Genomic DNA, 57,406 nt, shown 5'->3' on the forward strand with positions numbered 1-57,406 from the left:
CGGGGATGAGAATCCCGGACCGGGTGCCACAACTGGGTTTTGTTAGTTGGACAGACCGCGAACGCAGCGAACGGGCTGCCAGCAGGGCGAGCGAAGCGAGTCAATCCCCGCCTCACCGCCATATTTAAAGAAGAGCTCGTACGAAAGTACGGGCTTTTTTTTCGCATATTGCACAACCTGGCGGGGATGAGAATCCCGGACCGGGTTCGACAACTGGCGGCAGCCAGTTGGACAGACCGTGAACGCAGTGAGCGGGCTGCCCGCAGGGCGAGCGAAGCGAGTCAATCCCCGCCTCACCGCCATATTTTAAGAAGAGCTCGTACGAAAGTACGGGCTTTTTTTTTCGCATATTGCACAGCCTGGCGGGGATGAGAAGCCCGGACCCGGGTTCGACAACTGGCGGCAGCCAGTTGGACAGACCGTGAACGCAGTGAACGGGCTGCCCGCAGGGCGACGAGGAATTTCCCAACATAGTCTCCTGTTGCGTTCAGAAAGGATGAGGTAAGCGATACCTTGTTTTGCAAAATCATTTTTGCATTAGAGAATACCGAAATAATATTTATTATTTACCAAGGCAAAAGCTGAATATAAATGTACAAAGTGATTCAATTCTAACTATTGCGGGTAAATGGATGGGAGTATCCTTTAATAACAGCCAGCATGACTATGCTTTTCTGAAGCGAGCACAAGACAAAAGAGTTTCCGATATTGCTTTAGGAACTCTTGATACAAAAGATCCTGATGCTGATACTCACCTGCTTCTTGTTGAAGCAAAATAAATCTTAACTCTTACGAAACAGGTTGGCATTCAGGCACTCCAGACTCGCATATGTTCATGATCTACAAACAAAGACTCAAGATGTCATATCTGCGATGAATTCTACAAATTCTAAAATGGAGGATAAAGCATGAACTTAACTGAAATTTCAAAAGAAATTGAAAAATTGAAATACCATATAAGTATCCTTGGTGACATAATCGATTACCATAATCATCCTGTGGAGTCATTAACTATTTCAATGGATTGGAATGAAAAAAACATTAATCGTACACATGATATATTTGAAAAATACGATGAAAAATTAAGCAACAATGAAAAATTAAAATGGTATGAATTTGAAAACGACTTAAAAGATGAACTCGATATTGAATACCAAATGGTAAAACAAGTTATTCTTGCTTTTTACAAAAACCATCAGTGGACAGATGTTTGTTATCAATATGCGCTGAGTTTTGGCCCCAACATACCTGCCGAGTTTTACCAAATTATTCGCCACAATAACTGATTGTTTATCTGGTAGTAGGCTAAATCTATTACCAGATAAATGCTTTTGTTCATAATCATTTATTTATCAACTAATCTAATGCACAAACTGATATGGCATTGATTCGGGCGATGAGGCAGTAAATTATATACGATATTAATAATAATCTTGCGCATGCATTAATATCAATCAGTATAGTTTTCATAGTAAATCAATTTAAGGATATAATCATGTATAATACAAAGCGGATTGCCTGGCGTGCATATAAAAAAGGGTATCATACAGGGGAGAGTATAAAATGGTTTTCATATTTTCACTCAATTCTTACTGGAGCCTGCTTTACCTTTTTTATTGGGCTTTTTAGTGTACCCCCTGTTAATATCTCCAATAGTTTTCCGCTATGGTGGGCTACGTTAGGTTTCGCAATATCAACATTACTGAACACAGGCTTCTCATTATTTTACATATTCGCAAGTGACGAAAGGGAATTCATTTTTGAGCTACACTCATATAGTAAAGTCGGTAATTTATTGATTATTACTTCATTAGCACTACCAGTAATTTCATTTATCATGTTACTTTTTTATTACTCCACACATATTGGCGTAATTATTTTATTTGTCACGGCCATCATTTTATTGATAATAAAAAGAATGTTTTCAGAGATAAAATCAACAAAGGATAAAATAGAAAAGAGAAAATTATGGTCAATCGAAAATGATAAGTTTGATGATTATGATACAATATGTGAACAATATGACTTTCCAATTTTCACACCAGAAGAACAAACCCAGAGAAACATTGAGTTTTATTTCATTATAAAAATATGTAAAATCATAAAAAATTTTCAAGACAACAATCCTCAAATCGACAACATGGATAATATTGACTTTTTTAATAGCGAATTGCTCAACATTCTTCATGAAATGTATAACAGCATAAATTTCCACCCTGGAATTTTATCAAAAAAATCAAAGGAATTGATTTTATTAACCATGACTGACAACAATGAATTGAACAAGAAAAAAATCGCAGAAGAGCTGACAAAACTGAATGAATATATTGAGAACAGACTTTATTATTTAAAATAGCTATCCTGCATTGCAACTAAACCGGCTGTAGGTGGTTTTAGATAAATTTGCACTCCGGGCATAAACAGCAAAAACAAAGCCCGGTTAGCCCGGGCTCTGCGTTTGTAATACGCTTAACTATAGGCATGTAGCGTACGTTGGCAAAGTGCCGAACGTACGCAATCATTTTTGCCGAACCGGACGATCCCGACCATTTCATCTTCTTCGAAACGTTCCAGCGCATCACTTAATCCGGAGCGCACGCCGCGAGGCAGATCGCATTGCGTGATATCACCATTGACGATAACCGTTACGTTTTCCCCGAGGCGGGTTAAAAACATTTTCATTTGCGCGGCAGTCACATTCTGCGCCTCGTCAAGAATGACAACTGCATTTTCAAAGGTACGTCCACGCATATAGGCGAACGGCGCGATTTCCACCTTCCCTATTTCTGGTCGCAGGCAGTACTGCATAAAGGAAGCCCCTAAGCGCCGAACCAGCACGTCGTAGACCGGACGAAAATAGGGAGCAAACTTTTCTGCGATATCCCCAGGTAAGAAGCCAAGATCTTCATCGGCTTGCAAAACTGGACGGGTGACGATGATCCTGTCGACATCCTTATGTATCAGGGCCTCCGCCGCTTTTGCCGCACTGATCCAGGTTTTACCGCACCCGGCTTCGCCTGTAGCGAATATCAGCTGCTTACTCTCAATAGCCTTCAGATAGTGCAATTGCGCTTCATTTCGCGCCACGATTGGCGAAGTATCGCGACTGTCGCGGGCCATACCAATGGCTTCTACGCCGCTCATCTGCACAAGCGAGGTGACCGATTCTTCTTCACGCTGTTTATGGCTGCGTGAATCCCGTCTCAGCACACGTTTTGCTTCGCGACGAGCTTTGATCACTGCTTTTTGTCTTCCCATGGAGAGCACCTTGAGTTGTTTGTATTCATCACACGCGCCGTTGGCAGCGCGATTATGCGCACGAACATCAGAGGGTTGGCTTCCTTGTAAGCCATAGTTTGCTTTTGGAAATAACACCGAAAACGGCTACGCGCACCGTTCACGGCGTCGGTAACACAAGAAAAGGGAGGAAGTGAGTAAAAATACAGAGTGACGAAGTTGCTACCGGAGGAGAAATCTCCGCGTTTGGTCGAGCGTTGATTGTCAAAAACATGTCCAGTGCAGGACGTTACCATCCGCGATCTCCATAGTGACTGACTATCACTGCCGGGAACTACCGCTGTTACTTAATAAGTACAACAGTTTTCGCATTCATTGCAACAATATTTTTACTTGAATTTAACCATAAAACACCATTTCAGTGACATCACTTTCTACTGGAAAGATGACAGAGTGATGACAGTGATGAAAAAAGCTGTGTGCTTTCAGCAGGATTCGCAGTACTGGTAAAATGTGCCTCGTGTTTGCCGGATTCGGCGCGAACGCCTTACCCGACCTACAAGTGATTAATAATTTGTGCACAAAACTCATGCCCGATAAACCTGCGCATCGGGCATATTTGCGTCGTTCAAACCTGCAATAGCGCCCTTCCCAGGTAATCATTCGCGTCCTTCACCCCCGGCAACGCATAAAAATAACCGCCGCCGATAGGTTTGACGTATTCCTCCAGCGCTTCGCCATTGAGCCTTTTTTGTACTGTCAGGAAGCCCTTTTCCAGATCGTGTTGGTAGCAGACAAACAATAACCCCATATCCAGTTGCCCGGAGTTGGTGACGCCCAACGAATAACTGTAGCCACGACGCAGCATCAGACTGGATTCGCTCTCCGCCGTGCGGGGATTCGCCAGACGAATATGGCTGTCCAGCGCAATCACCTTCCCTTCCGGATCGCTGGCGTAATCCGGCACATCGTGCTCATGCTTCATCCCCAGCGGCGCACCGGTTTGCTTATCACGACCAAAAATCGTCTGCTGTTCTTTCAGCGGCGTTCTGTCCCAAAATTCCACCCGAAACTGAATCAAGCGCACCGCCTGGTAGCTGCCGCCGATAGCCCACGCAGGTTCCTGCTGATCTGCCGTGACCCACACCACTTTTTGCATCAACTTATCATTCTGGCTGTCGGGATTGGCAGTGCCGTCTTTAAAGCCCAGCAAATTTATCGGCGTCTCTTTGCCTTTACTACGCGCCGCGTGATCGGAAATAAACCCTTCCCGCTTCCAGCGCACGCTGAGCAAATCCGGCGTGTGTTTGATGATATCGCGCAGCGCATGGATCACCGTGTCCTGGGTGTTGGCGCAAATTTGTAGCAACACATCACCATGACATAACGCTGCATCCAGCGAGTCGTTGGGGAAACGCGTCATCTTCTGCAACTTTTTCGGCATCTGCGGCGCAAGCCCAAACCGTTCATCAAACAATGAGTGGCCCACCGATAACGTAATGGTGAGATTATCGGGCGCAATGTAGTCGCCAAGAATGCCAGAATCGAGTGGTGGCAGGCGCGGATTTGGCGTTTCAGGTGCCGCTCCGCCCTGAGTCAGAAAAGCAAAACGCTGAGTCAACAAGCGAAACAATCGCTCAAGATCGGCTTTATCACTGGCAAGCACATCAAACGCCACCAGCATCATTGCGGCCTGTTGTGGCGTCAGGATCCCTGCCTGATACTCACCGTAAAACGGCTGTTTCTCATTACGTGCATCCGGTGAAAGCGTACCCGGCGCACTTTGCGTTTTTTGTGCATGAGCGACCGGACAACTTCCCGCCAGCGCCAGCGCACCAATCCCTTTCAATAAACGTCGGCGTGACAGTTCATTCACGCCGTTTTCATCTTCATACTGCATAACGCTTAGTCCAGCCCCAGCACACCGCGAAGTTGCGCCAGATCTTCCGCCAGCGCAGTAATCGGCCCTTTCAGCGCGTTACGGTCGGCGTCGGTCAGCTTGTCGTAGGTTTCAAAACCGTCTTTGGTACGGTATTTCGCCAGAATGGTATCGACCTTTTTGAAGTTAGCATCGACTTTTGCCAGCAGCTCCGGGTTGGCTTTTTGCAGTTGTGGACGCAGCAGATCGACAATTTTCTGCGAGCCTTCAACGTTAGCCTGGAAGTCCCACAGATCGGTGTGGCTGTAGCGATCTTCTTCACCGCTGATTTTGCTGGCTGCCACTTCCTCAATCAGTCCGGCTGCGCCGCCGACCACTTTTGAAGGTGGGAAAGCCAGTTCACTGATGCGTTTTTGCAAATCGACCACATCGGTATAAAGCTGGTCAGCGTACGTATCCATCCCTTTGGTGGTGTTGTCGCCAAACAATGCTTTTTCCAGACGGTGGAAACCGGTGAATTTTGGATCGGCGGCTTTTTGCTCGTAATCATCTTCACGGGCGTCAATGCTGCCATCCAGATCGGAGAACAGTTCAGCAATCGGTTCGATGCGCTCATAGTGCTGACGCGTCGGCGCATACAGTGCTTTCGCTTTTTCGATATCGCCTGCTTTGATGGCGTCGGTAAAGGCTTTAGTTTCGGTCACCAGCTGCGTGGTTTCTGCCATGACATACGCTTTATATGCAGTAATTGCACCACCAAGACTTAACAGCGCATCACTTTGCGCCGCATCCGCCGTTGCCTCACCTTTAACGATCAACTTCCCTTTCGGGTTAGTGAGCAGACCGCAGGTCATATCGTATTCGCCAGGCTGTAAATTCGCCGTCATTTTCTGGCTAAAGCCAGGGGCGATATTTTCCCGCTCTTCCACTACCATTACGCCTTTAAGGATCTCCCACTCCAGCGCCTTCTGGCTGTGGTTCTGAATGATAAATTGCGTTTTCCCGGCGTTAACCGTAATGGACATCGGTTCGCACTGCTTATCCGTCACGGTCACTTTGACCTGCGGCACATCAGCGGCGTTAGCCATAAAAGCAGAAGAAAACAGCGCAGCCACGCTCAACTGCAATGCGTTACGGCGGAAGTTAATGGTCATGACGAGACTATCCCTTTAAAGTATGTTGTAACTAAGCAAGAGTTTGCGTCGTATTCGTTATGCGGAGCGAGACGCTGTCGCCCCTGCACGTGGTGGCAGAGCAAATGCCACCAGCGCCGGGATGAGATAAATAAACCAGACGGCGACTTCGCTGACGCTCGGCGCTTCCTGATAGCCAAAAATCCCTTCCATTAGCGTGCCGAATAGCGAGTGAGTTGAGAGCACCGCGCTCATATCGAAGGCGATTTCCTGAAAGTGGTTCCACAGGCCAGCTTCATGAAATGCGCGAATGGCACCAGCTGCCAGCCCTGCGGCGACGAAGAGAATAAACAGGCTGGTCCATTTGAAAAATGCGCCGAGATTAAGACGAATACCGCCCCAGTAGAGCAGGAAGCCGAGCACCACGGCAGTAGCAAGACCGAGCATTGCACCCAGCGGCGGCCAAATCCCGACATCTTGTTGAAATGCCGCCAGCAGGAAAAAGACCGACTCCAGCCCTTCCCTTGCAACAGCAAAAAAGACCATCATCACCAGCGCCCAGCCATGATGATTTCCACGCTGCAATGCGCTATCAACTGCCTGTTCCAGTTGCACTTTGACGTTGCGCGACACTTTGCGCATCCAGAAAACCATCCAGGTGAGGATCACCACAGCGATCACTGCCACGATACCTTCAAACAGTTCCTGTTCTTTTTGCGGGAATTCGCCGGTAGTTTCGTTAATGAAGATACCCAAGCCCAGGCACAACGCAGCGGCAAGCAACACGCCAATCCACATGACACCAATCCACCGGCCTCGCTGGGTACGCTTAAGATAGCTGGCAATCAAACTGACAATCAGCGCGGCTTCAAGTCCTTCGCGCAACATAATGAGAAACGGAACAAACATGCCACCACCCTTAAACGTTTTTCTGAGTCAATCTATGCAAAGAAAAGTAAATCGCAGTGATAGCGATTATCATTACGATGAAGAAAAACACAAGCGAAATGTTTATAAAATGATGTTGGAATGTAAACAAAGAGAGGTAATGCCCGGGATATAAACGATTATTCCAGGGTAGAAAGATGGGATTGTTTACAACGAGCCATGTGTTCTTGCCAGATGCCGCGTAAGCGCCTTATCCGGCAAGAACCACACAACTATTTTAATGCTGCGCAACACGCTGCTGAAGCCAAACAAAACCGCCGCAGGCTAAGTCCCTTAGCTTTCCTGCAACCGTGACGGCGGCGCCGAATGATAGTGCGCATCGGCCTCGGCAAAGCGTTTTTGCATCGCCGCTGACGGCGCTTTACCCAGCAAACTGAACACCACAATTCCAATGCTACCAAAGATAAAGCCCGGAATAATTTCGTACAGACCCAGCCAGCCGAACTGTTTCCAGACGATAACCGTCAGCGCACCGATGATCATCCCCGCCAGCGCACCGTTGCGCGTCATGCGTGACCACATCACCGAGAACAGCACCACCGGACCAAACGCCGCGCCAAAGCCTGCCCACGCGTAGCTCACTAAGCCCAGCACGCGGTTTTCCGGGTTTGCCGCCAGCGCAATCGCCACCAGCGCCACCACCAGCACCATCACACGCCCTACCCACACCAGCTCTTTCTGGCTGGCATGTTTACGCAGAAACGCTTTGTATAAATCTTCGGTAATTGCACTGGAGCACACCAGCAGCTGGCAGCTTAAGGTTGACATCACCGCCGCCAGAATCGCCGACAGCAAAATCCCGGCAATCCACGGGTTAAACAGAATTTGCGCCAGTTCGATAAACACGCGCTCGGCATTCTGATTTACCGCACCCGCCAAAGCCGGATGCTCATTAAAGTAAGCAATCCCAAAGAAGCCAACAGCCACCGCCCCTGCCAGGCAGAGGATCATCCAGGTCATACTGATACGACGCGCATGGACAATGCTGTGGTGAGAATCTGCTGCCATAAAACGCGCCAGAATGTGCGGCTGCCCGAAGTACCCCAGCCCCCAGCCCATCAGCGAGATAATGGCAACAAAGTTCAGCCCTTTGAGCATATCCACGTTTTCGATGCTCTTTTGTTTGATCACTTCCAGAGAGTCGCCAAAGCCACCGACACTGATAATGACGATAACCGGCGTCAGGATCAGGGCAAAAATCATCAGGCTGGCCTGTACAGTGTCAGTCCAGCTCACCGCGAGGAAACCGCCAATAAAGGTGTAAAGGATCGTCGCCACAGCTCCCGCCCACAGAGCCGTTTCGTAGCTCATGCCGAAGGTGCTTTCAAACAGACGCGCGCCTGCCACAATGCCCGAAGCGCAATAAATGGTGAAGAACAGCAAAATAACCAGCGCGGAGATAATGCGCAAAATGCGGCTTTTATCTTCAAAGCGCCCGGTGAAATAATCCGGCAGAGTTAAGGCGTTATTATTGTATTCGGTATGAACACGCAACCGCCCGGCCACCAGCTTCCAGTTGATCCACGCGCCTAATGTCAGGCCGATGGCGATCCAGCTTTCGGAAATCCCGGAAAGAAAGACTGCGCCCGGCAACCCCATTAACAGCCAGCCGCTCATATCCGACGCACCCGCCGATAATGCCGTCACGAATGGCCCAAGGCTACGACCGCCCAGAATATAGTCGTCAAAGTTTTTGGTTGATCGCCAGGCGATAAACCCAATCAATATCATGCCAAAGATATAGACACAAAATGTCACCAACATCGGTGTGCTAATAGCCATCTAAAGTCTCCAAAAATTATTATCGGCAATGTCGAAACTTGCCGTTATATCTGCCACCGGAACGGGGTAACAGAGTTTATGTTTTACCAGGGCGACCGTATCCTGCCGGAAGTGCTGGTTATTCACAATCGATTTAACACATCATTTACATCAAATTTTATTGCCCAGCGATACTATTTTTCATCAGGTTGCACTTCCTCACATTTTTCGCGGTTGCACCTTTCAAAAATGTTAACTGCCGCAGAGAAAAAGTCTGCATTACTTTTTTAATCCCTGTCATATCGATTTCTTTTATTAACATTTCATTCATTTTTAAGCTTGCTACGTAAGTCACATTTAACGTGGTTGCACAAAGTTGCAACATAATAGATATTTCACGATAACGTTAAGTTGCACTTTTCAGAACAACAGGAGCAATGGCATGGGAACCACCACCATGGGGGTTAAGCTGGACGACGCGACGCGTGAGCGTATTAAGTCAGCCGCGACACGTATCGATCGCACACCGCACTGGTTAATTAAGCAGGCGATTTTTTCTTATCTTGAACAACTGGAAAACAGCGATACCTTGCCGGAGCTGCCTGCGCTGCTTTCTGGCGCGGCTAATGAGAGCGATGAAGCGCCGAATCCGGCAGAGGAACCACACCAGCCTTTCCTCGACTTTGCCGAGCAAATTTTGCCGCAGTCGGTTTCCCGCGCCGCTATCACCGCGGCATATCGCCGCCCGGAAACCGAAGCGGTTTCTATGCTGCTGGAACAAGCGCGCCTGCCGCAGTCAGTTGCCGAACAGGCGCACAAACTGGCGTATCAACTGGCCGATAAACTGCGTAATCAAAAAAACGCCAGTGGTCGCGCAGGTATGGTTCAGGGGTTATTGCAGGAGTTTTCGCTGTCATCGCAGGAAGGCGTGGCGCTGATGTGTTTAGCGGAAGCGTTGTTACGTATTCCCGACAAAGCCACCCGTGATGCGTTAATTCGCGACAAAATCAGCAACGGTAACTGGCAGTCACACATTGGTCGTAGCCCGTCTTTGTTTGTTAATGCCGCCACCTGGGGGCTGCTGTTTACCGGCAAACTGGTTTCCACCCATAACGAAGCCAGCCTCTCCCGCTCGCTGAATCGCATTATCGGTAAAAGCGGTGAGCCGCTGATCCGCAAAGGTGTGGATATGGCGATGCGCCTGATGGGCGAGCAGTTCGTCACTGGCGAAACCATCGCGGAAGCGTTAGCCAATGCCCGCAAGCTGGAAGAGAAAGGTTTCCGTTACTCTTACGATATGCTGGGCGAAGCCGCGCTGACTGCCGCGGACGCGCAAGCGTATATGGTTTCCTATCAGCAGGCGATTCACGCCATTGGTAAAGCATCCAATGGTCGTGGCATCTATGAAGGTCCGGGCATTTCAATCAAACTGTCGGCGCTGCATCCGCGCTACAGCCGCGCCCAGTATGACCGGGTAATGGAAGAGCTTTACCCGCGTCTGAAATCACTCACCCTGCTGGCGCGTCAGTACGATATTGGTATCAACATTGACGCCGAAGAGGCCGATCGTCTGGAGATCTCCCTCGATCTGCTGGAAAAACTCTGTTTCGAGCCAGAACTGGCAGGCTGGAACGGTATCGGTTTTGTTATTCAAGCTTATCAAAAACGCTGCCCGCTGGTGATTGATTACCTGATTGATCTCGCGACCCGCAGCCGTCGCCGTCTGATGATTCGTCTGGTGAAAGGCGCGTACTGGGATAGTGAAATCAAGCGTGCGCAGATGGACGGCCTTGAAGGTTATCCGGTTTATACCCGCAAGGTGTATACCGACGTTTCTTATCTCGCCTGTGCGAAAAAGCTGCTGGCGGTGCCGAATTTAATCTACCCGCAGTTCGCGACGCACAACGCCCATACGCTGGCGGCGATTTATCAACTGGCGGGTCAAAACTACTACCCGGGTCAGTACGAGTTCCAGTGCCTGCACGGTATGGGCGAGCCACTGTATGAGCAGGTCACCGGGAAAGTTGCCGACGGCAAACTTAACCGTCCGTGTCGTATTTATGCTCCGGTTGGCACACATGAAACGCTGTTGGCGTATCTGGTGCGTCGCCTGCTGGAAAACGGTGCTAACACCTCGTTTGTTAACCGTATTGCCGACACCTCTTTGCCACTGGATGAACTGGTCGCCGATCCGGTCACTGCTGTAGAAAAATTGGCGCAACAGGAAGGGCAAACTGGATTACCGCATCCGAAAATTCCCCTGCCGCGCGATCTTTACGGTCACGGGCGCGACAACTCGGCAGGGCTGGATCTCGCTAACGAACACCGTCTGGCCTCGCTCTCTTCTGCCCTGCTCAATAGTGCACTGCAAAAATGGCAGGCCTTGCCAATGCTGGAACAACCGGTAGCGGCTGGTGAGATGTCGCCCGTTATTAACCCTGCGGAACCGAAAGATATTGTGGGCTATGTACGTGAAGCCACGCCGCGTGAAGTGGAACAGGCGCTGGAAAGTGCAGTTAATAACGCGCCAATTTGGTTTGCCACTCCTCCGGCTGAACGCGCGGCGATTTTGCACCGCGCTGCCGTGCTGATGGAAAGCCAGATGCAGCAACTGATTGGTATTCTGGTGCGTGAAGCCGGAAAAACCTTCAGCAACGCCATTGCCGAAGTGCGCGAAGCGGTCGATTTTCTCCACTACTACGCCGGACAGGTGCGGGATGATTTCGCTAACGAAACCCACCGTCCATTAGGGCCTGTGGTGTGTATCAGTCCGTGGAACTTCCCGCTGGCTATTTTCACCGGGCAGATTGCTGCCGCACTGGCGGCAGGTAACAGCGTACTGGCAAAACCGGCAGAACAAACTCCGCTGATTGCCGCGCAAGGGATCGCCATTTTGCTGGAAGCAGGTGTACCGCCAGGCGTGGTGCAATTGCTGCCAGGTCAGGGTGAAACCGTGGGCGCGCAACTGACGGGTGATGATCGCGTGCGCGGGGTGATGTTTACCGGTTCAACCGAAGTCGCTACGTTACTGCAACGCAATATCGCCAGCCGCCTGGACGCTCAGGGGCGCCCTATTCCGCTCATCGCTGAAACCGGCGGCATGAACGCGATGATTGTCGATTCCTCCGCCCTGACCGAACAAGTAGTAATAGATGTGCTGGCCTCGGCGTTCGACAGTGCGGGTCAGCGTTGTTCGGCACTGCGCGTGCTGTGCCTGCAAGATGAGATTGCCGACCACACGTTGAAAATGCTGCGCGGCGCAATGGCCGAGTGTCGAATGGGTAATCCTGGTCGCCTGACCACGGATATCGGTCCGGTGATTGATAGCGAAGCGAAAGGCAATATCGAGCGTCATATTCAGACCATGCGTAGCAAAGGCCGTCCGGTGTTCCAGGCGGTGCGGGAAAACAGCGAAGATGCCCGTGAATGGCAAAGCGGCACCTTTGTCGCCCCGACGCTGATCGAACTGGATGACTTTGCCGAATTGCAAAAAGAGGTCTTTGGTCCGGTGCTGCATGTGGTGCGTTATAACCGTAACCAGCTGCCGGAGCTGATCGAGCAGATTAACGCTTCCGGCTATGGCCTGACGCTTGGCGTCCATACGCGTATTGATGAAACCATCGCCCAGGTCACTGGCTCGGCCCATGTCGGCAACTTGTACGTTAACCGTAATATGGTTGGCGCGGTGGTTGGGGTGCAACCGTTCGGCGGCGAAGGGTTGTCCGGCACCGGGCCGAAAGCTGGCGGTCCGCTCTATCTCTACCGTCTGCTGGCGAATCGCCCGGAAAGTGCGCTGGCGGTGACGCTCGCCCGTCAGGATGCAGAGTATCCTGTCGATGCGCAGTTGAAAGCCGCATTGACTCAGCCGCTGAATGCACTGCGGGAATGGGCGGCAAACCGTCCGGAATTGCAGGCGTTATGTACGCAATATGGCGAGCTGGCGCAGGCAGGAACACAACGATTGCTGCCAGGGCCGACGGGTGAACGCAACACCTGGACGCTGCTGCCCCGTGAGCGCGTATTGTGTATCGCGGATGATGAACAGGATGCGCTGACTCAGCTTGCCGCCGTGCTGGCGGTGGGCAGCCAGGTGCTGTGGCCGGATGACGCGCTGCATCGTCAGTTAGTGAAGGCATTGCCATCGGCAGTCAGCGAACGTATTCAACTGGCGAAAGCGGAAAATATAACCGCTCAACCGTTTGATGCGGTGATCTTCCATGGTGATTCGGATCAGCTTCGCGCATTGTGTGAAGCGGTTGCCGCGCGGGATGGCGCAATTGTTTCGGTGCAGGGTTTTGCCCGTGGCGAAAGCAATATCCTGCTGGAACGGCTGTATATCGAACGTTCGCTGAGTGTGAATACCGCTGCTGCCGGGGGTAACGCCAGTTTAATGACGATCGGTTAAACAGGTAGCCGGAGGATGTTGCAACCTCCTCCGGCATCATTAACGTGGTCGAATCCCCTCAATAATAATCCGCTGCACGTTTTCAACCGTTTGATTGAAAAACACCTCATCGCGCAACGTCGCGCCTGTCACCGCCTCCACCTGAGGGGCAAAATCGGCGTAATGTTGAGTGGAAGCCCAGATCATAAAAATCAAATGCTGCGGGTCAATCGGCGCGAGTTTGCCACTCTTGACCCAGCCTGCAATCAGCGCTGATTTCTCATCAATTAACGCCTTCAAATCGCCCGTCAGTTCATCCATTAACAGCGGCGCACCTGCCAGCATCTCCATACAGAACAGGCGCGAAGCCTGCGGATAATCGCGGGAGACTTCCAGCTTCAGACGAATGTACTCTTTGATCGCCGCCAGCGGGGCGAAATCTTCACGAAACGCCTTTAACGGCGCCAACCAGATATCGAGAATTTGCCGCAGCACGGCAATATACAGTGCCTCTTTCGACGGGAAGTAATACAGCAGATTGGTTTTAGAAACGCCCGCCAACTCTGCAATTTGCTCCAGCCTTGTGCCGTGAAAACCGAATTGCGAAAAAGTGTCCAGTGCCGCGCTAAGAATCGCTTTTTTCTTCGCGCTCACTGCGCGCGAACGTTTACCCGTTGTTTTCACTGCGCCTTGCGTCATGCGCTCTCCCCTCTTGTAGATTAGCAACAGGATAGCAAAACCCCCGTCTGGCCTCGACCTTCTGCACTCTCATCGCGCACGAACGCATGTTTTATGTGCAACTGTTTTGACCGTTTAGTCCACTTTTTACCAGTCATTTCCAACAACTAAACATCAACACATTAATAACATTGAATTTTTAAAAACTGGCATCCGCTTTGCAAACAAGCCATTACGCGGCTGAAAAGGATATGCAGGATGCAGCGCCCCGTCTGACTTTCACGTTATTGTTTTTCTTTATTACCGGCGGACGCGTCCCCAGTTATCTCGGTTCCAGCGCGGCTTTTGTTGGCGTGGTGATCGCCGCGACGGGCTTTAACGGTCAGGGCATTAACCCGAATATCAGCATCGCGTTGGGCGGTTTTACGTTGGGAGGGATCGGTACAGCAACTTTTGGCGCGATTTTACTCAATGCGTTGTTAAGCAGAAAGTTGGTTGACGTTCCACCGCCAGAAGTTGTTCATCAGGAGCCATAAACAGAAAACCGCCGGGATTACCCGGCGGTGCAGATTGTTGACAACGTACGCATTGTTCATGCCGGATGCGGCGTAAACGCCTTATCCTGCCTACAAAACAGTGCAAATTCAATATATTGCAATCTTCTGGTAGGCCTGATAAGCATCGCGCATCAGGCAAGCTTACATTTGTCATCAGTATCAACCGCCGGGTAACCGGCGGTGGTGGCTTTTTGACGAGCTACAGTCAAAAATGCATTCGTCATTGATTAGCCCGGCTAGTTGTCGCTTTTGCCGTGACTGCTCTTCCCACCTTTTTTACCTGCTTCAGATGCGCGCTGCGGGTCATTCTTGAAATTACCCCCGCTGTGCTGTCCACCTTTTTTACCTGCTTCTGATGCTCTTTCGCGGTCTTCTGCAAAATTACCTGAACCGCCTCGATGGTTTGCCATTACTGACCTCCGTCTTGATGTAGACATCATATTGCATTGCATAAGATTAACGCGGCGTATGGCGGTGCCATATTTTCGCTACGTGGGACTAAGCTTAGTGAACTGACGCGGGTGGACCCGCGTTTGGTAATATCCTGCAACAGGTTCTGAGCGAGAATAGATATCATTTCCAATAATTATCCATAAGCCTCTCTTATGATTAAAAAAACGCTATGGGATAAAAATGTATCATTTTGCGACAAATTTACGCGCTTGTGAAAGTTGTTATAAATCAAATAAGTGGTTGTGAAATTTGCACTCTGAAAAGGACGTCTTATCTTTAAAAGAGTGGTAGCGAATCGCTACGGAATAGAGATAACACGAGGAGTGGTTAGAAATGGCTAAAGTTCTGGTGCTTTATTATTCCATGTACGGACATATCGAAACGATGGCGCGCGCAGTCGCTGAAGGCGCAAGCAAAGTCGATGGCGCAGAAGTTGTTGTTAAGCGTGTACCGGAAACCATGCAGCCGCAATTATTCGAAAAAGCAGGCGGTAAAACGCAAACTGCACCCGTTGCAACTCCGCAAGAACTGGCCGATTACGACGCCATTATTTTTGGTACGCCAACCCGCTTTGGCAATATGTCCGGGCAAATGCGTACCTTCCTCGACCAGACTGGCGGCCTGTGGGCTTCTGGCGCATTGTACGGAAAACTGGCGAGCGTCTTTAGCTCTACCGGCACCGGCGGCGGTCAGGAACAAACCATCACATCCACCTGGACGACACTTGCGCACCACGGCATGGTGATTGTCCCTATTGGCTACGCAGCGCAGGAACTTTTTGACGTCTCGCAGGTTCGCGGCGGAACGCCGTACGGCGCAACCACCATTGCAGGCGGTGACGGTTCACGCCAACCCAGCCAGGAAGAGTTGTCTATCGCACGTTATCAGGGGGAATATGTCGCTGGTCTGGCAGTTAAACTTAACGGCTAATCTTCAACAGGAGGATACGCATGCCAACTCAAGAAGCGAAAGCTCATCACGTGGGTGAATGGGCATCTCTGCGCAATACGTCGCCGGAAATAGCCGAGGCCATTTTCGAAGTCGCCGGGTACGACGAAAAAATGGCGGAAAAGATTTGGGAAGAAGGTAGCGATGAAGTGTTAGTCAAAGCCTTTGCTAAGACCGATAAAGATTCGCTTTTTTGGGGCGAACAGACCATCGAACGTAAAAACGTTTAATCAGTAACTCCCCCGCGTCTCGCGGGGGAGCTTTCAAATTGTAGACAACGTGCGCTTTGTTCATGCCGGATGCGGCGTGAACGCCTTATCCGGCCTACGCGATCGTGCAAATTCGATATAGTGCAATTCTCGGGTAGGCCTGATAAGCGTAGCGCATCAGGCAATCTCACGTTTGTCATCAATCTCATATTCCCCCGCTTCTCGCGGGGGAGCTTTCAAATTGTTGACAACGTGCGCTTTGTTCATGCCGGATGCGGCGTGAACGCCTTATCCGGCCTACGCGATCGTGCAAATTCGATATAGTGCAATTCTCGGGTAGGCCTGATAAGCGTAGCGCATCAGGCAATCTCACGTTTGTCATCAGTCTCATATTCCCCGCTTCTCGCGGGGGAGCTTTCTGTTATTTCACCGCTTCATTCAACACGCTATCAAACTTATCCATCGGGCAAAAACCGTTGGCATCTATCGGGCAGCCGGTAAGTTCAAGCGTCACGCGTTGAGCCGGAGCCTGCAACGTTAACGCGTCGGCATTACGCAACTGTTCCGAACTCTGGTACACATACTCGATTTTCATCAGGTCGCGGTTGGCTTTGCTGTCATGCCAACGCTGGAAAACGATTTTGCCGCCAATCGGCGTGCGTTCGTTCTGGTCATGCAGTTGATACGGTTTGAAATCCAGCGCCGTTAACAGAGAGGCAATGTTTGAGTCGTGCCCAACCAGCACTGTGATTTTCGGCGCACTGGCACGATCGGTAACCAGGGCTTTGTCGATATAACTGACCAGCGGTTTCGCGACATTGCGCGCCACTTCCGGTGAAGTAAACAGGCTATCCTGGTAACCGTTTTTCAGCTTCGACAACATTTTCCATTGTTGATCTGATTTGATCTCCCCCCAGGCCACCTGATCCATCGGGAAACCTTCGTAGTATTGCAGGGTGAACGCATCTACCAGCGAGTTGCCCACTTTTAGCGGCCCGGAAACGCCTGGTTCTTGTTGATACTTCGCGCTAAAGGTATTTTTGCCATCCACCAGCGAACACTGCTGTTTCTCTTTACAGGCAGGGGAATCTTTATAGTTAACGATTTTTTCCAGTAGCTGATAGCTGTCCGTTAGTTGTAGTTTGCTGAACTCTTTCTCCATTGCCGCCACCGCCTGCTCACTGAATGCGGCGGAATCATCGGTGATTACCGGATTAAAGGTGGGGTCCATGGTGCCCATTTTTTCCTGGTGGTGGACCGGAATGTCACACCCAGGGAATGCGCCAGTAATAAAGAATTGTGCGGTAGCGACGGTACGTTGCAGGCTGTTGGCATAGACATAAACGGTGTCAGGCGGCGGGCATTCCCCCGAATTCACCATCCCCTGCTCCGCCAGCCACTCACGCATGTAATGGCCCATATACACTTCCAGCACGCCGCCTTTGGTCGTGAGTTGTCCACCAGGAACATCCCACTCCGGCCATTTATTCGGCGTCGACTGCTCAAGCACACTGCCATTATTTGCCAATGGCGCACGTAAATTATGACGGCTCATGAGTAGCACTTGCTGTAGCTGATAGCCTTCCGGCATGGTCTGTGCCTGAGTATTCGAAGAGAGTAAAACCATTCCAGCCACGGCCGCAGCAATTAGCGTTTTTTTCATTCCCATCACCTCTTTAGTTATCAATCAATTAAGAGTGTGACAGAAATATGGCATTTTTCCGGGAACAGGTTCGCAATTTAGCAGATGACGAGGCGGGAAACCGTCAGGCGATAACGGACAGTAGTCGCGCTATCGCCTGGTTTGTATCGTTAAACTAATACCTGAAACAGCAAGGCAAAAAGAATGATATTGGCAATGACAATGGCCCAACCGTTATAAAGCATATATTTCAGGTGAGTAGATTGTGCCAGCCCCATTTGACCGAACATATCCGATGAAGGGAAAGGCCCAAACCAGTCCACTTGCGATGAGGCTAATAATACTGCCGTTGTACCCTGTGGCGGCACTCCCGCAGCCATCAACATCGGACCAAATATTTTATGCGTGAAGGTCATCTGAGCAACAGCAGCACCTGGCACATGACCGATAATGTTAAAGGCAAAAATACAGAAGCAAAGCCATGCCGGAGATATCCCGGTTAACAGTGGTTGTGTGTATTCGAGCAATCCCTGATACGCCTGCAGGCTATCCATAAGCTCCAGAATCGGGTTATACAGCCAGTAGAGCAGAAACATCCACACCAGTCTGCCACAGCCTTTATACAGCGCTTGCAGGATCCCGGTTGGGCTTAATCCCCCCACCAGCCCGGTGATCAACGCCACCAACAGCATAACGATAATGGCAAAACTAAAACCTGCTTTTATCACTACGCCAATAACCGCCATCACAATAATGGTTGCAGCAAATGCCAGGGCGCTGAGTTTGCGACGACGATCGCGGGCAGGATCCTCTTCTTCCTGAGTTTTCTCTGAGAGATCCACTTCGTAGTGTAATTTTCCTTCCGTCATCTTCTGAATTCGCCCGGCCATTATCCAGCCAGCAAATAACGTCACGGCGCTCATTGGCAGCCCGACGTACATCAGGTATTGCGGATAAGTCAGGCCGCCGAGTTGTAAAATCGTCACGGTACTGGGAGTAAATGGCCCGGTAAACAATCCCACTGACCCCGCCGTCATCATCAGTGCAGCCACTGTAGGCGGTGTCAGCCGTACTGCCGCCGCCACGGGAATAATCACCGCAACAATAATGGCATTACCGCCTGCCATAGTACCCAGCGCGCCACAGATAAGAATGGATGAGACAACGATGCCAAATTTGACCCGTGTCTGGCTGGAAAGCCCGATACGATGCACCACAAATTTGACCAGTTCAACGGCGGCTCCGGTACGTGTTGCCACTTCACCTACGCCTGCGCCAAGCATAATGATCAAACCAACAGTGGCGATAAACGATCCCGTCGATTTTGCCAGCATGGCACCCATTTCAGGTAAGCCGGTGGAAGTCATTATCATCGCAATAATAATCGATGAAATAACCGCCAGAACAATATCGACGCCTATCAACGAGAGCACCGCTAACGCCACCAGTGGTGTAAAACCAAGCAGTCCGAGTTCATTACCTGGACGCCCCTGGCACCAGAACGCTATCAGTAAAAATGCAATCAATAACAAACCAATAATGACATTCTTTTTGGTGATATTTTGTCTGGTTAGTAAACCACCAGCGAGCATTGAGTCACTCATATAACTCCTTAACCCCATCGAATCGACTTTCAATATCAGCCGATGTATTTGGACAGCTCAGAAAATATCCCCCCTCGTTATTATTGTTAGCAAAATGCACTGAGGGTTTGTCCGGGTACTACAGGTATTATTCTGAGTTCGTAATTAACCCCTTTAGGTGGGCAAATAACGCTTTGTTACCAGAACAGGCGTTACAGATTAAATTTATGTTAACTTGGTGTTACCATGAAATGACTTTTTATCTATCGTCTATAACTCTGGGTTAACTCTTAATGAAACTGCGCCACCTGGAAATCTTCTATGCTGTGATGACATGCGGGACACTTTCACGGGCAGCGGAATCGCTGAATATTTCCCAACCGGCCGCCAGTAAAGCGTTAAAAAACGCTGAGCAAAAACTCGGTTTTCAGCTCTTTCAGCGAGTTCGTGGCAAGCTTCTTCCAACCAGCGAAGCGATCACACTTTTTGAAAAAGCGCAGTCGATTTATCACGAACTCGACAACCTGCGACTGCTGGCCGATAACCTGACGCGAGATCCGCGAGCCAGAATAGCCCTGGGATGCCTGCCAAGCCTGGGATTAAGTCTGGTGCCGGAAATAGTCACGGCGTTTTACCAGCAGAATGCGAATCTGGTCATGACACTGACGACAGAGCACACTGAAACGTTGGTTAAAAAGCTTGATCTGCGTGAGATTGATCTGGCCCTGACGCTACAGCCGATTCAACAGGGGGAAATTATGACGACGCTGATAGCCGAAGTTCCGCTGGTTTATATCGACCGGGACTATCGCCAGGGCGCAGTAGAAATAGACAAGATTGACCAACAACGCTGGATTTCTCCCGGCCCTCATTCCCTTTCCGATGCAATAGCTAAACGACGTGATTTTTTGACAACGCGCCTGAATGTCCAGACCTATTACATGGCCACGGAATTTGTAAAACGCGGAATGGGATGCAGTATTACCGATATTTTCTCTGCCCGTCATAACCTCCCGGCAGAGACGATTCACCCCATCGAACCCCCAATGAAAATTGATCTTTGTTTGCTACGCCGTGCCGACGTTTCACTTAGCCCTATTACACAAAAATTTGTCGATTTCCTTTGTCAGCAATTACGTCTCCAGCTGCGAGCCATTAACCTTGAGTTATACCCTGAAAATAAAAAGTCAATTGCTCCTCAGGCCTAAATGCTTTGACATAACCCCAACGCATTTATTAGCGGTGGATATCTCAGGTGATGAAAAAACGCATTGTAATTATTGGCGGCGGGGTAATTGGTCTGGCAACAGCATGGGTGCTGGTAAAACAGGGCCATCAGGTACAATTGTTAGAACGCAACAGTCAGGCAGGTATCGCCACCAGTTTCGCTAATGGTGGGCAACTCAGTTATCTCTACGTTGCTCCTCTGGCGGATAAAGGCGTACCGATGCAGGGGCTTAAATGGATGGGGAAAAGCAACTCTCCCCTGAATATGCGTTTGCGCATGTCATTTAGCCAGTGGCGCTGGTTGCTGGAATTTTTATTGGCCTGCAATAGCCGGACAAATAAACTCAATGGCGACCATATTTTACGCTTATCACTGTTAAGCCGTCAGGTCATGGAAGAGTGGCTGCTGGAAGATAATCTTGATGATTTTCACTGGCGCCGTTCTGGCAAACTGATTATTCATCGCCGCCCGCAAGATTTAGCCAAAGCGGCAAAAGGCATTAATCCGCAATTTCAACAGGCTTTATCACGCGAAGAGTGCGTTCATCTTGAACCAGCACTAAAACATATTGGTCATTCATTGTGTGGCGGTATTTACTCTCCCGGCGATGAAACGGCGGACTGCTATAAGTTCTGCCAGGCATTACTTGCCAAACTTAATGCCAGCGCAAATTTTTCGCTACAAACCGATTGTGAAGTTTTGCAGTTGAATAAAAAAGGCGAGCGCATTGACTCCCTTACCACCAGTACAGGAACGCTGGTTGCGGATGATTATGTCGTTGCCGCGGGTAATGGTAGTAAGCATTTACTTGCCGAAACCGGGACTCACGTACCGATCTGCGGTCTTAAAGGTTACAGTCTGACACTTCCCTTCCCACAAGAAATGGGGATCGCACCGCAAATCAGTGTCACCGACTACGGTCATAAAATTGTCTATGCCCGACTCGGTGAGCGGTTGCGTATCGCCGCTATGGTCGATATTGGCTATGACGGAAATGAATTGCGCCCTGAACGAATCAATGCCTTAAAGCAGATCGTAGCTAACAGTTTTCCGCAACTGCAAGGCATCGATGATGCCGAATTATGGACAGGTATGCGTCCATCCACCCCTGCGGGTCCGCCACTATTAGGACGGGCGAAGTATCAAAATCTGTGGATGAATCTTGGTCAGGGCAGTCTGGGTTTTACGCTGGCGGCAGGTAGTGCCGTAGTGTTAGGCGCGCTGCTGTCGGGCGAAGATCCCGCAATTTCCCTTGATGGACTGACATGGAGCCAATCAGCTTGAATATCAAACGTAATAACCCACAACCTCGTCTTGCCACCAGTGTGGAATATGGCAATCTTGTATTTCTCTCCGGTCAGACACCGAAGAGCAATACTCCTGACATCGCGCAACAAACGCGCGAAGTGCTGGAGAAAATCGACGCATTACTTGCTGAAGCGGGCAGTGATAAATTTCATCTCTTGTCCGCTCAGGTATGGCTGAAAGATATCAGCCGCGATTTTGCCGATTTCAACGACGTATGGGTTAGCTGGCTGCCAGAAGGACATAGCCCTGCTCGCGCTACCGTACAGGCTGAGATGGCCCGCCCGGAGATTCTGGTTGAAGTGATGGTCACTGCGGTAAAAGCAGGATAATTCACCATTTTCAGCCCCCTGACAACGTCGTCATGGGGCTTAAACGCCCCTCTTTTACCTGCCAAAATTCAGGCTGAAAATATCATTTTTAGTTATGTTTTTATCACTGGCCTACGATTTTTTCTGATTTCCCCTACACTTAACACTGATACCTTGTCAGGGGTTTCCCTTTGTCTGTATTGATTTACGCGAGATAACGCTATGGAATTAAAGGATTATTACGCCATCATGGGCGTGAAACCGACGGACGATCTCAAGACAATCAAGACCGCCTATCGTCGACTGGCCCGCAAATACCATCCTGATGTCAGCAAAGAGCCCGATGCCGAAGCCCGCTTCAAAGAGGTCGCTGAAGCCTGGGAAGTGTTAAGTGATGAACAGCGTCGCGCTGAATATGATCAGATGTGGCAGCATCGCAACGATCCGCAATTCAACCGCCAGTTCCAGCATGGCGACGGTCAGAGTTTCAATGCCGAAGATTTTGACGATATCTTCTCGTCAATTTTCGGTCAACATGCCCGCCAGAGCCGTCAACGCCCCGCCACACGTGGCCACGATATTGAAATTGAAGTTGCGGTATTCCCGGAAGAAACGCTTACTGAGCACAAACGTACCATCAGCTATAACCTGCCGGTTTATAACGCCTTTGGCATGATCGAACAGGAAATCCCGAAAACGCTGAATGTGAAGATCCCGGCGGGCGTCGGCAATGGTCAACGTATCCGCCTGAAAGGCCAGGGGACGCCAGGCGAAAACGGTGGTCCAAATGGCGACCTGTGGCTGGTGATTCATATAGCCCCGCATCCGTTGTTTGATATTGTCGGTCAGGATCTGGAAATTGTGGTGCCGGTTAGCCCGTGGGAAGCGGCTCTGGGTAGCAAAGTCACTGTACCAACGCTGAAAGAAAGCATTTTGTTGACCATTCCGCCAGGCAGTCAGGCCGGGCAACGATTGCGCATTAAAGGCAAAGGTCTGGTAAGCAAAAAACAGACTGGTGACTTGTATGCTGTGCTGAAAATCGTCATGCCGCCGAAACCGGATGAAAATACTGCCGCGCTGTGGCAACAACTGGCAGACGCCCAGTCGTCTTTTGATCCACGTAAAGATTGGGGGAAAGCATAATGGCTCATGTTACGGTGACTTTTACCATTACCGAGTTTTGCCTGCATACCGGCATTTCTGAAGAGGAGTTGAATGAAATTGTCGGTTTGGGGGTGGTTGAACCGAGAGAGATCCAGGAAACAACCTGGGTATTTGATGACCATGCCGCCATTGTGGTGCAACGCGCGGTACGTCTGCGTCAGGAACTAGCGCTGGACTGGCCGGGGATCGCGGTGGCGCTAACGTTAATGGATGATATTGCACATCTGAAACAGGAAAACCGCCTGCTACGCCAGCGGCTTTCCCGGTTTGTGGCTCACCCGTGAGTGTGGCTGCCGGAACTGGCTGCCGGATGCGACGCTTAACGCGTCTTATCAGGCCTACAAAAATCACCGTTCCCGTAGGCCGGATAAGCCGTTCACGCCGCATCCGGCAGCTATGCCATAATGCCTGATGCGACGCTTAACGCGTCTTATCAGGCCTACCAATCGGCATTATCTCTATTGGTTATCGCAAGCAATAACTGGCTTAGTGCCGCGTAAAAACCAAAGCTGTCATACTGATGGCAACGCACAGCAAACTCTGGTAACCATTGCCGCAGCGCCGTCAGTGTTTTTTGCCGCAGATTGTCAACTTCCTGTGCAGGTACAATCCCCTCTCCCCGGGCAAAATGCAGATAACTTAACAATTCAAGAAAAATCGCCAGATGATCTGCCGGTTCGTTGAAATTGCCACTGGTGTCCATCCCTGCCTCAGCCAGTAAGCCTTTGATCACCTGTGGGTCCTGCTGATACGCCGATGCATACGGCAGTGCCGCCTGCTTGTCAGTCATCAAAAACAGGCCGCAAAAGTCAGCGGCCAGTTCCAGACGGGCGTCGTCACGTACTGTCAATGCAGCAATACTTTTCTCCAGCTCATTCACCGCCGCAGTCAGCGGCGGCTCGCGTTTCAGCAAAGAAAACCATTCAGCCATCTGTGCACTAGCGATTTGCGTCAGTTGTTCATCGTCCAGTTCACGGGAGAACAACTGCGCCAGCCAGGCGTAGATACAGGCATTCTGTTCCACCGTTAGTGAAGTCATGATTTCACCTGCGGTGCCGGAACATATTCGCACTGTGCCACCATCTCAATCGGACCGCTAAACGCCGTTACCTTCTCTATTGGACCGGTGAATTTTTCAATTTCCACAATGGTCGTGTGTGAGCTGGTGGCCTGCGCCAGTTGCGAAGTCCCGATGTCGGGCGTTAGCACATTAGGGTTACCGTATTTACACAGCGCATTGAGCTCACCACCTTTATCCGGATCATACCAGGCGCCTTCATGGATCCGGATCACGCCAGGTGCATAGAGATCAGAAACCACCGCGCCCACCAGAACCTGCCCCCGATCGTTAAAGACACGCACCACATCACCGTTAGCAATCCCGCGCGCACGGGCATCCTGCGGGCTGATATATACCGGCTCTTTACCCGCTACGCTGTAATGCTGACGCAGTGTTTCAGATTCACACAGTTGCGAGTGGACGCGATAATCGGGATGCACCGATTGCAGATGCAGTGGATATTTCTGCGAACCTGGTCCACCGTGGGAACGTTCAATTTTCTCAAACCACATTGGATGCCCCTGACAATCGTCATAGTGCATGTCGGCGATAGTTTGCGAGTAGATCTCAATCAACCCGCTCGGCGTCCCCAGCGGTTCGAGGTCGGGATCTTCGCGGAACGCCTGATGACGCACGAACATCTGCGGATGGTCATAGACCACGTATTCTTTACTGTTCCACAACTCATTAAAGGTCGGTAAATGGATGCCGAGTCCTTTGGCCTGCTGGAGCGCGTCCTGCCAGATGCGCTTGAGCCAGCCCATCTCGTCCAGCCCTTCAGTAAAGGCTTCCTCACGGTCAAAGCGGCGGCACAACTCGCGGAAAATATCAAAGTCGTTGCGCGCCTCAAATTGCGGCTGCACCACCTGTTTAGTGGTGATAAGCCCATGGCTGGCATAGTCACCAAACTGGTCGAGATCGTTACGCTCAAACTGGGTGGTTGCGGGTAATACAATGTCGGAAAAGCGGCAACTGGAGGTCCACTGGTTATCAATGGAAATCACCGTCTCCAACTTGCGCCAGCCTTCAATTATGCGGTTGATCTGCTGATGGCGGTGGAACGGATTGGTCCCGGCGAAAACACACATTTTCAGCGGCGGCAACTTAACTGTTTTGCCGTCCCAGTTGATCTCTTTCCCCGGTTCCAGAATGGCGTCGATATAACGGGCCGTTGGGATGGTGCTGCTGTAACCTTTGTAATCGTTGTTGTTATGAACTGGCGGAATTTTCGTGGCACCGGGAAAACCGCTCAGGATAATCCCTTTACGACCTGGCACGCCTGAGCCGCTGCTGTGCCAACTAAAACCAAAACCGCCACCTGGCAGGCCAATCTGCCCGAGCATTGCCGCCAGCACCACTATCATCCATGACCACTGCTCGCCGTGCTGCATACGTTGGGCGCACCAGCCAGCCATAATTTGCGTTCTTGTGCCCGCCATTTTCCGCGCCAGCGCGCGGATCGTTTCGGCGTCAATGCCGCACAGTTTTTCTGCCCAGACGGCATCCTTCGGCTGGCCGTCTTTCTCACCCAGCAAATACGGCAGAAATTGCTCGAAACCGACGCAATAATCAGCAATGAATTGTTTGTCGTACAGATTTTCGCTGTACAGGGTATGGGCCATCGCCAGTTGTAGCGGCACATCGGTTTGCGGGTTAACAACAATATGTTTAACGTGCTCGCGCCCCAGATATTCATGCGTTGAACTGACCACCGGGTCAATGCTGATGACTTCGATTTCGCCCGCCGCCACCTTTTCTTTCAGTTGCTCGTAATATTCATAAACATCGTGAGACGGGCAGCGAAAATTAACCTGCTGATTCTTCACCAAATCGGTGCCCCACATGACGATGATTTTGCTGTTTTGCAACACTAACGGCCAGGATGTTTGTTGTTCGTAAACTTCCATTGATCCCACCACCCGCGGCAGGATCACCTGCGCTGCCCCAGTGGAATAGTCACCGCCGGTACTCACTTTATTGCCATGTAGAGCGATGGCTTTCGACAGCATTCCCCCGGCGCTATGAAATTTACCGGATGATTGCCCGCCGCTGGCGGTCAGTAACGCACTGGGGCCATAGGTTTTTTGCACCCGTTCCAGTTCTTCATAGAACATGTCCAGGGCTTCATCCCAAGTGACGCGGACAAAACGGTTATCGCCGCGCTGAGTGGTGTCACTCAGATGGCGCTTACGCAGCCAGTCGACTCGTACCATTGGGTAGCGAATACGCGCCGGATTGTGGACGTGATCCGGCAGCCCGGCGATAATTTTCGTCGGGTACTTATCCAGTTCGAACGGTTTCACCGCCACAAAGCGCCCGTCTTTCACCGTCGCGCGAATGGCGCCAAACCGCGAACCGGTCAGGATACCTTCTTTCGACGTAACAGCCTGCGCTGCGTTAACACGGCGTGGAGTTAACAGCGATGGCCCCAGCATCCCGGCCAGCGTTAAGCCACCAAGCTGGGTAAGAAAACGTCGACGTGATGCCTGAAAAATGTCTTTATTTTTCATTATTTTCCTTCCTTATCGCTGTGAGACTTCCCTGCGGTATCCGACGCATGCATTTGCAGATATTTCAGCATGGTGCGTTCTTCCCGTTTATCCAGGCTGGTAAAACCAATCATGCCGTTGATTTGGCCGATCCAACCGTTGGCGTCATAATGGGTGGTTGCCGACGCGCCGTGGCACTGTTTACAGGCGCTGCTGTACAGCGTATCGCCATAGGCCCAGATTGGTTTGATGTCGTCGACCATATCGCCCTTCTTCAACCATGCGGTGGCCTGCATCTTACTCCACTCGGTTTTGGTGTCAGCAACGGTGGTTTTCTCCAGCATTTTCGCCTGCTGCTGGATATCGCCGCGAATGGAAGCGACAAAAATCCGTTTGCCAGGTAACTCGGTCAGAACCCGTTGAGTTCCAGCGCTTTCCGTCCAACCGATGATAGCCACCTGCAACCAGTCGCCGTCACGTTTAAGCACTTTCACTTCAGAGGCTGGCAGCAGTGAACCCGTCGCTTCTTTATCATCCTTTGCTGCATAAAGCGGCTTTATATCTATAGAATAAAGGATGTCTTTATCATCTCTGGCGCTGGCACGTAGTTCTTCGAACTGTTTACGCGAGCCGCTGCTCATATCCGGCAGCTGGTGGGCAATGCCTTTATGGCAGTCGATACAGGTCTGATTATCTTTCGCTGCGGCGGCCATTTGACGTGCGGCTTCCGGATGCTGCTTCGCATGATCCATCGCGTCGTAGTTATGGCAGGAACGGCAGGTCGCTGAATTGTTCTCTTTCATCCGCGCCCATTCGCGCTCGGCGAGTTCTGCGCGTTTAGCGTTGAATTTCTCAGGGGTATCGATGGAGTGACCAATAACGGTCTGATACACCTCATTACTCGCTTCCAGTTTCCGCTTCAGCATTCCCGGTAAATCTGACGGGACGTGGCAGTCATGACACTCGGCGCGTACGCCGGAAGCATTCTGGAAATGCGCCGACTTTTTATATTCTTCATACACCGGCGTCATACTGTGGCAACTGACGCAAAACTCAGTGCTGCTGGTGGCCTTGATCCCGAAGTGAGGTAACACAATCAAGGCAATACCGATCACGATCCCCATCAGCACCAGCGCTAACACCGACCAACGCGCACTTGGCCGACGCAGCGCACTCCATAGTCGTCTCATAATAACTCCTGTAAAAATATAATTTGGCAACTGTGATCTTAATAAGCAAATATGAATAGCGGCACTCGTCAGGATGAATGGCTTATGACAGCATATGAATGGATATGAACAGGAAGATCGGGAAAGCAGGGATGTCACACCATATTGTCATTGTTGAAGATGAGCCTGTGACGCAGGCACGTTTGCAAAGCTACTTCATCCAGGAAGGGTATCTCGTGTCGGTCACGGCAAGCGGCGACGGACTACGGGAAATTATGGAAAACCAGCCTGTTGATCTCATTCTGCTGGATATTAACCTGCCCGATGAAAACGGCTTAATGCTCACCCGAGCCCTGCGCGAACGCTCAACGGTGGGGATTATTCTGGTGACCGGGCGCAGCGATCCTATCGATCGAATTGTCGGGCTGGAGATGGGCGCCGATGATTATGTCATCAAACCGCTGGAGCTGCGTGAACTCGTGGTACGGGTAAAAAATCTGCTCTGGCGTATCGATCTGGCCCGTCAGGCCAACGCTCTCTCTCAGGATAACTGCTATCGTTTTGCCGGATATTGTCTGAATATCTCACGCCACACGTTGGATCAGGACGACCGACCTATCAAACTCACCCGCGCGGAATACGAAATGCTGGTGGCCTTTGTCACTAATCCTGGCGAGATCCTCAGCCGTGAACGACTGCTGCGTATGCTCTCCGCCCGGCGGGTAGAAAACCCCGATTTGCGCACCGTGGACGTACTGATCCGCCGTTTGCGTCATAAACTCAGCGCCAACCTGTTAGTTACGCAGCATGGCGAAGGGTATTTCTTAGCCGCTGATGTCTATTAATCCATCGATTCAGGTAATGTGGTGCACCAAGGATGATTTTCACTCTGGCCAAAAGATTGTGGATGGCGTTTGCCCTGATGGCATTGCTGACTCTGGTAAGTATCTTTGTAGGTTGGTATAACCTGCGCGTTTTAACTCAAAGCGCTCAGACCAATACTCTGGCCCTGATCCCAACCATGAATATGGCCCGTCAGTTGAGTGAGGCCAGCGCGTGGGAACTCTTTACCGCCCAAAATCTGAACAACACGGATAGCGCAGAGATGTGGCAATCCCAGGGGAGAACGTTATCGGCGCAGAAGCTGAAAATTGACTCCCTGTTGCAGGGGCTGCGCGAGAAAGGGTTTGAAACGATAGCTATTGAACGGCAAGCCTATGAGATTGACCACTCGCTACGTCAACAGGGCGATCTGGTCGGTCAGCGGCTGAAACTCCACGATCAACAGCAACAACTCAGCCAGCAAATCGTCGCCGCGGCCGGAGAAATCGCCAACATCGCGCAATCCCAGACCCATTACATAGCCATCGCCACCGCATCACCGCAGTCTGGCCCGCAAAGTGTGTTTGGCTACAATCATAACAGGTCGGCAGAGAGCGCCGTCGAACAGTGGGTTGCTGGCGATCGTGAGTACGTCAGGCAGATGCACGAAATGCGCTTTAGCGCTCTGCAAATACAGCATTTCGTTATGAAACTGGAGCTGGAGGAGAGTGAAAAAAATAAGAACAGGCTGCCTGTTCAATTGAAAAACGCCCTTAACAGGGTACAGCTTCAACAAAGGCGCATTAAGGCCCCACCGGTTCGCGCGCAGGCGGAAAAGGCGCTGGAGACAGTACAACGATATGTCGAGTTACTGGCGCTGTACCAACGTGAAAAAGCACTCAATACTCACCTGCAGACGCTGACGCAAAATAATATTGTGCAGTTTGCACAGTTCAGCAACGAAGTTAATCAGTTGGTCGCAACCATTGAGCAGCGTAATCGGGCCGGACTTACACATCTGGAAAGCGCCAGTGAACATGTACGGTTTAACCTGCTACTGCTGGGCGTCGTTTCTCTTTGCTCATTGATTCTGATCCTCTGGCGCGTGGTTTATCGCTCAGTCACGCGTCCACTTGCCGAACAAACGCAGGCGCTGCAACGCTTACTGGACGGTGATATCGACTCTCCTTTCCCGGAAACCGCTGGCGTACGGGAGCTGGATACCATCGGGCGGCTGATGGATGCGTTTCGCAGCAGTGTTCATGCGCTTAATCGCCACCGCGAACAACTGGCGGCGCAGGTCAAAGCGCGCACTGCCGAATTGCAGGAGCTGGTGGTCGAACACCGACTGGCACGGGCGGAAGCAGAAAAAGCCAGTCAGGCAAAATCGGCGTTTCTGGCAGCAATGAGCCATGAGATCCGCACACCGCTGTACGGAATTCTCGGCACCGCGCAGTTGCTGGCAGATAACCCGGCGCTTAACGCCCAGCGTGATGATTTGCGGGCGATTACTGACTCTGGCGAATCGTTGCTGACCATCCTCAACGATATTCTCGATTATTCGGCTATCGAAGCAGGCGGCAAGAATGTTTCGGTCAGCGATGAGCCCTTTGAACCGCGCCCACTGCTGGAAAGTACCCTGCAATTAATGAGCGGACGGGTGAAAGGTCGCCCGATTCGCCTGGCAACGGCAATTGCCGACGATGTACCGACTGCGTTAATGGGCGATCCGCGACGTATTCGTCAGGTTATAACCAACCTGTTGAGCAACGCCCTGCGTTTCACCGACGAAGGGCACATTATCCTGCGTAGTCGCACTGATGGCGAACAATGGCTGGTCGAAGTGGAAGACAGCGGCTGTGGTATTGATCCCGCGAAACTGGCTGAGATCTTTCAGCCGTTTGTTCAGGTGAGCGGCAAACGCGGCGGCACCGGGCTGGGGTTGACTATCAGTAGCCGTCTGGCCCAGGCGATGGGCGGCGAACTGTACGCCACCAGCACGCCGGGAGCAGGAAGCTGTTTTGGCTTACGGTTACCATTACGTGTTGCCACTGCGCCCGTGCCAAAAACAGTCAATCAGGCGGTGCGTCTGGACGGTTTACGATTACTGTTGATTGAAGATAACCCGCTAACGCAGCGTATTACCATCGAGATACTTAACACCAGTGGCGCTCAGGTCACAGCCGTAGGAAATGCCGCGCAGGCTTTAGATGCTCTGCAAAATAGTGAACCGTTTGCTGCCGCGCTGGTGGATTTTGATCTGCCGGATATCGACGGCATTACACTTGCCCGGCAACTTTCGCTGCAATATCCGTCGCTGGTTTTGATTGGCTTTAGCGCCCATGTCATCGACGAAACGCTGCGCCAGCGTACCAGTTCGCTATTTCGCGGAATTATCCCTAAACCGGTGTCGCGTGAAGTGCTTGGTCAGTTACTTGCTCACTATCTGCACCTGCAAACACATAACCATCAACCACTGGATGTATCGCAGCTCAATGAAGATGCGCAGTTAATGGGGGTGGAGAAAATCCACGAATGGCTGACATTATTTAAACAACATGCCCTGCCCCTTCTCGATGAAATGGACACTGCCCGCGCCAGTCACGACAGCGACAAAATCAAACGTGCCGCGCATCAGTTGAAAAGCAGCTGTGCCAGTCTGGGCATGCGCAGTGCCAGTCAGTTGTGCGGACAACTTGAGCTGGAACCATTAACCGCGGCCCTGCCGCGTGAAGAAATTACGCGTAGCATCGCGGCCCTGGAACAGTGGCTAAATAAGAACGCCCCGAACCCGATGTGAATCAATATCATCCCGTTGAGAAAACTTAGAATAGTGGCATTTGGTATGCAACTTAACGGGCGGGCAAAATCATGGCAGAGAAAAAAAGAATCCGCTGGCAGCGACGGCCAGGCACGACGGGCGGTAAATTACCGTGGAATGACTGGCGCAATGCCACGACCTGGCGTAAAGCGACGCAATTATTACTGTTGGCAATCAATATTTATATTGCCGTCACCTTTTGGTACTGGGTGCGCTATTACGAAACAGCAGGTAATACGGCATTTGTCGCCAGACCGGGGGGCATTGAAGGTTGGCTGCCTATTGCTGGTCTGATGAATCTGAAATACAGCCTTGCAACAGGTCAGTTACCTTCCGTGCACGCCGCCGCGATGCTGTTATTGGCCGCTTTTATCATTATTAGCTTACTGCTGAAAAAAGCCTTTTGTTCGTGGCTATGCCCTGTTGGTACGCTCTCTGAATTAATTGGCGATCTCGGGAAAAAACTGTTTGGTCGACAATTCGCCCCTCCCCGCTGGCTGGATATTCCTCTACGCGCGGTGAAATATTTGCTATTAAGCTTTTTTCTTTATATCGCGTTATTCATGCCCGCCCAGGCGATTCACTATTTTATGCTATCGCCTTATAGCGTGGTGATGGACGTTAAAATGCTCGATTTCTTTCGCCATATGGGGAAAGCGACATTAATCAGCGTGACGCTTTTGCTGATTGCCAGCCTATTTATTCGCCATGCCTGGTGTCGTTATCTCTGCCCATATGGTGCGCTGATGGGACTGGTTTCGCTATTATCGCCGTTTAAGATTCGTCGCAATGCCGAAAGCTGTATCGACTGCGGTAAATGTGCGAAAAATTGCCCATCACGGATCCCAGTCGATAAATTAATTCAGGTCAGAACGGTGGAATGTACCGGTTGTATGACCTGCGTGGAGTCATGCCCGGTGGCCTCAACATTGACCTTTTCGCTGCAAAAACCTGCGGCAAATAAAAAGGTCTTTGCCTTGTCTGGCTGGCTCATGGCACTACTGGTATTGGGAATTATGTTCGCGGCGATTGCTTATGCGATGTATGCGGGAGTATGGCAAAGCCCGGTGCCAGAGGAGTTGTACCGACGCTTAATTCCACAAGCGCCAATGATTGGTCACTAAATTAGCAACAAGCGGAACATCACCTCGCACGGGGTGATGTTCACAAAATCACATTATTTTGATTTTGACATCATAACTTTCAAGCCCGGTCATTTTCTCCCGCGCGGTGAAGCGAATTTCAGAGACTTCTTTCCCTGTGTTCTTGTTAAATTCGGCGATTTTTTGCGCGATAAAATCTGAGATTTCCGTTTCGGCTTGTTTTTTTAGCTCTTCAATATTCACTGTTAACCTCTTCTGGTCTTAAAAGACAGCAACACGCCAGTAAGGTGTTGGTTCCCGGTACCTGGTCAGGTAAGAAATGTTATAAGCCATCTCCCTGAAAGATTCAATAATCAACAGGTTATCGCTTATTATACATACAGAGTTGAGGAAAAATAAGCCAGATATAAAAAAGGCTCCACGAGGGAGCCTGATATTATTTGGTGAAATCCAGTGGTGTCTGGTCAGTGCGTATTTGCAATGCGATGTTATCAAAGGTGATCATCATCGATTTACAGAAAATACACTTTGCACCTAAAGGGTTTCGCTCCGTCACATCGAATGCCGATGTGCGGTACTGTGAACCATGACAACATGGACAGCGGAAATGGAGATGCTGAGTAATAGCGGCAACCTTAGAGCGTAACAACGTTCGCTGCCGAGGGACCACGTTGCCCCTGCTCAATAGAAAATTCGACTTTCTGATTTTCGTTCAGCGTGCGGAATTCATTGCTCTGGATGGCGGTGAAATGGACGAAAACGTCCTTGCTGCCATCATCAGGAGTGATAAAGCCGAAACCTTTATCTGCGTTAAACCATTTTACTAAACCAGTCATTTTATTAGACATATTTTTACTTCCTTCATTTTGGGCCTTTCGGCAAACAGGGCTTTAATACAGAAACTACTTAGTGTTCAGGAGAGAGACTCAAAAGAAGGGGATAATGCCTGATAATGAGAACTGCTTTAGTAAACTACTTTGTATGATGTCTGTCTTTCAAACCGACGCAGCTATTAACGCATGATAAATAAGATTAAGCAAACTTTATTTTGGCCGTCCAGCGGTCTTAAATAAAACTGGCTTTATTTTATTTAGACCGTATAGTGCAGCGCAGATTTATCAGTAAGGAATTTGTTTGTCCCGTAAAATGACAGGAATTGTCAAAACCTTTGATCGCAAAAGCGGCAAAGGATTCATCATCCCCTCCGACGGTCGTAAAGAAGTCCAGGTCCATATTTCCGCATTCACCCCCCGCGACGCAGAAGTGCTCACCCCAGGGTTACGCGTGGAATTTTGCCGCGTCAATGGCCTGCGTGGCCCCTCAGCGGCAAATGTTTATTTGTCCTGATGGAGAGTGCATGCCGGAATGCGTGCTTCATTCACGATTTGCGTAAAACCAGCCAACGAACACATGCCCTGCGCGTTTCTTTCGCCACACTCAGCCAACGTTAACGCCACTTCGCCTGGCGGAGTTTTTAGCGACAACGGAGTTTTGTCACGCATCTGCTGTAGGGTCTGGAATACCAGCGATACCTGAATCCACTGGCTGTTATCACTAAGTCGCCGCCAACGTTCAAAAACCAGTTCGCCCCCCGGTGGGGTATTATCCGGCTGGCCTGGTAGCGTCCAGTTAAGCTCTAGCGCGCCCCCCAGATTCGCCAGATTAGTGTCGTGTCCGGCAATAAATAGCAGCGAAGTGGGTAATGTCACGCCATAAACCTGTTGTTGCGTGTTATTTGGCGTCAGCGCCGTCAGCACTAAATCCAGCAACGGCGTGGCGCGACTACGGGCAACCTCTGGTGTCCGTTGCAGCAAATAAAACTGCGCGTTATGCAGACTTAGCAAGGTGTTCCACTGGTGTGAATCAGTAATTCGCCCCCAGCCAGGCTCCGGCATTCCCTGTGCCTGTTGCAGGAGAAATATCTCCGTCAGCATTGAAGCCAGACTTGCCGCACCGGTCAGAGATACATTGTCATCCCTCACTTTGAGTTCGGACGGCAATGCCTGGGTCAACGTACAACTTTCGTCCTGATTGTCTCGTTTAAGGCACAGATTTGATTGCTGGAAATTGAGAACCTGCTCCAGTTCGCGAAATGCGGTTTGCCGATGCTCGGTAAACTCCGCTATCGATCCCCCTGCTCTACTGAGAATAGTCGCGGTAACGTTGGTCTTATCCAGTTGGCAAACGCCAGTTTTAAGGGGATTAAACAAGGGATCGGGCCGGGAAGTATCTGGTTGGGTATGTACTGTAATCGTACAGTTGGGTGCCAGCCCGGCAGCAAAGGCTTCACCTGTTTTACGCGTACGTTCATCGACATCCGCAATAATCGCAACCTGATCAGGTTTCGGGCAGCCATTTTTTGCCAGTAAACCGTCAGCGACCAGGCGTTGGCGTTGATAATGTCCAAGATAAGTGACCAGTTCGCCGCCACGCGGGGTCAACCAGCCCAATTTCACCGGCCACTCAGGCCATGTGTCTGGAGTGACATCCTGCATGAGTAGCGTGGCTTTGGTGGGCGCACGCACGCCATGACGGCTGACAATCACCACCCGCTCCAGCTTCAGTTCCGGCTCACTCTGAGCGAATGCAGGTGACGAGGTTAACGGAATCAGAAGAGATAAAAATGGGATCAAAATCGCTTTCATCGATATGTTTCCGTTTTTCATATCCGACATGACTGCCTGATGCGACGCGTCGTATCAGGCCTAAGTTCGTTGTGCGCCCAGTCATCCCTTCAGGCGCGGATCCAGCCATACCAACACGACGGTAGAAAGCGAACACATCAACAAAATGCCGACGAACCACAATAGATACCACATTGTTCATGCTCCTTAGTACAGCTCATGATCGTGACGGCGCAGCGTTTCAGTCGTCATACGACCCCACATTTTGTAGTAGCTCCATAGAGTGTAGAGCAACACTATTGGCAAAAATATCAGTACAATTACTAACATAATGCTAAGTGTCAGTTGGCTGGAGGTACTGTCCCATACGGTCAGGCTGGATATCGGACTGATACTCGAAGGCATAACAAAGGGAAATAACGTAACGCCAGCGGTGAAAATCACACCAAATTGCATCAATGACGCCATCAGAAATCCCCAACCGGGGCGACCACGGTAAATTGCCATCGCCGTCAGTAACGGGCAGAAGAAACCGAGCAGTGGGAAGATCCACAAGACTGGCGATTCGACGAAGTTATTCATCCAGGCACCTGGCAGTACCGTCACCATTTTCATCAGTGGATTGGACGGACCGTTGACATCCTGAGCGAGTAACACAAAGCCATCAATACCGACCCACAGCCAGTAACCCGCCAGCAGGAAGCAGAGCATCACCAGCAGCGCGGCGCGTTTGGTCGCCAGTTGTGAACGCAGATGAATAGCGCCAACGGTTTTCAGCTGCAACCAGACGCCCCCTTGCAAAATCACCATACCCAGACTGAGCAAGCCGCACAGCAAAGGGAATGGCGTCAGCAACTGCCAGAAGCTACCGAGATACTCCACGCGTAATTGTGGTGTGAAGGCAAACGGCACGCCGAGCAACAAGTTGCCGAAGGCGATACCAAAGACCACTGGCGGGACCAGACTACCAATGACCAGACCGGCATCCCACATTTTGCGCCAGCGGGCATCCGCTATTTTGCCGCGATAATCAAAAGCTAACGGGCGGAAGAACAGCGAGCACAGCACCAGGATCATCGCCACATAAAAGCCAGAAAACGCCGCTGCATAGACTCTGGGCCAGGCGGCAAATAATGCCCCACCTGCGAGGATCAGCCAGACCTGGTTACCCTCCCAGTGAGCGCCAACGCTGTTGATCACTATCCGGCGTTCATCATCGTCACGCGCCACCAGTGGCAGCAGACAACCGATCCCCATGTCAAATCCGTCGGTGACCATAAAGACCACCAGGATGACGCCCATCAGCAGCCACCAGATGAACCGTAATGTTTCATAATCAAACATGACTCTCTCCTTTACCCCTGTTGCTGCGCTGGTTGTTCACTCTGCATCGCACTCGGCCCCAGGCGGGCATATTTCTGCATCAGGTAGACTTCGGCGATTAAGAACAGGGTGTAAAGCCCTACGATCATGATCAGAGAGAAGGCCAGTTGGCCCGTGGTTAATGCAGAGTGCGCGGAGTATGTCGGTAAGATGTCCTGAATCGCCCACGGCTGACGACCAAACTCGGTCATAAACCACCCGGCTTCAATGGCAATCCACGGCAGTGGCAAACTCCAGAGCGCCATTTTCAGCACCCAGCGATGTTGATCGATTTTGCCGCGCAGCGTCTGGACGAGCGCAATCAGCATCACCAGTAACAGCAGCGAACCGCAGCCAACCATGATGCGGAAACTCCAGAATACCGGCGCAACTTGCGGGATTGCGCCACGCATCGCCGCCTGGTACTGCGCAGCAGTGACATGATTCATATCCGGTGCATAACGAGAGAGCAGCATGCCGTAACCGAGATCGCCTTCTAACTCGCGAAACGCCTGTAGTACATGCGGCTCGCGGTTGCCCTGCGATATCTCCTGCATTAACAGCCAGGCTATGCGTCCGCGTTGCAGCCGTGGGTAGGTTTCGGCCATCAAATTTTTCAGCCCGGGAACAGGTTTATCCAATGAATGAGTGGCAAGGATCCCTAACAGGGCTGGGATTTTAATGGCAAAAGCGTTGCGTTCTTGATCCTGTTCCGGCCAGGCAACGAGATGGAACGGCGCGGGTGCCGGTTCGGTTTGCCACTCCCCTTCCATCGCCGCCAGTTTTACCGGCTGTACTCGTGCGACTTCATATGCAGAGCTGTCTCCGAGTTGCAGCGCGCCGATTATCGCCAGGGTCCCGAAGACAGAACCGATGGCAAACGAGCGGAGTGCAACGTCGCGCTCCCGCCCACGCAGCAAATACCACGCGCTGATCGCCATAATGAACATCGCCCCGGTCACATAACCTGCCATCACCGTGTGCACAAATTTCACCTGGCTGACAGGGTTAAAGACCAGATCGCTGAAGCTGGTCATCTCCATACGTAGGGTATCGATATCGAAATGCGCCCCGGTCGGGAACTGCATCCAGCCATTGGCATTCAAGATCCACAATGCGGAGATATTTGAACCGAATGCCACCAGCCAGGTGACCAACAGGTGTTGATATTTGTTCAGGCGTTGCCAGCCGAAGAAGAACAGACCAACAAAAGTGGATTCGAGGAAGAAGGCCATTAATGCTTCCATCGCCAGCGGTGCGCCGAAAATGTCGCCTACATAGTTGGAATAGAATGACCAGTTAGTACCAAACTGAAACTCCATCGTCAGGCCGGTGGCCACGCCGAGAGCAAAGTTGATACCGAAGAGCTTACCCCAGAAACGCGTCATATCGCGGTAGATTGTTTTGCCGGTAACCACGTAAATAGTTTCCATGATGGCCAGCAAAAAAATCAGCCCCAGGGTAAGGGGCACAAATAAAAAGTGATACAGCGCGGTCAGCGCAAACTGCCAGCGCGATAAGTCAATAACATCCCACATGCTAACTCCTGTAGGCGAAGAGAGGGTAATAACCCTTTAATAGTAGATCCCTCTTTTTATCCTTACAGTTTGTAGGTAGTTGTATTCGCTAATTGCGATATTCACAGGACCGAAAGCGATATTTGCCACCGTTTTTACTGTTGTGCGCTTTCCGCCAGCCACTGACAAACCTCGCCGAGACGCTGCGCAGAGTCCGCCAGATCTTCCGGCGCAGCCAGCACAACTTCGGGTATCGGGCAGATTTCATAACTCTCAAGCAGAGGGCCTTTTAAGGTGTCCATACAGCGTAAATGCCAGACATGGCGTAATCCCGTAGCGTTGATATAGCTCTCGCCGTAGCCAATGGTCCGAATCTGAATATTGCCCGGTCCGCAAAGACGCGACAGAAAAAGCCGGTCAGCTTCGCTGATGGGTAACTGCGTCAGGTTAATACTGTGCGGCTGCGCGTCGGGGTTTCGTACATGCGCCAGCAACTCATGGGCCAGCGGTAAGCCATTCATCAGGCCATTGATGGGGGGCGGTAATAGCGAATCTGTCGGCAGCGCGTTTTGCGTTGCCGCCTGCCACAACGCCAGCGGCGCGCAGCCAGCCTCCAGTTTGTCCTCCAGCAACTGTTCGCCGCGACGTCTGCGTACACGCCATAATCCACAGAAGATCGCCTCCTGAATTTCACTTTCACTGCCGTCAGCGTGCTGGATGCGCACTGATACTTCCCCTTCCCCAAGCAGCGTATTGATGAAATGACGATCGTCGGCGTTGAGAGTTAACAGATCGACTGCCAGCACCTCGCCCAGCGGTAGCTGACGTTCGCTTAGTTGATGTTGCAACTCGTTTAACAGCGCCATCACCTGCAGGCTGTGAGCACATTGCTCCAGTGCCGCCATACTCGGTTCATCATTCACCTGACAGGTGATCGGCAGTGGATTCATGCTGAAACTATCGTCGCCAGGTTGTGTTCCCGGTCCCAGCAGATGGAAGAAAGTGTCGCTCATGAGGCTCGCTCCTGTTGCGGTTCGACAAGCCCACGCATCAGGTTTATCAGCTCCGCCCACGGGTGAATGCCGTTCAACACGCCGCGATAGCTACCGCCGGTAAACACCAGGGTGGCGGGAAAGCGAAAAACACCAAAGCGATCGCCAATGACTTCGCTCTGCTCAAGATCGGCAATCGCCACCTTCCACGCATAGTCTGGAAACTCGCGCAGTAGCTCGCCGATCATTACCGGATTGTCGCTGACTTCAGGCGTCCGTTTTGGGTCACAGCTTAACAACACCACGCCGTCTGGCGCTTGCGTAAGCCAGTCATCAAGACAGGATTCACTGACCGGCGTCCAGCCGCGCGCCAGCATTCGTTGCCACAACGCATCAAATGGCGTGTCGTTGCTCATCCCTGCTCCTCCAGCGTCATCCGGTACTGGCGCAAGCGAACGCCTTCGTAATTTTCCATCGACAGACAGTCATAATTGAGACAACGAGACTCCTCAGTCGGTTGCGGTACAACTCCCCACTCAGCCAACTGGACCAGCGCCGCCTGTTCCGCAGCGGGCAGTTGCTCTCGCGCCAGTTCGCTCAGGCTGCCGCCGTAGTCGTCGAGCATCGCGGGTTGCAGGCCGACGAGGGCAATATGTGCTGGCAGATGTCCGCGGATATCTGCCAGCGCCAGCACTTCGGAGAAACTGTTCTGGTGCAGGCTCATTTTCTTCGCACTGAGATAGGCCGGAATACGTTCTCCGGCATAGGTTCGTAGCGTTCCTGGCTCCAGCCCATAATCAATGGCATCGAGAATCAACAAGTGGCTGGCGCTTTCGACATAGCCCAGCAAGTTCAGCCCCTGAGTGCCGCCATCAACAATCTCCACTTCCTCGGGCCAGTGATAATGGGCATACAGCCGTTCTGCCACCCGCACGCCGAAGCCTTCATCGGCCCACAGCAGGTTACCCAGCCCCATTACCACCACGCGTTGCTCGCTCATGAACGCTCCTTGTTGCTTTTGACTTTAAAAAATTTGTGGCTGCGGTAGCCATTCACCATAGTGGAGATCACCGTGTCATCAGACATGATGTCTTCACGCAGCGCCATGTACACATGACCGATCACAAACGCGCCAATCAGCCACATCCCCAGCCGATGCCAGCTGTGAATGTCCATTGAGTTGCCGCCCGTCCAGTAGAAAAATTCCACCACGTAACGGAACGGTGTGAAGATGGCATACTGACTATGTTCGCTGAACAGCGCAAAACCGGTGACGATCATAAAAACGGACATCAGGAAATAGCCGAACATCGCGGCCTGGGCGATGGGATTATGACCAATATCAGCACTCGGGCGTTTTGCCAGAAACAGATACCAGCGGATTTCATACCACACGCCCAGCCACCAGCGTTTACGCCACACTGGCACGATGAACAGCTCCCGTGAGTAGCGATTACCAACAAATGCCCAGTAGATCCGCATGAGTAATACCACGGTAAAAATCATCCCGGCACTGAAGTGAATTAACCGGATGTACCCCATGTAGAACAGATAAGTCGCCTCGCCGCTGACCGAAGGCAGCGGTTTACCAATAAAGTAGCCAGTAACCATCAACACTGCCATGCACAGCACCGTCAGCCAGTGCCAGATCCGCACGGGCGCTTCAAAGACATAGTGGCTGACAACGTTGTCGCTTTTCTGTTGCATGATGATTCTCCTTCGCTGTTAACGCACCTGCACGGAGATAAGCTCGCTGCCATCGTCGCCCAGCACGTGAGTTGAACAGGCGAGGCACGGGTCGAAGCTGTGCAAAGTACGCAGGATTTCCAGCGGCTGTTCAGGAATAGCCATTTTGGTGTTCATCAGCGCCGCTTCATACGCACCAATTTGCCCTTTGGGATCGCGCGGGCTGGCGTTCCAGGTGGTCGGCACCACGCACTGATAGAGATCAATCTTGCCATCGCGAATGGCGGCCCAGTGGCCTAACGCCCCGCGCGGCGCTTCGGTAAAGCCGACGCCCCGGCACTCTTTCGGCCAGGTCGCAGGCTCCCATTTTTCGGTAGAGGCAGTGGCGAGATTGCCGTTTTTCAGGTTGGTCATCAGCTTGTCAAAGAAGTATTGCAACTTACCTGCGGCCCACTGCGCTTCGTGCGCGCGGCACAAAATGCGGCCCAACGTTGACTGGATGCCATAAAGCGGCAGGTTCAACGCCGACATCATGCGATCGACAGACTCAACGGTTGCCGCATCGCCTTTGTGGTAAGCGATCAACGTGCGCGCCAGCGGCCCCACTTCCATCGCATGACCGCGCCAGCGTGGCGCTTTGATCCACGAGTAGCGTTCCTGTTCATTCAGTTGCTGAATGTTAGTATCACTGCCTTTGACATCGCCGGGGTTGTACCACGGATCAGTAATACCATCGAACGGATGACGTCCAACCCGATCGTCGGGATAACGATACCAGGCGTGATCGACAAACTCCTGCACCTGCTGCGGATCAACCAAATCTACTGGCAGCACGTTTTTGAAGTCGCCGTTAATTACTGCGCCGCCAGGCATCAGCAGACTTTTTTCGCCAAAGTCGTTGGCAATATCGGGGAACGCACCGTAGCTGAGGACGCATTGATCCGAAAGGCCCGTGCCGATTTCGCTCCACGGTTTGTTGAACTGGCCGATGGCTAAAGCGTCGGGGATCATCACGTTATTAATGAAGTCCGCCGTACGGGTGATAATCGACTGCACCAGGTTCAGGCGTTCCATATTGACCGCGCCGACCGCGCCGCTTTCGTCAATGTTAATTGCGCATGGCATCCCGCCGACAATCCAGTTTGGATGAGGGTTTTTACCGCCAAAGACCGCGTGGATTTTGACAATTTCACGCTGAAAATCGAGAGCTTCGAGATAGTGGGCAAAGCCCATCAGGTTGGCTTCTGGCGGCAGTTTATATTGCGGATGGCCCCAGTAGCCGTTACGGAAGATCCCCAACTGCCCGCCTTCAACAAATTTCTTCAGTCGGTTTTGTACGTCGAAGAAATAGCCAGGGGACGATTTCGGCCACGAAGAGAGGCTTTGCGCCAGTTCGGAGGTTTTCCGCGGATCGGCTTTCAGCGCATCTAACACATCGATCCAGTCCATCCCGGCGAGCTGATAGAAATGCACCAGGTGATCGTGGCACCAGAGCGTTGCCAGCATAATATTGCGGATGATATTGGCGTTGTCCGGCACTTTAATACCGATAGCATCTTCGATGGCGTAAACCGAAGCCAGAGCGTGTACGCCGGTACAGACGCCACAGATACGTTCAACGAACGCCCACGCATCGCGCGGATCGCGCCCTTGCAGGATGATCTCCAGCCCGCGAAACATCGTGCCGCAGGAGACGGCATTGGTTATCACATTCTGATCGTTGATATTTACTTCGCAGCGCATATGGCCTTCGATGCGCGTGATCGGATCAACCACCAGGCGACGTCCGGCATTGTTGATGGTGTATCCCTGAGTTTCGTACTGAGTGCTCATGCCTGTTTATCCTCGTTGCCCGGCTGTTGTTCTGCTTCTGCAAGTTGCTGGTTATGACGTCTGCGCTGGTCAACGGCGCTGGCGACTGCATGTACGCCAACCGCCGCAGCCACCACGCCAAGCGCGGTTAAACCGACGGTATCGGCGGTGGAGTGAGTCCCCATTTGCGGAATATCGACCACGCGACTGTAGAACGAGCCGCGATCCCAGAAGCCATTTTCAGAACAGCCAAGACAACCGTGACCAGACTGAATCGGGAAGGAAACGCCATCGTTCCAGCGGGTAGAGGAGCAGGCGTTATACGTAGTTGGCCCTTTGCAGCCCATTTTGTACAGGCAGTAACCTTTACGCGCCGCGTCATCATCCCAACTCTGCACAAACTCTCCGGCGTCGAAGTGGGCGCGGCGATAGCATTTATCGTGAATACGCTGACCATAGAACATCAGCGGACGCCCCATTCTGTCGACATCCGGCAGGCGATCGAACGTCACCATATAAGTAATGATGGCGCTCATCACATCCGGGATCGGCGGGCAGCCTGGCACTTTGATAATAGGTTTGTCGGTGATGACTTTGTCGATAGGCGTTGCCTGCGTCGGATTGGGCCGCGCGGCCTGCACGCAGCCCCATGAAGCGCAGGTTCCCCATGCGATAATCGCACTGGCCCCAGCCGCTGCGCGTTTCAGTTTTTCAATAAACGGTCGGCCACTGCTGATACAGAACATCCCCTGCTCGCCCAGTGGCGGATTGCCCTCTACCGCAAGGATATATTTGCCGTGGTATTGGGTGATGATGTCTTCAAAGACTTCTTCCGCCTGGGTTCCGGCGGCAGCCATCAGAGTATCGTCGTAGTCGAGAGAAATAAGGGAAAGAATGACATCCTTCGCCAGTGGGTGAGCGGAGCGGATAAAAGATTCGGTACAGCAGGTGCATTCCAGACCGTGGATCCACACCACCGGAATGCGCGGTTTATTTTCCAGCGCCCAGGCAATCTTTGGTGCCATTCCCGCGCCTAATCCCAGCGAGGTTGCAGCCAGACTGCAATATTTGAGAAAGCTGCGCCGGGTGACCCCCTGACGCCGCATGGCCTGGTAAAATGTCTCCTCGTTATTCATATCGCACGTCTCTTCTCCTTGCGACACCAGCAGGACGCCGGGCGCTTATGGTCGGCAAGCGACGTCCCTGTAGCAAGGCAAACCATCGTTTTGCGTGAGAGGCTGAAAACGAAAGCTCATCCTTCTGCACTGGCGCACGTCGCCAGAAAGTATTGTTAATAAAGCGTAGTGAAACTTTTGCACAAAACAACACAAACTGTGTGGATTTGTCTTTTAGCGATAAAAATGGGCCTTATTTTCCTTAAGGTTTGGCGCAGAACGATTACGAGCCCATTTTTATGGCGACAGAATACCCAAATTGCTGTTATTTCACGCAATCAACGCGCATTTGTCTGTTTTTCAAGCAAACAAACAAATTAGGGGTTTACACGACGCATCGGGATGTTTATAGTTCGCGTCATTCCGGAAGTGTGGCCGAGCGGTTGAAGGCACCGGTCTTGAAAACCGGCGACCCGAAAGGGTTCCAGAGTTCGAATCTCTGCGCTTCCGCCAAATAAGATAAGGGGTTAGCTAAATGCTAACCCCTTTTTCTTTTGCCTGTCAAAATGCTATACCACACTCAGTGGCTTAACCATCCTCTGCTAAACCTGTTCCAGATCAAATGCGTAAAGATGGGTAAAACCTCTGGGTAGCTTTCGGCATTATCATTATGCTGCTTCATTAATTACATCTGTCATAGAGAGTGACTCAATGGATCGTATTGTTAGTTCTTCACATGACCGTACATCGCTGCTTAGCACCCATAAGGTGCTGCGTAATACCTATTTTCTCCTGAGCCTGACACTGGCCTTTTCGGCGATTACCGCGACAGCCAGTACGGTTCTGATGCTGCCATCTCCGGGGCTGATTCTGACGCTGGTGGGTATGTATGGTTTGATGTTCCTGACCTATAAAACGGCGAATAAGCCGACCGGGATTATCTCCGCGTTCGCGTTTACCGGTTTTCTGGGTTATATCCTCGGGCCAATTCTGAACACCTATCTGTCAGCCGGAATGGGTGACGTAATTGCCATGGCGTTGGGCGGTACGGCATTAGTGTTCTTCTGCTGCTCTGCGTATGTGCTGACCACTCGCAAGGATATGTCGTTCCTCGGCGGTATGCTGATGGCAGGTATTGTTGTTGTCCTGATCGGGATGGTAGCGAATATCTTCCTGCAACTGCCTGCTCTGCATCTGGCGATCAGCGCGGTTTTCATTCTGATCTCCTCTGGCGCAATTCTGTTTGAAACCAGCAACATCATCCACGGCGGTGAAACGAACTACATTCGTGCCACTGTGAGCCTGTATGTGTCGCTGTATAACATCTTCGTTAGCCTGTTGAGCATTCTGGGCTTCGCCAGCCGCGATTAATCTCGCCCGCTATCTCTTTCTGAGCCTCGCTTTATGCGGGGCTTTGTTTTTTGTTACACTGCCGCCAGTCTGACTAAGGTAGTAAATAATTATGCTGATCTTCGAAGGTAAAGAGATAGAAACCGATACCGAAGGCTATCTCAAAGAGAGTAGCCAGTGGAGCGAACCACTGGCGGTGGTCATTGCAGAGAACGAAGGTATTACACTGTCGCCAGAACACTGGGAGGTGGTGCGTTTTGTACGTGACTTCTACCTGGAATTTAATACCTCTCCGGCAATTCGTATGCTGGTTAAAGCGATGGCGAATAAATTTGGTGAAGAGAAAGTCAACAGCCGCTATCTGTACCGACTGTTCCCGAAAGGCCCGGCAAAGCAAGCCACCAAAATTGCTGGCCTGCCTAAACCGGTGAAATGCATTTAACGAATACGAAAATCCGTTAACTCCCCGGAAGGATGATGCGGCTCGCTAAGCACCCGTTCCACACGCGCTGAACGCGGGCCGCCGCTCTTTAACCACTGCATTAATTTTTCCACCTGCCCTTCTTCACCGCAGGCAACGACTTCCACGCTGCCATCGTCAAGATTTTTGGCGTAACCAGTTAATCCCAATCTTTTCGCTTCGTACTGGGTGGTATAGCGAAACCCTACGCCCTGAACCCGGCCGTATACCCAGGCAATTATGCAGACTTTTGACATGACTGCTCCCCTTATCCTTAATGGACGCGTTGCAAATCCATGGAAAACTCCGGACAATGGCGCCCATTTCTTTGCATCGACAGAATAGTTAATTATGAGTGTACGTTTAGTGTTAGCCAAAGGGCGCGAAAAATCATTACTTCGTCGCCATCCGTGGGTCTTTTCCGGCGCCGTTGCCCGAATGGAAGGTAAAGCCAGCCTCGGAGAAACCATCGATATTGTTGATCATCAGGGAAAATGGTTAGCACGCGGCGCTTATTCGCCAGCATCGCAAATCCGTGCGCGCGTCTGGACGTTTGACCCGTCAGAATCCATCGACATTGCCTTTTTTACTCGCCGTTTACAACAGGCGCAAAAGTGGCGCGACTGGCTGGCGAAAAAAGATGGCCTCGACAGCTATCGTTTAATTGCTGGCGAATCTGATGGCCTGCCTGGCATTACTATCGACCGCTTCGGCAATTTTCTGGTGCTGCAACTGCTGAGTGCTGGCGCAGAGTATCAGCGCGCGGCATTAATTAGCGCCCTGCAAACGCTCTATCCGGAGTGCGCAATTTACGACCGCAGCGACGTCGCTGTACGTAAAAAAGAAGGTATGGAACTGACCCAGGGCCCCGTTACCGGCGAGCTGCCGCCTGCCCTGCTGCCGATTGAAGAACACGGTATGAAGCTGCTGGTGGACATTCAACACGGCCACAAAACGGGCTACTACTTGGATCAGCGTGACAGCCGCCTGGCTACCCGCCGCTACGTTGAAAATAAGCGCGTACTCAACTGTTTCTCCTATACCGGTGGTTTCGCCGTCTCGGCATTAATGGGTGGATGCAGCCAGGTTGTCAGTGTCGATACTTCGCAGGAAGCCCTGGTTATCGCGCGGCAGAACGTTGAGCTGAACAAGCTGGATCTGAGCAAGGCTGAGTTTGTCCGTGATGACGTCTTTAAATTGCTGCGTACCTATCGCGATCGCGGTGAAAAATTTGACGTTATCGTGATGGACCCGCCGAAGTTTGTTGAGAATAAAAGCCAGTTGATGGGCGCATGCCGTGGCTATAAAGACATCAACATGCTGGCCATTCAGCTGTTGAATGAAGGCGGAGTTCTCCTGACTTTCTCATGTTCTGGCCTAATGACCAGCGATTTATTTCAGAAAATCATCGCTGACGCCGCAATTGATGCCGGTCGTGATGTACAATTTATAGAGCAGTTCCGTCAGGCCGCCGATCACCCGGTGATCGCTACCTACCCGGAAGGGCTATATCTGAAAGGGTTTGCCTGTCGCGTCATGTAACTTGAAAAGTGAAATTTTGCCCATATATCAAAGGTAAAGATTTCCCGGGAGGTGACTATGATTGCCAGCAAATTCGGTATCGGCCAGCAGGTCCGCCATTCCCTGTTAGGTTATCTCGGAGTGGTCGTGGATATCGACCCGGTTTACTCGCTCTCTGAACCGTCGCCTGATGAGCTGGCGGTGAATGACGAGCTTCGCGCCGCTCCGTGGTATCACGTGGTGATGGAGGATGACAACGGCCTACCGGTTCATACCTACCTGGCTGAAGCCCAGCTAAGTAGCGAATTGCAGGATGAACATCCAGAGCAACCGTCAATGGATGAGCTAGCGCAGACTATCCGCAAACAACTCCAGGCGCCGCGTCTGCGTAACTAATCCTCATAAACATGCCCGGAAGGTTTTCGCCTTCCGGGTATTTTTTTATTTCGCCAGGCCCAGACGAGGGATCTCAATCGCCGGGCAGCGATCCATCACCACGTTTAGCCCTGCATCACGCGCCAGCACTGCCGCCTGTTCATTTATAACACCCAGTTGCATCCATAAGGTTTTCGCACCAATAGCGATCGCCTCCTGCGCCACACCCCATGCTGCTTCTGAATTACGGAAAACATCGACCATATCCACTTTTTCCGGAACCTCCGCCAGCGTGCCGTAACCTTGCTGGCCTAACAGCGTTTTACCGGCGACCTTTGGGGAGACGGGAATAACATGATAGCCCTGATCGAGCAGATACTTCATTACGCGATAACTTGGACGATCGGGTTTGTCACTTGCTCCCACCAGCGCAATGGTGCGGGTGGACGTTAAAATGCCTGCAATATCGGTTTCTTTCATCATTTCCTCCAGACTATTTACCAAAGTGTACGACAATCCCGACATGCCAACCATGTAGCTACTACGAATGTATGAGAGCAAAAGCAGAAAACATGTCTATATGTTAGTAAGTATGATTAAAGAAAAATTTTGATACACTATTAGTCGGGCGGTCTTTGGACAGGAGCTACCTATGAAAACCGGCATTATGACCACCTTGATTGCACTGTGTTTGCCGGTATCCGTTTTTGCCACCACACTGCGGCTATCCAGCGATGTTGATCTCCTGATACTCGACGGCAAAAAGGTTTCCAGTTCTCTGCTTCGCGGTGCTGATAGCATCGAACTGGATAATGGACCACATCAGTTAGTGTTTCGCGTTGAAAAGACAATCCATCTTTCCAGTAACGAAGAACGACTTTATATCTCCCCGCCGCTGGTCGTTAGCTTTAATACCCAGCTCATTAGTCAGGTGAATTTTCGTCTCCCTCGCCTGGAGAATGAACGAGAAGCGAACCATTTTGACGCAGCGCCGAACCTTGAATTGTTAGATGGCGATGCGACGCCGATTCCGGTGAAGCTGGATATTCTCGCCATTACCTCTGCCGGGAAAACAATCGATTATGAGCTGGAAGTCGAACGCTATAACAAATCCGCAAAACGCGCTTCGCTACCGCAATTTGCCACTATGATGGCGGACGACAGTACACTGCTCTCCGGCGTTTCGGAACTGGATGCGATTCCTCCGCAGTCACAGGTGCTCACTGAACAACGGCTGAAGTATTGGTTTAAACTGGCTGACCCACAAACGCGTAATAACTTTCTGCAATGGGCGGAAAAACAACCTTCTTCCTGAGATTTTTGTGCCTGTGCGCAGGCTTTTTCAGTCTTTATCTTGCAGCGATAAGTGCTTACAGTAGTCTGTAGGAAAGTTAACTACGGATGTAAATTATGGAACTGACAACTCGCACAATGGCGGCGCGTAAACATATTGCGCTGGTGGCACATGATCACTGCAAGCAAATGCTCATGAGCTGGGTGGAACGGCATCAACCGCTTCTGGAGCAGCACGAACTTTATGCAACGGGCACCACGGGTAACTTAATTTCCCGCGCGACAGGAATGAACGTCAACGCGATGCTGAGCGGCCCGATGGGCGGCGATCAGCAGGTTGGCGCATTGATCTCAGAAGGGAAAATTGATGTGCTGATTTTCTTCTGGGACCCGCTGAATGCTGTACCACACGACCCCGACGTGAAAGCGTTGCTGCGTCTGGCGACGGTGTGGAACATTCCGGTCGCCACCAACGTGGCAACGGCTGATTTCATCATCCAGTCACCACATTTCAACGACGCTGTAGATATTCTGATCCCGGATTATCAACGTTATCTCGCAGAACGCCTGAAGTAAGTTCGCACAGGCGGCACTCGCCGCCTGTTTCTTACGGTTTCCTTGCTACCGGTACATCCAGTTTTTTCAGGTCGTCCACAAAGGGAGAAGGATTCTCTTTGCTGAACAGTACCCAAACCCGATGCCGTGCGCGAGTGAGCGCAACGTACATTAATCGCCGTTCTTCGGCGTCCGGATAGTCCTCTACTGGCGGCAGTAGCGCCTCTTCCATAATGGACTCACGCGCCACAGCCGGGAAGCCATCACTCCCCTCCTGCAAACCAACGATGATGACGTAGTCGGCCTGTTGCCCTTTGCTGGCATGAATGGTCATAAAGTCGATTTGCAGCTTCGGCCAGCGCGTCGTGGCTTTATCCAGAGTAACGGGCTTCAGATGATGGTAACGCGCTAGTACCAGAATGCGCTCTTCGGGTTTGACATAACCAGATAGCTTGTCCAGTAAAGCGTCAAGCTGACTCTCATCCAACAAGGTGACGGCTTTTTTGTCGCCATTCGTTAAGCTATTCAGCGGTTTTTTCAACTGATTAGGGTTCTGCTGAATAAAACGGTTTGCCACCTCTCCGATACGGCTATTGAAACGGTAAGTCGTGTCTAAATCACAGCGATCGCCTTCACCGAAGTTTTCATGGAAGGCCGTGGTGAGCGACATTTGCGCGCCGCTGAAGCGGTAAATAGCCTGCCAGTCATCGCCAACGGCAAACAACGTTGTCTGACTATTTTGTTTACGCAATGCTGCCAGCAAGGCCGCTCGCTGTGGGGAGATGTCCTGGAATTCATCAACCAGAATATGTTTCCACGGGCTGATAAACCGCCCTTTCTCAAGGATAGCAATCGCCTGATGAATCAGACCTGAAAAATCGACAGCGTTTTCCGCTTTCAGCGCACCTTTCCAGGCTTTCAGCAACGGTGCCATCAATTTGATTCGTTTACTGAACAGTTCCCGAATCTCTTCTGGCGCACTGGCAATCATTTCAGCCTGCGCGCCACCGTGCATCCGCATCAGACTGACCCAGCGATCGAGGCGAGATGCGAGACGACGCTGCAATTTTTCATCATCCCAGAAGTTGCCTTCTGGCACTGACCACTGCAGTTCTTCCATCAACCATTGTCGCCAGCCCTTCGCCTGTGCTTTCTTTTCACTACACTGCTTACGCCACTCAGCAATAAAGAGTTCATGGCGGGCTGCGGTGTCATTTTCCAGGTTGCTGACTGTCGGTACTTTTTTGCTACCTTGCTGAATAATATGCAGGGCCAGAGAATGAAACGTGCGCGCGGTAATCTCTTCGGTATGCAGCCGTTCGCGGATCCGCTCGTCCATCTCTTCCGCCGCTTTTCGACCAAACGCCAGCAATAAAATTTGCTCGGGTGATGCTTCACCACGCGCCAATAACCAGCCAGCGCGCGCCACCAGCACAGACGTTTTTCCGCTTCCTGCGCCAGCCAGCACTAACAGGGAATGCTCACCATTAACCACCGCCCGGGCCTGCGCCGGATTAAGCGGTGAAGACTCAACCTGACGGAAAAAATCCGCATGTTCGTTAAGCATGGTTTCGGTATACGCCTGATTATGCTGCAACCGACTGCCTTCAATATCTTTCAGCCAGGCCTGACATTTGCGCCACGCCTCACGACAGTTATCAAATTCCTCCAGGCGATTAACCGGTAATGGCAACGCTGACAAAGCCTGACGAATTTGTTGCTGTACCCCAGTGGTTTGCTCCCGCGTCAGCCATTTATTTTTTCCAGTGCGAGCAGCAATAAGATCCAGTTGTTGCTGCAATACGCCAGCGGCAATTTCGCTCATTTCCTCGCTCCAGCGCCGCCAGTGAGCATCAAGATGATGGTGAAAACGCTGCGTCTCTGCCCATTCAGTGCCATGCAGACGCACGACTTTTTCATCAGGCAATACAAATTCCAGCTCACCCCATACCAAACCACGTTTGCAGTGAATAGCCAGTAATTGATTGAAAGGAATAAGGTATTCGTGGCGATCGCCGGAAACTTTTATCCCGGCATTGAGGATCACCGCCCGATCGTAAGGGTGCTGTGCCAGACGTTTGCCAAGAGTTGTCGCTTTCAGTTCCATGTCTCTGTAGATCCACACGATGTCATTTCTTATCAGTGTAACCGCCAGAGAAAACGTGCTCCAGCCCAAAAAAACGTTACAATTGCCGCCCATTACTGAAAACCACAGTAAAGCGAGGTTTTATGCGTACCGTTTTGAACATTCTGAACTTTGTGCTTGGCGGATTCGCCACCACTCTTGGCTGGCTGTTAGCGACCCTGGTCAGTATTGTGCTGATTTTCACCTTACCGCTGACACGGTCCTGCTGGGAGATAACCAAACTGTCTCTGCTGCCTTATGGCAATGAAGCTATTCATGTCGATGAACTAAACCCGGCAGGCAAAAATGTGCTGCTTAACACTGGCGGTACGGTGCTGAATATTTTCTGGCTGGTTTTCTTCGGCTGGTGGCTATGTCTGATGCATATCGCAACAGGTATCGCGCAATGCATTTCCATCATTGGTATTCCGGTTGGTATTGCGAACTTTAAAATTGCCGCTATTGCACTGTGGCCGGTCGGACGCCGCGTGGTATCGGTAGAAACAGCTCAAGCTGCGCGTGAAGCCAATGCACGTCGCCGTTTCCAATAATCCAACATTATGGCCTTTATGCTAAGTCCTTTGCTCAAACGCTATACCTGGAACAGCACCTGGCTGTATTACGCGCGCATTTTTATCGCACTTTGCGGCACCACTGCGTTTCCGTGGTGGCTGGGTGATGTAAAACTTACGATTCCGCTGACTCTCGGAATGGTGGCGGCAGCACTGACCGATCTCGACGACCGACTGGCGGGACGTCTGCGTAATCTCATTATTACGCTGTTCTGTTTTTTTATTGCCTCGGCTTCAGTAGAGCTGTTATTTCCGTGGCCCTGGCTGTTCGCCATTGGTTTAACGCTCTCCACCAGCGGCTTCATTTTGCTCGGCGGTCTGGGTCAACGCTATGCGACCATCGCTTTCGGTGCATTGCTGATTGCCATTTATACGATGCTGGGAACCTCCCTGTATGAGTACTGGTATCAGCAGCCTATCTATCTGCTTGCTGGTGCGGTTTGGTACAACATCCTGACGCTTATTGGTCATTTGCTGTTCCCTGTCCGCCCGTTGCAGGACAACCTGGCTCGTTGTTACGAACAACTGGCGCGGTATCTGGAACTCAAGTCACGTATGTTTGATCCTGATATTGAGGATGAAAGCCAGGCACCGCTGTATGATTTGGCGCTCGCCAACGGGCAACTTATGGTGACGCTGAACCAGACGAAAATCTCGTTGCTGACCCGCTTACGCGGCGACCGCGGTCAACGGGGAACGCGTCGTACACTACATTACTATTTTGTAGCGCAGGATATCCACGAGCGGGCAAGCTCTTCACATATTCAGTATCAAACGCTGCGAGAACATTTTCGCCACAGCGATGTGCTGTTCCGCTTCCAGCGCCTGATGTCGATGCAGGGACAAGCTTGCCAACAATTGTCACGCTGTATTTTGCTGCGTCAGCCTTATCAGCACGATCCACATTTTGAACGCGCTTTTACGCATATTGACGCCGCACTTGAGCGGATGCGCGAAAATGGTGCGCCCGCCGATCTGCTAAAAATACTGGGATTCCTGCTGAACAATTTACGTGCCATAGATGCCCAACTGGCGACTATTGAATCAGAACAAGCCCAGGCGCTGGCCCCCAATGCAGACGAAAATGAACTCGCCGACGACAGCCCTCGCGGGTTTAGCGATATCTGGCTGCGTCTTAAACGTAACTTAACGCCGGAGTCTGCACTATTTCGCCATGCAGTGAGAATGTCGCTGGTATTGTGTGTTGGTTACGCCATCATTCAGATAACCGGAATGCATCACGGGTATTGGATCCTGCTGACAAGTCTGTTTGTCTGCCAGCCAAACTATAACGCCACGCGCCACCGTCTGAAGTTAAGGATTATTGGTACGTTAGTGGGTATTGCGATTGGTATTCCTGTGCTGTGGTTTGTTCCGTCACTGGAAGGACAACTGGTGCTGCTGGTGATTACCGGCGTGCTCTTTTTTGCCTTCCGTAACGTGCAATACGCTCATGCAACGATGTTCATTACGCTTCTGGTGTTACTGTGCTTCAACCTGCTGGGTGAAGGTTTTGAAGTCGCGCTGCCTCGCGTAATCGATACGCTGATCGGCTGTGCAATAGCATGGGCGGCGGTGAGCTACATCTGGCCCGACTGGCGGTTTCGTAATTTGCCGCGAATGCTTGAACGCGCGACGGATGCTAACTGCCGTTATCTCGATGCCATTCTTGAGCAATATCATCAGGGGCGTGACAACCGTCTGGCGTATCGTATTGCCCGACGCGATGCTCACAACCGTGATGCTGAACTGGCGTCGGTGGTGTCGAATATGTCCAGTGAACCGAACGTCACACCGCAAATTCGCGATGACGCGTTCCGTTTACTGTGCCTTAACCATACTTTTACCAGCTATATTTCTGCCCTCGGCGCACACCGCGAGCAGTTAACCAACCCTGAAATTCTGGCGTTTCTTGATGACGCAGTTTGCTATGTTGATGACGCGCTACATCATCAACCTGCCGATGAAGAACGCGTCAATCAGGCATTAGCTGGCCTGAAACAGCGGATGCAACAACTTGAACCGCGGGCAGACAGCAAGGAACCTCTGGTCGTACAGCAAATCGGGTTACTGATTGCATTACTGCCAGAAATTGGCCGTCTGCAACGCCGGATTACTCAAGTTCCTCAGGAAACTCCTGTTTCGGTGTAATAGAATCTGCCCATTCTGCAAGCTCCTGGCGGCGTGCCACCGGGAGCGCAGCTTCATGAATACCGATAATTGCGCCTTCAAGCATGAACAGAATCTTTTCTGTCACCAGACTGTTATGCTGCCGTAGTCGCAACCAGCACATTTTCGCCCCAAGTATACGTAGTGCCCGAACATCCTTAATCCCCACTTCCCCGAGAATCGCTTCCAGGTGATAAGACATATTGGGCAAATCTTTCAGCCGTTGCTGGGTGTCGCGCGTACTTTTCTCTTTAAGCGCAGCGTCCAGCGAATATTTCGACAACCGCACCAACTTCTGTTGATTCCGCCATAAGCTTTCATCAACCCGGTAGTAATTGAGAGTAACGGGACGGCCACACTTTTTGTATGTCAGCCAGACTGGTGGATGTTTTACACAGTACTGTGCGCTTTGCTCACAAGCCCGAAGATACAACTCACCATCAGAAACCATCGCAAACACTGTATCGTCAACGGTCAGACTGTAACTGCCAAACAACGATCGATATTCAATAGTGCCTAACGTCGACAGGTATTCTTGTGACTTATAGATCCGCTTGTAGGAGAGGCTTTTCATAAAATTCCTTTTAAAATCATAATATAAAAGAATGATTCACATTAACGGATCCGTTAAATACGAAAATAGGCAACTTATTCTCAAGGGGCAAGATTAATTTAAGTTTTCAGGCCACCAACGACAAAAATTGCGAGGCTCTTTCCGAAATTTGTGTTGATCTTTGTTGTCACTGGATGTACTGTATATCCATACAGTAACTCACAGGGCTGGATTGATTATGTACACTTCAGGCTACGCAAATAGTTCTTCGATGTTCTCCTCCACAGCAAGCAAAATTGCGCGTGTCTCTACGGAAAACACTACAGCCGGGCTAATTAGTGAAGTTGTCTATCGCGAAGATCAGCCCATGATGACGCAACTCCTGCTTTTGCCATTATTACAGCAACTCGGCCAACAATCGCGTTGGCAACTTTGGTTAACGCCGCAACAAAAACTAAGTCGTGAATGGGTTCAGGCAGCGGGACTACCCTTAACTAAGGTGATGCAGATAAGCCAGCTTTCCCCTTGTCACACCGTGGAATCAATGGTTCGTGCTTTGCGTACGGGAAATTACAGCGTAGTGATCGGTTGGTTGGCAGACGATCTGACAGAAGAAGAGCATGCTGATCTTGTTGATGCCGCCAATGAAGGTAACGCAATGGGGTTTATTATGCGTCCAGTAAGCACACACTCTCACGCCACGAGACAACTTTCTGGGCTAAAAATTCACTCAAATTTGTATCATTAAGTAAATTTAGGATTAATCCTGGAACTTTTTTTGTTAACCCGTAGACGCTTTCACTTGTCACTAATTTTACTTGTGGAGGCTTGTCTGAAGCGGTTTCCGCGATTTTATCCTGTAAAGTATCGTTAACAAAAAAGGTTAAACGCACCTTATACAAGTCTTTTTTTTCATATGCCTGACGGAGTTCACACTTGTAAGTTTTCAACTACGTTGTAGACTTTACATCGCCAGGGGTGCTCGGCATAAGCCGAATTTATCGGCAGAGTTACAATTGAGCAGATCCCCCGGTGAAGGATTTAACCGTGTTATCTCGTTGGAGATATTCATGGCGTATTTTGGATGATAACGAGGCGCAAAAAATGAAAAAGACAGCTATCGCGATTGCAGTGGCACTGGCTGGTTTCGCTACCGTAGCGCAGGCCGCTCCGAAAGATAACACCTGGTACACCGGTGCTAAACTGGGCTGGTCCCAGTACCATGACACTGGTTTCATTCCTAACAATGGTCCGACCCACGAAAACCAACTGGGTGCAGGTGCTTTTGGTGGTTACCAGGTTAACCCGTATGTTGGCTTTGAAATGGGTTACGACTGGTTAGGTCGTATGCCGTACAAAGGCGACAACATCAACGGCGCATACAAAGCTCAGGGCGTTCAGCTGACCGCTAAACTGGGTTACCCAATCACTGACGATCTGGACATCTACACTCGTCTGGGTGGTATGGTATGGCGCGCAGACACCAAGGCTAACGTACCTGGTGGCCCATCCTTTAAAGACCACGACACCGGCGTTTCTCCGGTATTCGCAGGCGGTGTTGAATACGCGATCACTCCAGAAATCGCTACCCGTCTGGAATATCAGTGGACCAACAACATCGGTGACGCTAACACCATCGGTACTCGTCCAGACAACGGTCTGCTGAGCCTGGGTGTTTCCTACCGTTTCGGTCAGGGCGAAGCAGCTCCAGTAGTTGCTCCGGCTCCAGCTCCGGCACCGGAAGTACAGACCAAGCACTTCACTCTGAAGTCTGACGTTCTGTTCAACTTCAACAAAGCAACCCTGAAACCGGAAGGTCAGGCTGCTCTGGATCAGCTGTACAGCCAGCTGAGCAACCTGGATCCGAAAGACGGTTCCGTAGTTGTTCTGGGTTACACTGACCGCATCGGTTCTGACGCTTACAACCAGGGTCTGTCCGAGCGTCGTGCTCAGTCCGTCGTTGATTACCTGATCTCCAAAGGTATCCCGTCTGACAAGATCTCCGCACGTGGTATGGGCGAATCCAACCCGGTTACTGGCAACACCTGTGACAACGTGAAACAGCGTGCTGCTCTGATCGACTGCCTGGCTCCGGATCGTCGCGTAGAGATCGAAGTTAAAGGCATCAAAGACGTTGTAACTCAGCCGCAGGCTTAAGTTCTCGTCTAATAAAAAACCCCGCTACTGCGGGGTTTTTTTCATCTGTAGTAAAGTAAATGACCTTCGCCAGTTATTCCTTACCAAGTAATGCCTGCAAATCCTGCTTCAAAGAAGACATTTTATTCGCATACTTCTCTTTGTTTTCCGCATCTTCAATCAGCTGGACAATCGTTTCGGATAGCGTTTTACCACGACGTTGCGCAAGCCCTGCTAACCGTTGCCAGACAATAAATTCCAGATCGATAGATTTCTTGCGCGTATGCTGATGCTCCGCATTAAAG

At 51.1% G+C, this 57,406-nt stretch carries 56 protein-coding genes, 1 tRNA gene and 2 pseudogenes (1 of these 59 cut by a window edge); 27 read left to right on the top strand and 32 right to left on the bottom strand.

All coding sequences use genetic code 11. The features are described from left to right. The first annotated feature begins 518 nt into the window (after positions 1-518). From FEK42_RS13680 to FEK42_RS13690, 3 genes are all read left to right on the top strand, one after another. Positions 519-779: a hypothetical protein gene (locus tag FEK42_RS13680; protein ID WP_135492186.1), complete on the top strand. Its 261-nt coding sequence runs from the start codon at positions 519-521 to the stop codon at positions 777-779. 129 nt (positions 780-908) lie between these two features. Next, entirely contained in the window at positions 909-1,286 is a 378-nt protein-coding gene (locus FEK42_RS13685; RefSeq protein WP_130205450.1) for a DUF1878 family protein, read from the top strand. A gap of 209 nt (positions 1,287-1,495) precedes the next feature. Beyond that, on the top strand, positions 1,496-2,356 hold the full coding sequence (locus tag FEK42_RS13690; protein WP_138211862.1) for a hypothetical protein: 861 nt from the start codon (positions 1,496-1,498) through the stop codon (positions 2,354-2,356). A 113-nt stretch (positions 2,357-2,469) separates the two neighbouring features. Here the strand turns inward: FEK42_RS13690 and phoH are convergent, their stop codons facing one another. The 6 genes from phoH to FEK42_RS13720 all read right to left on the bottom strand — a co-directional run bounded on the left by phoH (position 2,470) and on the right by FEK42_RS13720 (position 9,343). Further along, positions 2,470-3,258, bottom strand: coding sequence for a phosphate starvation-inducible protein PhoH (phoH, locus tag FEK42_RS13695; protein ID WP_167850467.1), 789 nt, complete (start codon positions 3,256-3,258; stop codon positions 2,470-2,472). A 607-nt stretch (positions 3,259-3,865) separates the two neighbouring features. Further along, entirely contained in the window at positions 3,866-5,137 is a 1,272-nt protein-coding gene (efeB, locus tag FEK42_RS13700; RefSeq protein WP_135492180.1) for an iron uptake transporter deferrochelatase/peroxidase subunit, read from the bottom strand. Positions 5,138-5,142: 5 nt separating this feature from the next. Beyond that, positions 5,143-6,270 (bottom strand): iron uptake system protein EfeO, encoded by a 1,128-nt coding sequence (gene efeO, locus FEK42_RS13705; protein ID WP_135492178.1) that lies wholly within the window; start codon positions 6,268-6,270, stop codon positions 5,143-5,145. A gap of 57 nt (positions 6,271-6,327) precedes the next feature. Next, positions 6,328-7,158, bottom strand: a complete 831-nt coding sequence (efeU, locus tag FEK42_RS13710) for an iron uptake transporter permease EfeU (protein WP_000497942.1) — start codon at positions 7,156-7,158, stop codon at positions 6,328-6,330. Between the two features lie 312 nt (positions 7,159-7,470). After that, the gene (gene putP / locus FEK42_RS13715) at positions 7,471-8,979 is read right to left on the bottom strand and encodes a sodium/proline symporter PutP (protein WP_135493712.1); all 1,509 of its coding nucleotides are present in this window, start codon (positions 8,977-8,979) and stop codon (positions 7,471-7,473) included. Positions 8,980-9,136: 157 nt separating this feature from the next. Beyond that, a complete protein-coding gene (locus FEK42_RS13720; RefSeq protein WP_138183638.1) occupies positions 9,137-9,343 on the bottom strand; it encodes a hypothetical protein in 207 nt (68 codons plus the stop codon). 57 nt (positions 9,344-9,400) lie between these two features. Between FEK42_RS13720 and putA the strand changes: the two genes are divergently transcribed. Beyond that, positions 9,401-13,363: a trifunctional transcriptional regulator/proline dehydrogenase/L-glutamate gamma-semialdehyde dehydrogenase gene (gene putA / locus FEK42_RS13725; RefSeq protein ID WP_130260813.1), complete on the top strand. Its 3,963-nt coding sequence runs from the start codon at positions 9,401-9,403 to the stop codon at positions 13,361-13,363. A gap of 39 nt (positions 13,364-13,402) precedes the next feature. On the opposite strand, the gene rutR is transcribed toward putA, so the two are convergent. Beyond that, entirely contained in the window at positions 13,403-14,041 is a 639-nt protein-coding gene (gene rutR, locus FEK42_RS13730) for an HTH-type transcriptional regulator RutR (RefSeq protein WP_000191701.1), read from the bottom strand. Between the two features lie 260 nt (positions 14,042-14,301). On the opposite strand from rutR, the pseudogene FEK42_RS23040 reads away from it, so the two are divergent. Beyond that, positions 14,302-14,556 (top strand): annotated as a pseudogene (locus tag FEK42_RS23040) (solute carrier family 23 protein); the annotation flags it as partial. A 257-nt stretch (positions 14,557-14,813) separates the two neighbouring features. Here FEK42_RS23040 and FEK42_RS13740 read toward each other — a convergent pair. Beyond that, complete coding sequence (locus FEK42_RS13740) at positions 14,814-14,987, bottom strand: general stress protein (protein ID WP_001273658.1); 174 nt, start codon at positions 14,985-14,987, stop codon at positions 14,814-14,816. 376 nt (positions 14,988-15,363) lie between these two features. On the opposite strand from FEK42_RS13740, the gene wrbA reads away from it, so the two are divergent. Together wrbA and FEK42_RS13750 are read left to right on the top strand one after the other, a co-directional pair. Beyond that, positions 15,364-15,960, top strand: a complete 597-nt coding sequence (gene wrbA, locus FEK42_RS13745; RefSeq protein WP_001151442.1) for an NAD(P)H:quinone oxidoreductase — start codon at positions 15,364-15,366, stop codon at positions 15,958-15,960. Positions 15,961-15,980: 20 nt separating this feature from the next. Further along, a complete protein-coding gene (locus tag FEK42_RS13750; RefSeq protein WP_001143120.1) occupies positions 15,981-16,208 on the top strand; it encodes a YccJ family protein in 228 nt (75 codons plus the stop codon). 400 nt (positions 16,209-16,608) lie between these two features. On the opposite strand, the gene agp is transcribed toward FEK42_RS13750, so the two are convergent. Beyond that, positions 16,609-17,850: a bifunctional glucose-1-phosphatase/inositol phosphatase gene (gene agp / locus FEK42_RS13755; protein WP_135492176.1), complete on the bottom strand. Its 1,242-nt coding sequence runs from the start codon at positions 17,848-17,850 to the stop codon at positions 16,609-16,611. Positions 17,851-17,999: 149 nt separating this feature from the next. Further along, positions 18,000-19,433, bottom strand: coding sequence for a gluconate:proton symporter (locus FEK42_RS13760; RefSeq protein ID WP_130205434.1), 1,434 nt, complete (start codon positions 19,431-19,433; stop codon positions 18,000-18,002). 272 nt (positions 19,434-19,705) lie between these two features. Here FEK42_RS13760 and FEK42_RS13765 point away from each other — a divergent pair, with 272 nt between their 5' ends. From FEK42_RS13765 to cbpM, 5 genes are all read left to right on the top strand, one after another. Then, positions 19,706-20,620, top strand: a complete 915-nt coding sequence (locus FEK42_RS13765) for a LysR family transcriptional regulator (protein WP_135492174.1) — start codon at positions 19,706-19,708, stop codon at positions 20,618-20,620. 50 nt (positions 20,621-20,670) lie between these two features. Further along, a complete protein-coding gene (locus tag FEK42_RS13770) occupies positions 20,671-21,924 on the top strand; it encodes a D-amino acid dehydrogenase (protein WP_138211863.1) in 1,254 nt (417 codons plus the stop codon). Continuing rightward, on the top strand, positions 21,921-22,277 hold the full coding sequence (locus tag FEK42_RS13775) for a RidA family protein (RefSeq protein ID WP_135492172.1): 357 nt from the start codon (positions 21,921-21,923) through the stop codon (positions 22,275-22,277). Before FEK42_RS13770 ends, FEK42_RS13775 begins: the two co-directional genes overlap by 4 nt. A 201-nt stretch (positions 22,278-22,478) precedes the next feature. After that, entirely contained in the window at positions 22,479-23,399 is a 921-nt protein-coding gene (gene cbpA, locus FEK42_RS13780) for a curved DNA-binding protein (protein ID WP_135492170.1), read from the top strand. Further along, the gene (gene cbpM / locus FEK42_RS13785; RefSeq protein ID WP_130205424.1) at positions 23,399-23,704 is read left to right on the top strand and encodes a chaperone modulator CbpM; all 306 of its coding nucleotides are present in this window, start codon (positions 23,399-23,401) and stop codon (positions 23,702-23,704) included. Before cbpA ends, cbpM begins: the two co-directional genes overlap by 1 nt. Positions 23,705-23,859: 155 nt before the next feature. Here cbpM and torD read toward each other — a convergent pair whose 3' ends face one another. Genes torD through torC form a run of 3 tightly spaced genes read right to left on the bottom strand, consistent with a single transcriptional unit; the run spans position 23,860 to position 28,159 of the window. Further along, the gene (torD, locus tag FEK42_RS13790; protein ID WP_135492168.1) at positions 23,860-24,459 is read right to left on the bottom strand and encodes a molecular chaperone TorD; all 600 of its coding nucleotides are present in this window, start codon (positions 24,457-24,459) and stop codon (positions 23,860-23,862) included. Next, positions 24,456-26,990: a trimethylamine-N-oxide reductase TorA gene (gene torA / locus FEK42_RS13795; RefSeq protein WP_138211864.1), complete on the bottom strand. Its 2,535-nt coding sequence runs from the start codon at positions 26,988-26,990 to the stop codon at positions 24,456-24,458. The genes torD and torA overlap by 4 nt, the downstream gene beginning before the upstream one ends. Next, a complete protein-coding gene (gene torC / locus FEK42_RS13800) occupies positions 26,990-28,159 on the bottom strand; it encodes a pentaheme c-type cytochrome TorC (RefSeq protein ID WP_130215817.1) in 1,170 nt (389 codons plus the stop codon). The genes torA and torC overlap by 1 nt, the downstream gene beginning before the upstream one ends. A gap of 131 nt (positions 28,160-28,290) precedes the next feature. Between torC and torR the strand changes: the two genes are divergently transcribed. The 3 genes from torR (at position 28,291) to FEK42_RS13815 (ending at position 32,905) form a co-directional block, all read left to right on the top strand. After that, on the top strand, positions 28,291-28,983 hold the full coding sequence (torR, locus tag FEK42_RS13805; protein WP_130205416.1) for a two-component system response regulator TorR: 693 nt from the start codon (positions 28,291-28,293) through the stop codon (positions 28,981-28,983). Positions 28,984-29,015: 32 nt separating this feature from the next. Next, positions 29,016-31,760 carry a TMAO reductase system sensor histidine kinase/response regulator TorS gene (torS, locus tag FEK42_RS13810; RefSeq protein WP_138211865.1) on the top strand — a complete coding sequence of 915 codons (2,745 nt, stop codon included), beginning with the start codon at positions 29,016-29,018 and terminating at the stop codon, positions 31,758-31,760. A 71-nt stretch (positions 31,761-31,831) separates the two neighbouring features. Next, positions 31,832-32,905, top strand: coding sequence for a 4Fe-4S binding protein (locus tag FEK42_RS13815; protein ID WP_135492164.1), 1,074 nt, complete (start codon positions 31,832-31,834; stop codon positions 32,903-32,905). Between the two features lie 48 nt (positions 32,906-32,953). Here the strand turns inward: FEK42_RS13815 and FEK42_RS13820 are convergent, their stop codons facing one another. The 4 genes and pseudogenes from FEK42_RS13820 to cspG all read right to left on the bottom strand — a co-directional run bounded on the left by FEK42_RS13820 (position 32,954) and on the right by cspG (position 33,732). Next, positions 32,954-33,127, bottom strand: a complete 174-nt coding sequence (locus FEK42_RS13820; RefSeq protein ID WP_130205410.1) for an addiction module toxin, GnsA/GnsB family — start codon at positions 33,125-33,127, stop codon at positions 32,954-32,956. Further along, a pseudogene (gene ymcE / locus FEK42_RS13825) lies at positions 33,117-33,352 on the bottom strand (protein YmcE). The gene FEK42_RS13820 and the pseudogene ymcE overlap by 11 nt, the downstream one beginning before the upstream one ends. Further along, entirely contained in the window at positions 33,321-33,509 is a 189-nt protein-coding gene (locus tag FEK42_RS13830; RefSeq protein WP_130205730.1) for a cold-shock protein, read from the bottom strand. Before FEK42_RS13830 ends, ymcE begins: the two are co-directional and overlap by 32 nt. 10 nt (positions 33,510-33,519) lie before the next feature. Then, a complete protein-coding gene (cspG, locus tag FEK42_RS13835; RefSeq protein WP_000066493.1) occupies positions 33,520-33,732 on the bottom strand; it encodes a cold shock protein CspG in 213 nt (70 codons plus the stop codon). 286 nt (positions 33,733-34,018) lie between these two features. Between cspG and cspH the strand changes: the two genes are divergently transcribed. Then, positions 34,019-34,231: a cold shock-like protein CspH gene (gene cspH / locus FEK42_RS13840; RefSeq protein WP_130205408.1), complete on the top strand. Its 213-nt coding sequence runs from the start codon at positions 34,019-34,021 to the stop codon at positions 34,229-34,231. Here cspH and FEK42_RS13845 read toward each other — a convergent pair. The 10 genes from FEK42_RS13845 to hyaA form a co-directional block, all read right to left on the bottom strand. Beyond that, positions 34,219-35,529, bottom strand: coding sequence for an AppA family phytase/histidine-type acid phosphatase (locus FEK42_RS13845; RefSeq protein ID WP_135492163.1), 1,311 nt, complete (start codon positions 35,527-35,529; stop codon positions 34,219-34,221). The two genes, cspH and FEK42_RS13845, sit on opposite strands and share 13 nt — an antisense overlap. Positions 35,530-35,610: 81 nt before the next feature. Then, on the bottom strand, positions 35,611-35,703 hold the full coding sequence (gene cbdX / locus FEK42_RS13850) for a cytochrome bd-II oxidase subunit CbdX (protein ID WP_032161491.1): 93 nt from the start codon (positions 35,701-35,703) through the stop codon (positions 35,611-35,613). A gap of 12 nt (positions 35,704-35,715) precedes the next feature. Further along, complete coding sequence (appB, locus tag FEK42_RS13855; protein ID WP_135492161.1) at positions 35,716-36,852, bottom strand: cytochrome d ubiquinol oxidase subunit II; 1,137 nt, start codon at positions 36,850-36,852, stop codon at positions 35,716-35,718. Between the two features lie 11 nt (positions 36,853-36,863). Then, positions 36,864-38,408, bottom strand: coding sequence for a cytochrome bd-II oxidase subunit 1 (appC, locus tag FEK42_RS13860; RefSeq protein WP_131162308.1), 1,545 nt, complete (start codon positions 38,406-38,408; stop codon positions 36,864-36,866). A 134-nt stretch (positions 38,409-38,542) separates the two neighbouring features. Continuing rightward, positions 38,543-39,400, bottom strand: coding sequence for a hydrogenase expression/formation protein (locus FEK42_RS13865; protein WP_135492160.1), 858 nt, complete (start codon positions 39,398-39,400; stop codon positions 38,543-38,545). Further along, the gene (hyaE, locus tag FEK42_RS13870; RefSeq protein ID WP_135492158.1) at positions 39,397-39,795 is read right to left on the bottom strand and encodes a hydrogenase-1 operon protein HyaE; all 399 of its coding nucleotides are present in this window, start codon (positions 39,793-39,795) and stop codon (positions 39,397-39,399) included. Before hyaE ends, FEK42_RS13865 begins: the two co-directional genes overlap by 4 nt. Further along, positions 39,792-40,379, bottom strand: a complete 588-nt coding sequence (hyaD, locus tag FEK42_RS13875; RefSeq protein ID WP_130215801.1) for a hydrogenase 1 maturation protease — start codon at positions 40,377-40,379, stop codon at positions 39,792-39,794. The genes hyaE and hyaD overlap by 4 nt, the downstream gene beginning before the upstream one ends. Beyond that, entirely contained in the window at positions 40,376-41,086 is a 711-nt protein-coding gene (hyaC, locus tag FEK42_RS13880; protein WP_135492156.1) for a Ni/Fe-hydrogenase b-type cytochrome subunit, read from the bottom strand. Before hyaC ends, hyaD begins: the two co-directional genes overlap by 4 nt. A gap of 18 nt (positions 41,087-41,104) precedes the next feature. Further along, positions 41,105-42,898 (bottom strand): Ni/Fe-hydrogenase large subunit, encoded by a 1,794-nt coding sequence (hyaB, locus tag FEK42_RS13885; RefSeq protein ID WP_130260792.1) that lies wholly within the window; start codon positions 42,896-42,898, stop codon positions 41,105-41,107. Further along, entirely contained in the window at positions 42,895-44,013 is a 1,119-nt protein-coding gene (hyaA, locus tag FEK42_RS13890) for a hydrogenase 1 small subunit (RefSeq protein ID WP_130236212.1), read from the bottom strand. The genes hyaB and hyaA overlap by 4 nt, the downstream gene beginning before the upstream one ends. Before the next feature lie 404 nt (positions 44,014-44,417). On the opposite strand from hyaA, the gene FEK42_RS13900 reads away from it, so the two are divergent. From FEK42_RS13900 to tusE, 3 genes are all read left to right on the top strand, one after another. Then, positions 44,418-44,505, top strand: a tRNA-Ser gene (locus FEK42_RS13900). Between the two features lie 198 nt (positions 44,506-44,703). Then, positions 44,704-45,363: an FtsH protease modulator YccA gene (gene yccA, locus FEK42_RS13905; RefSeq protein ID WP_000375136.1), complete on the top strand. Its 660-nt coding sequence runs from the start codon at positions 44,704-44,706 to the stop codon at positions 45,361-45,363. 91 nt (positions 45,364-45,454) lie between these two features. Continuing rightward, complete coding sequence (tusE, locus tag FEK42_RS13910; RefSeq protein WP_135492154.1) at positions 45,455-45,784, top strand: sulfurtransferase TusE; 330 nt, start codon at positions 45,455-45,457, stop codon at positions 45,782-45,784. Here tusE and yccX read toward each other — a convergent pair. Further along, a complete protein-coding gene (yccX, locus tag FEK42_RS13915) occupies positions 45,781-46,059 on the bottom strand; it encodes an acylphosphatase (RefSeq protein ID WP_000048252.1) in 279 nt (92 codons plus the stop codon). The genes tusE and yccX overlap by 4 nt on opposite strands. Positions 46,060-46,153: 94 nt before the next feature. On the opposite strand from yccX, the gene rlmI reads away from it, so the two are divergent. Both rlmI and hspQ read left to right on the top strand, forming a co-directional pair. Continuing rightward, complete coding sequence (gene rlmI / locus FEK42_RS13920; RefSeq protein WP_135492152.1) at positions 46,154-47,344, top strand: 23S rRNA (cytosine(1962)-C(5))-methyltransferase RlmI; 1,191 nt, start codon at positions 46,154-46,156, stop codon at positions 47,342-47,344. A 57-nt stretch (positions 47,345-47,401) separates the two neighbouring features. After that, positions 47,402-47,719, top strand: coding sequence for a heat shock protein HspQ (hspQ, locus tag FEK42_RS13925; protein WP_001295356.1), 318 nt, complete (start codon positions 47,402-47,404; stop codon positions 47,717-47,719). A 45-nt stretch (positions 47,720-47,764) separates the two neighbouring features. Here hspQ and FEK42_RS13930 read toward each other — a convergent pair whose 3' ends face one another. Next, positions 47,765-48,178, bottom strand: coding sequence for a CoA-binding protein (locus FEK42_RS13930; RefSeq protein WP_064528416.1), 414 nt, complete (start codon positions 48,176-48,178; stop codon positions 47,765-47,767). Between the two features lie 172 nt (positions 48,179-48,350). On the opposite strand from FEK42_RS13930, the gene FEK42_RS13935 reads away from it, so the two are divergent. Next, positions 48,351-49,013 carry a DUF2057 family protein gene (locus FEK42_RS13935; protein WP_130205387.1) on the top strand — a complete coding sequence of 221 codons (663 nt, stop codon included), beginning with the start codon at positions 48,351-48,353 and terminating at the stop codon, positions 49,011-49,013. A gap of 95 nt (positions 49,014-49,108) precedes the next feature. After that, positions 49,109-49,567, top strand: coding sequence for a methylglyoxal synthase (mgsA, locus tag FEK42_RS13940; protein WP_064528411.1), 459 nt, complete (start codon positions 49,109-49,111; stop codon positions 49,565-49,567). Between the two features lie 31 nt (positions 49,568-49,598). On the opposite strand, the gene helD is transcribed toward mgsA, so the two are convergent. Next, complete coding sequence (helD, locus tag FEK42_RS13945; RefSeq protein ID WP_135492233.1) at positions 49,599-51,653, bottom strand: DNA helicase IV; 2,055 nt, start codon at positions 51,651-51,653, stop codon at positions 49,599-49,601. A gap of 122 nt (positions 51,654-51,775) precedes the next feature. Here helD and FEK42_RS13950 point away from each other — a divergent pair, with 122 nt between their 5' ends. Both FEK42_RS13950 and yccS read left to right on the top strand, forming a co-directional pair. Beyond that, positions 51,776-52,222 (top strand): YccF domain-containing protein, encoded by a 447-nt coding sequence (locus tag FEK42_RS13950; protein WP_032161476.1) that lies wholly within the window; start codon positions 51,776-51,778, stop codon positions 52,220-52,222. A 9-nt stretch (positions 52,223-52,231) separates the two neighbouring features. Further along, positions 52,232-54,394 carry a YccS family putative transporter gene (gene yccS, locus FEK42_RS13955; protein ID WP_135492150.1) on the top strand — a complete coding sequence of 721 codons (2,163 nt, stop codon included), beginning with the start codon at positions 52,232-52,234 and terminating at the stop codon, positions 54,392-54,394. On the opposite strand, the gene sxy is transcribed toward yccS, so the two are convergent. After that, complete coding sequence (sxy, locus tag FEK42_RS13960) at positions 54,357-54,986, bottom strand: CRP-S regulon transcriptional coactivator Sxy (RefSeq protein ID WP_130205381.1); 630 nt, start codon at positions 54,984-54,986, stop codon at positions 54,357-54,359. The genes yccS and sxy overlap by 38 nt on opposite strands. Before the next feature lie 217 nt (positions 54,987-55,203). Here sxy and sulA point away from each other — a divergent pair, with 217 nt between their 5' ends. Beyond that, complete coding sequence (sulA, locus tag FEK42_RS13965) at positions 55,204-55,713, top strand: SOS-induced cell division inhibitor SulA (RefSeq protein ID WP_135492148.1); 510 nt, start codon at positions 55,204-55,206, stop codon at positions 55,711-55,713. 356 nt (positions 55,714-56,069) lie between these two features. Then, positions 56,070-57,122 carry a porin OmpA gene (gene ompA / locus FEK42_RS13970; RefSeq protein ID WP_064528817.1) on the top strand — a complete coding sequence of 351 codons (1,053 nt, stop codon included), beginning with the start codon at positions 56,070-56,072 and terminating at the stop codon, positions 57,120-57,122. 73 nt (positions 57,123-57,195) lie between these two features. Here the strand turns inward: ompA and matP are convergent, their stop codons facing one another. Further along, positions 57,196-57,406: the end of a macrodomain Ter protein MatP gene (gene matP / locus FEK42_RS13975; protein ID WP_064528401.1), read on the bottom strand. The gene runs 242 nt beyond the window's last position; 211 of the gene's 453 nt are visible here — the last part of the coding sequence; its start codon lies beyond the right edge, outside the window; the stop codon is at positions 57,196-57,198.

This window comes from Escherichia sp. E2748, from assembly GCF_005781125.1.
Taxonomy (GTDB): domain Bacteria; phylum Pseudomonadota; class Gammaproteobacteria; order Enterobacterales; family Enterobacteriaceae; genus Escherichia.

Bases quoted from the DNA above. Each gene is read 5' to 3' on its own strand.
- cbpA (WP_135492170.1), top strand. From the start codon at position 22,479: ATGGAATTAAAGGATTATTACGCCATCATGGGCGTGAAACCGACGGAC.
- wrbA (WP_001151442.1), top strand. From the start codon at position 15,364: ATGGCTAAAGTTCTGGTGCTTTATTATTCCATGTACGGACATATCGAA.
- appB (WP_135492161.1), bottom strand. From the start codon at position 36,852: ATGTTTGATTATGAAACATTACGGTTCATCTGGTGGCTGCTGATGGGC.
- hyaD (WP_130215801.1), bottom strand. From the start codon at position 40,379: ATGAGCGAGCAACGCGTGGTGGTAATGGGGCTGGGTAACCTGCTGTGG.
- sulA (WP_135492148.1), top strand. From the start codon at position 55,204: ATGTACACTTCAGGCTACGCAAATAGTTCTTCGATGTTCTCCTCCACA.
- FEK42_RS13930 (WP_064528416.1), bottom strand. From the start codon at position 48,178: ATGAAAGAAACCGATATTGCAGGCATTTTAACGTCCACCCGCACCATT.
- torD (WP_135492168.1), bottom strand. From the start codon at position 24,459: ATGACTTCACTAACGGTGGAACAGAATGCCTGTATCTACGCCTGGCTG.
- ompA (WP_064528817.1), top strand. From the start codon at position 56,070: ATGAAAAAGACAGCTATCGCGATTGCAGTGGCACTGGCTGGTTTCGCT.
- FEK42_RS13935 (WP_130205387.1), top strand. From the start codon at position 48,351: ATGAAAACCGGCATTATGACCACCTTGATTGCACTGTGTTTGCCGGTA.
- torS (WP_138211865.1), top strand. From the start codon at position 29,016: ATGATTTTCACTCTGGCCAAAAGATTGTGGATGGCGTTTGCCCTGATG.
- sxy (WP_130205381.1), bottom strand. From the start codon at position 54,986: ATGAAAAGCCTCTCCTACAAGCGGATCTATAAGTCACAAGAATACCTG.
- FEK42_RS13720 (WP_138183638.1), bottom strand. From the start codon at position 9,343: ATGTTGCAACTTTGTGCAACCACGTTAAATGTGACTTACGTAGCAAGC.
- FEK42_RS13845 (WP_135492163.1), bottom strand. From the start codon at position 35,529: ATGAAAGCGATTTTGATCCCATTTTTATCTCTTCTGATTCCGTTAACC.
- hyaB (WP_130260792.1), bottom strand. From the start codon at position 42,898: ATGAGCACTCAGTACGAAACTCAGGGATACACCATCAACAATGCCGGA.
- FEK42_RS13950 (WP_032161476.1), top strand. From the start codon at position 51,776: ATGCGTACCGTTTTGAACATTCTGAACTTTGTGCTTGGCGGATTCGCC.
- rutR (WP_000191701.1), bottom strand. From the start codon at position 14,041: ATGACGCAAGGCGCAGTGAAAACAACGGGTAAACGTTCGCGCGCAGTG.
- FEK42_RS13750 (WP_001143120.1), top strand. From the start codon at position 15,981: ATGCCAACTCAAGAAGCGAAAGCTCATCACGTGGGTGAATGGGCATCT.
- mgsA (WP_064528411.1), top strand. From the start codon at position 49,109: ATGGAACTGACAACTCGCACAATGGCGGCGCGTAAACATATTGCGCTG.
- rlmI (WP_135492152.1), top strand. From the start codon at position 46,154: ATGAGTGTACGTTTAGTGTTAGCCAAAGGGCGCGAAAAATCATTACTT.
- yccA (WP_000375136.1), top strand. From the start codon at position 44,704: ATGGATCGTATTGTTAGTTCTTCACATGACCGTACATCGCTGCTTAGC.
- putP (WP_135493712.1), bottom strand. From the start codon at position 8,979: ATGGCTATTAGCACACCGATGTTGGTGACATTTTGTGTCTATATCTTT.
- efeB (WP_135492180.1), bottom strand. From the start codon at position 5,137: ATGCAGTATGAAGATGAAAACGGCGTGAATGAACTGTCACGCCGACGT.
- putA (WP_130260813.1), top strand. From the start codon at position 9,401: ATGGGAACCACCACCATGGGGGTTAAGCTGGACGACGCGACGCGTGAG.
- efeO (WP_135492178.1), bottom strand. From the start codon at position 6,270: ATGACCATTAACTTCCGCCGTAACGCATTGCAGTTGAGCGTGGCTGCG.
- FEK42_RS13770 (WP_138211863.1), top strand. From the start codon at position 20,671: ATGAAAAAACGCATTGTAATTATTGGCGGCGGGGTAATTGGTCTGGCA.
- FEK42_RS13760 (WP_130205434.1), bottom strand. From the start codon at position 19,433: ATGAGTGACTCAATGCTCGCTGGTGGTTTACTAACCAGACAAAATATC.
- hyaC (WP_135492156.1), bottom strand. From the start codon at position 41,086: ATGCAACAGAAAAGCGACAACGTTGTCAGCCACTATGTCTTTGAAGCG.
- hspQ (WP_001295356.1), top strand. From the start codon at position 47,402: ATGATTGCCAGCAAATTCGGTATCGGCCAGCAGGTCCGCCATTCCCTG.
- yccS (WP_135492150.1), top strand. From the start codon at position 52,232: ATGGCCTTTATGCTAAGTCCTTTGCTCAAACGCTATACCTGGAACAGC.
- hyaA (WP_130236212.1), bottom strand. From the start codon at position 44,013: ATGAATAACGAGGAGACATTTTACCAGGCCATGCGGCGTCAGGGGGTC.
- yccX (WP_000048252.1), bottom strand. From the start codon at position 46,059: ATGTCAAAAGTCTGCATAATTGCCTGGGTATACGGCCGGGTTCAGGGC.
- phoH (WP_167850467.1), bottom strand. From the start codon at position 3,258: ATGGGAAGACAAAAAGCAGTGATCAAAGCTCGTCGCGAAGCAAAACGT.
- torC (WP_130215817.1), bottom strand. From the start codon at position 28,159: ATGAGACGACTATGGAGTGCGCTGCGTCGGCCAAGTGCGCGTTGGTCG.
- FEK42_RS13690 (WP_138211862.1), top strand. From the start codon at position 1,496: ATGTATAATACAAAGCGGATTGCCTGGCGTGCATATAAAAAAGGGTAT.
- tusE (WP_135492154.1), top strand. From the start codon at position 45,455: ATGCTGATCTTCGAAGGTAAAGAGATAGAAACCGATACCGAAGGCTAT.
- efeU (WP_000497942.1), bottom strand. From the start codon at position 7,158: ATGTTTGTTCCGTTTCTCATTATGTTGCGCGAAGGACTTGAAGCCGCG.
- FEK42_RS13865 (WP_135492160.1), bottom strand. From the start codon at position 39,400: ATGAGCGACACTTTCTTCCATCTGCTGGGACCGGGAACACAACCTGGC.
- hyaE (WP_135492158.1), bottom strand. From the start codon at position 39,795: ATGAGCAACGACACGCCATTTGATGCGTTGTGGCAACGAATGCTGGCG.
- cbpM (WP_130205424.1), top strand. From the start codon at position 23,399: ATGGCTCATGTTACGGTGACTTTTACCATTACCGAGTTTTGCCTGCAT.
- FEK42_RS13685 (WP_130205450.1), top strand. From the start codon at position 909: ATGAACTTAACTGAAATTTCAAAAGAAATTGAAAAATTGAAATACCAT.
- agp (WP_135492176.1), bottom strand. From the start codon at position 17,850: ATGAAAAAAACGCTAATTGCTGCGGCCGTGGCTGGAATGGTTTTACTC.
- torA (WP_138211864.1), bottom strand. From the start codon at position 26,990: ATGAAAAATAAAGACATTTTTCAGGCATCACGTCGACGTTTTCTTACC.
- FEK42_RS13765 (WP_135492174.1), top strand. From the start codon at position 19,706: ATGAAACTGCGCCACCTGGAAATCTTCTATGCTGTGATGACATGCGGG.
- cbdX (WP_032161491.1), bottom strand. From the start codon at position 35,703: ATGTGGTATCTATTGTGGTTCGTCGGCATTTTGTTGATGTGTTCGCTT.
- FEK42_RS13740 (WP_001273658.1), bottom strand. From the start codon at position 14,987: ATGGCAAACCATCGAGGCGGTTCAGGTAATTTTGCAGAAGACCGCGAA.
- appC (WP_131162308.1), bottom strand. From the start codon at position 38,408: ATGTGGGATGTTATTGACTTATCGCGCTGGCAGTTTGCGCTGACCGCG.
- FEK42_RS13815 (WP_135492164.1), top strand. From the start codon at position 31,832: ATGGCAGAGAAAAAAAGAATCCGCTGGCAGCGACGGCCAGGCACGACG.
- cspG (WP_000066493.1), bottom strand. From the start codon at position 33,732: ATGTCTAATAAAATGACTGGTTTAGTAAAATGGTTTAACGCAGATAAA.
- helD (WP_135492233.1), bottom strand. From the start codon at position 51,653: ATGGAACTGAAAGCGACAACTCTTGGCAAACGTCTGGCACAGCACCCT.
- torR (WP_130205416.1), top strand. From the start codon at position 28,291: ATGTCACACCATATTGTCATTGTTGAAGATGAGCCTGTGACGCAGGCA.